Genomic DNA, 57355 nt, shown 5'->3' on the forward strand with positions numbered 1-57355 from the left:
GGAATGAGTAGCGAGATGGAGGTGGGAATCCTCCAGGCCGAATATCTAAGGTTTCCAGAGTAAAGCTGATCTGCTCTGGGTAAGTCGGGGCCTAAGGCGAGGTCGAAAGACGTAGTCGATGGATAACAGGTTGAAATTCCTGTACTGCATATCATCAGAACTGTGGGGACACAGAGAGATACCGGAACCTGGGAATGAAGATACCAGGGCAAGCGAGGTAGGTGCTAAGTTGGCAAATCCGCTTAGTAAGCTGAAGACGTGATGCGGAGCGAACAAAAGTAGCGAAGTCCGGGATTCGAGCTGTCGAGAAAAGCCGCTATTGTGTGATATGTACCCGTACCGTAAACCGACACAGGTGGATGAGGAGAGAATCCTAAGGCCGGCGGGAGAAGCATTGTTAAGGAACTCGGCAAAATGACCCTGTAACTTCGGGATAAAGGGTGCCACAGAGATGTGGCCGCAGAGAATAGGCTCAAGCAACTGTTTAGCAAAAACACAGGTCTATGCGAAACCGAAAGGTGAGGTATATGGGCTGACGCCTGCCCGGTGCTGGAAGGTTACGAGGAGAGGTTAGAGCAATCGAAGCTTTGAATCTAAGCCCCAGTAAACGGCGGCCGTAACTATAACGGTCCTAAGGTAGCGAAATTCCTTGTCGGGTAAGTTCCGACCCGCACGAAAGGCGTAATGATTTGAGCGCTGTCTCGACAATGCACCCGGTGAAATTGAAATACCAGTGAAGATGCTGGTTACCTGCGCCAGGACGGAAAGACCCCATGGAGCTTTACTCTAGCTTGATACTGGGATTCGGTACTGCATGTACAGGATAGGTGGGAGACTTTGATGACAGGACGCCAGTCTTGTCGGAGTCGCTGTTGGGATACCACCCTTGTGGTACTGGATTTCTAACCAACCTCCGTGACCCGGAGGTGGGACAATGTCAGGTGGGGAGTTTGACTGGGGCGGTCGCCTCCGAAAGGGTATCGGAGGCGCTCAAAGGTTCCCTCAGAATGGTTGGAAACCATTCAAAGAGTGCAAAGGCAGAAGGGAGCTTGACTGCGAGACCGACGGGTCGAGCAGGTACGAAAGTAGGACTTAGTGATCCGGTGGTAGAAAGTGGGATTGCCATCGCTCAACGGATAAAAGCTACCCTGGGGATAACAGGCTTATCACTCCCAAGAGTTCACATCGACGGAGTGGTTTGGCACCTCGATGTCGGCTCATCGCATCCTGGGGCTGAAGTAGGTCCCAAGGGTTGGGCTGTTCGCCCATTAAAGCGGTACGCGAGCTGGGTTCAGAACGTCGTGAGACAGTTCGGTCCCTATCCGGCGCGGGCGTAGGATATTTGAGAGGAGCTGCCCTTAGTACGAGAGGACCGGGGTGGACTGGCCTCTGGTGTATCTGTTGAGCTATCAAGCTCATGGCAGAGTAGCCAAGCCGGGACGGGATAAACGCTGAAGGCATCTAAGCGTGAAGCCCCCCTCAAGATGAGATATCCCATACGCAAGTAGTAAGACCCCTTGAAGACGACGAGGTAGATAGGGCAGAGGTGGAAGCGTAGTAATACGTGAAGCTGACTGTTACTAATCGGTCGAGGGCTTAACCAAAAGGTTATGGTTAAGGATAGGTAAGAGGAAGTTATTTCCTAAAAGGATGAAAGATAGAGAGTAGAAGAAATTCAGTGTGCAGTTTTGAAGATATATAAAGAAGACCGTTGTACAGAAATGTATGACGGTTTTTTGTGTAATAGGAAATTCCTTGGAAGTCCCTATTACACAAAAAGGCACTAACGTGCCAATGATGCGCACGTATGCGTTGACAGAAAACTCATTGTTTTCTGCTTTTTATAGCCGCGGAGGTATCTGGTGTTTTGCACATCTCTTTTTGAGTGCTGTGCTGTTTCTGCGTCGTCAGAAAGACTATCTCTTTCTATTTTTGCCAAGATTATATGAGTTCTGAACCAGAAATTTAAGGATGCGTCATGCTGCTCATGCAGCGAGAAAACGGTAACATCCGATGAAAAGAATAGATTTTTCGATTTTTTTGAAAAAGTAGTTGACATTTAAAATATAATCGGTTATACTTATCTACGTTGTTGGAAAGCAATATTCCTCGATAGCTCAGTCGGTAGAGCACGCGGCTGTTAACCGCGCTGTCGTAGGTTCGAGTCCTACTCGGGGAGTTTTTTGATCCATATACTTTATGGACCTTTAGCTCAGTTGGTTAGAGCAACCGGCTCATAACCGGTCGGTCCCGGGTTCGAGTCCCCGAAGGTCCACTCTACCCAATATGAGGTAAATAAATAATTTAATATTTGGCCCGGTGGCTCAGCTGGTTAGAGCGCCGCCCTGTCACGGCGGAGGTCGTGGGTTCGAACCCCATCCGGGTCGTTTTGATACGACTGTTATAAATTGGTTCGCGTAAGCGGATTGAGGGACAGAGTATCGTAATGGGGTCTTAGCTCAGCTGGGAGAGCATCTGCCTTACAAGCAGAGGGTCACAGGTTCGAGCCCTGTAGGCCCCATTTCATTGTTGGAAAGTAAGAAGAATTTCTGGTTGATATATCGATATAATTTGAAATGAATCAACAATAAAAGAAATTCAAAAAAATCTAAAAAACAGTTGACATTCTTCAGAATGAGTTGTATAATATGACTTGTTCGTTAAGAATAAAAAGTATGTGTGTGTAGCTCAGCTGGATAGAGCACTTGGCTACGGACCAAGGTGTCGGGAGTTCGAATCTTCTCACGCACGTCGATTTCTCTGGTTGTCAGAGAGCAAAAAGCATCCTTTTGAGGGTGCTTTTTTTGTATAATAGGGAATTCCAAGGAATTTCCTATTACACAAAAATGCACTAACGTGCCAATGATGTGCACTTGCGCGAAGATGCAGGTTGTCGCAAGCGACGCGCTCGGCGCGAGAATGTGTCAAGGCAGCAACTGTTCACAGGTAGGAATTTTCTGAACTGAAAATTCCGTACGATACAGTTCTGGCAGCAGATTTTGTCGATTTGGAATGTGCAGTATCGGCAAAATCCCGTTGATGGGCACACGTGTGCGAACCGTAACCCTGAGCACATTCTTTATTCCGTTTACGACAGCCCGGAATTGACTTTTTACCGCATGACCGATATAATAATAGGGCTGTCCCTATCAAGGCAGGTAGCTTTGCGGTTTCTATGAAAGACCGCGTGGAGGAATTATGAAAACAGAATATCTGATAAAAATTGGTTCTGTCGCGAAATGGCTGGTGCCGTTTTTTGCAGCGGTGGCGCTGCTGAACGCGTAGGTTTTAAGTGGGCAGAATAAAATAGAAAGGCTGGGAAGAAGCTGGGAGATGCATCACGGATTCTGACACAGCGGAAAGGAGAAGAGATGCAGTTAGTTCAGTTAGATATGAAGCAGATATCGAGCGAGGCAGAGATTTACGACTGCCTGGTCGGTCAGATGAATTTTACCAATGCCGATGAAAAACCGGAATGGATGAATGTGATTGAGATGAACGAGCGGGATCCGTATGAGATGGATACAGAAGAACAGCCGGAGGATCCGGAGTTTAAGAAAATTCTGGAGACACCGGAGAAGACATTGGATGGTCTGGTACAGATGCTGGCTGCCCGCCTGGCAGATGATTACTGCCTGGAAGTAATCCGGGATGAAGCGGCGGATGATGAGAAGAAAGAACTGGAAAAACGTCTGGAACGCGCACTGGAAGATGCGGCGCGCACAATCGATGAAAGAGACGGGAAATTGTATGCAATACTTGAGGATACAAAACCCATGGCATTCTCCGTTATCTGATGAGCCGGAAGAAGGATTGATTCCATGTGAGGTGGTTCGGTCTTCCCGGAAGACGATCGCCATCCAGATCACGGCGGAAGGACGCCTGGTACTCCGGATTCCGAGGAGGGCTTCGGTGCAGGCTGCGATGCGGTTTGCCGAGGAGCACCGCGACTGGATAGAAGTCCATTATAAAGAAGCGGTGGAACGCCAGAGGAACCGGAAAACATATGGAGCGGAAGAAATCCGAAATTTCACAGAAAAGCTGCGCCCGGTGCTCATGCACCGGGTTGCTTTATATGCGGCGTGCATGGGCGTAACCTATGGAAAAATCACAATCCGGAACCAGAAAACGCGTTGGGGAAGCTGCAGCGCAGCTGGAAACCTAAATTTTAACTGGCGATTGGCACTTTTGCCGGAGGATCTGATGAATTATGTGATTGTCCATGAGCTGGCACACCGGCTGGAAATGAACCATTCCGCGCGTTTCTGGACGCATGTGGAGAATATACTGCCGGACTGGCGGGAACGGCGCAGGCGGCTTAGGGAGTATGTGATATAGAAAAGAAGCACAGACATAGATGTACTCTCGGAATCTTTCTGTGCTTGATTTTGAGAGATGATTTTTTGTCAGTTGTGCCCAAATTTCTGAGGCGTTGGCGTTGCGTCCGCCTCTGAAATTCGGGTGCGGCTGGCGGAAAATCAGTCACAAAAGCAAGTGCAAAAAAGACTCCGAGAGTACATCTAGATAATAGGAGGAACAAAATGGCAGAAGAAGTCTGGATGCTTCAGACCAAGAAAGCAGATTTTAAGCAGATCGGGGCGCGGTTTCGGATCGATCCGGTTACGGCGCGTATTATCCGGAACCGTGGGATCGAAGGAGAGGCGGCGATCGACCGCTATTTAAATGGCACGCTGGATGATCTGTATGATCCGATGCTGTTAAAAGATATGGAGCGTGCCGTTTCCATCCTGTGCGAGGCTGTGGATACTGGAAAGAAGATACGGATCGTCGGTGATTATGATATTGACGGCGTCTGTTCGACGTACATATTATTGCAGGCATTTGAACGGCTGGGCAGTGATGTAGATTTTGAGATACCGGATCGCATCAAGGATGGCTACGGAATCAATGAATCGATCATCGAACAGGCGCACGCGGACGGCGTGGAGGTGATTCTGACTTGTGACAATGGTATTTCCGCGTTCCATCAGGTGGAGCTGGCGAAGAAATATGGCATGACGGTTGTCATCACGGATCATCATGAGGTGCCCTTAGATGGGGAAAAAGAGAAGATTCCCCCGGCGGATGCGGTGATCGATCCGAAACAGGCAGACTGTCCGTACCCATTTCCGGAGATCTGCGGCGCAGTGGTGGCGTACAAGCTGGTGCAGGTTTTATATGCCCGCCGGGGCGTGCCGCAGATGGAATGGCTGGATTTGCTTGAATTTGCCGCGATTGCGACGGTCGGTGATGTGATGAAGCTGCAGGATGAGAACCGGATTCTGGTAAAATACGGTCTTAAAAAGATGGCGCAGACCAAAAATCTAGGGCTTCGCAGACTGGCGGAGAAAAATAATCTTGATCTGGGGGCAATCACAGCATACCATATCGGATTTGTCATTGGACCGTGCCTGAATGCGGGCGGACGATTAAAAACGGCAAAGGAAGCGCTGGCGCTTCTGCGGGCGCAGAGTGAGGAAGAGGCAGAACGCCTGGCAGAGAAACTTAAGGAATTAAATGATACCCGCAAGGATATGACCGAGCAGGGGACTGAGGCGGCGAAGCTGCAGGTAGAGAGCTGGTACCAGAAGGACAAGGTGCTGGTGGTCTTTCTGCCGGAATGCCATGAATCGCTGGCGGGCATTATTGCAGGGCGCCTGAGGGAATATTATCAGAAGCCGGCGATCGTGCTGACGCGCGGCGAGGAGGCGGTCAAAGGCTCGGGACGTTCCATTGACGAGTACCATATGTTTAAAAAGCTGACAGAGGTCAGCGATCTGCTGCTCAAATTTGGCGGGCATCCGCTGGCAGCCGGGCTTTCGCTGGAAGAGAAGAATATTGACGAGTTCCGGCGCAGACTGAATGAAAATGCGGGGCTGACGGAGGAAGATTTTAAAGCGAAAGTCTGGATCGATGTGCCGATGCCGGTGGGATATGTGACAGAACGCCTTGTGAGGGAGCTTTCCTGTCTCGAACCGTTTGGACAGGGCAACGAAAAGCCGCTGTTTGCAGAGAAATCACTTCGCATCCGGGCGAGCCGCGTGCTGGGGCGCAACCGGAATGTCGTAAAAATGACGTTGGAAGAGACAGACGGACACGCGATCGAGGCGCTATATTTCGGTGACGGAACGGCGTTTGAGGAAGAGCGCGCCGGACGGCGGGAGATCGACGTCGTGTATTATCCGGACATCAATGAGTACAATGGAAGAAAAACGCTGCAGGCGGTGATTCGCCGTTATAAATTCCGGGGGTAAATGGCATGATAACGAGAAAAGATGTGATGCCGGTCAATTTCCTGAAAAAAGAAAAATTTACCGGAAGTGATACCGGGATGCGCTACCGGATGGAGATGACAAAGCGCGAAGTACCGAAAGAAGACGGCGCAGATGGCGAGACGGTCGAGGAGACAGTCCTGACTGTGACATCGTGGCCGGAACCATATGGATACGACGCAACGCCGGAAGAGGAGAAGACCCGCGAGGAATTTCCATTTTCGGAAGAAGGAATTGTGAGCGGGGTAGAGTGGCTGAACGGGCAGCATGCGCGGTATGTGAAGCCTGAAAAATAGACGGTTGCGTGAACAGAAAGAGTGAAAAAGTAGAATGAGTTGGAAAAAGACATTTTATGAGGGGCTAAAGAGCGGTATCCCCATTGGACTGGGGTATCTGCCGGTCTCCTTTACGTTTGGCTTCCTGGCGGTGTCGGGCGGTCTGCCGGTCTGGGTAGCAGTTTTTATATCGCTGACGAACTTAACGAGCGCCGGACAGTTCGCAGGGACAAACCTGATTCTGGCGGGGGCTGGGTACTTTGAGGTGGCATTGACGACGTTTGTCATCAACCTGCGCTATATGCTGATGTCACTGTCCCTGTCCCAGAAGCTCGATGAAAAGACGGGAACCGGGGCGCGCCTGGCACTGGCATTCGGCATCACGGATGAGACGTTTGTCGTCAGTTCCCTGCATCCGGGCATTTTGAAAGCGTCGTATATGCTGGGACTTATCACGATGCCGATTCTGGGGTGGAATCTTGGAACCTGGCTGGGAGGCGCGATCTCGGCGGTTCTGCCGCAGGCGCTGCAGAATGCGATGGGAATTGCCCTGTACGCGATGTTTATTGCACTGATTCTGCCGGCGGCACGCAAATCGCGGTCGGTGTGCTGCGTCATCATTCTGGCAGTTGTGATGGTGTGCATTTTAAAATATGTTCCGGTTTTTGCCGGTATTTCCTCCGGTTTCCGGGTGATTCTGGTTACGATCGCGGCATCGGCGTTCGGTGCATGGAAATTCCCGCATGATCCGGACGGTAAAGAAGCCGGTCAGGACGAGAGTCAGAAAGAGGGGGCAGAATGATGAATACAGCAGAGGCAGCAGGAGCAGCCGGAACACTCGATATGAAATACGTGCTGACCTGTGTCCTTTTGATGGCACTGGTTACATATATTCCACGTGTTCTTCCGGTTACGATTTTCCGGAAACAGATCCGTTCGAAGTTTATCCGATCTTTCTTAGATTATACGCCGTATGCAGTGCTGGGAGCACTGACATTTCCGGATGTATTTACCTCCACAGGACATCTCTATTCGGCGGTCGGAGGAACGATCGTAGCGGTGATTTTGGGATATAAGGGAAAGAGCCTGGTGGTAGTGGCGATCGCGGCGATTGTGACGGTTTACCTGCTTGAGATGGCAGGCGGAGGCGGTCTTTTGGCGTCGCTTTCATTTTAAGAAAAATTTAAAATGAATATGCGCGAAAGCGCGGGAAATTCATCATAAATAAAAACGAAAGGTGCAGACAAGATGATTACAATGAAGGGAGCCGCTGTTTCGGCAAAGCTGAAAGAGCAGGTGGAAAAAGGGCTGGAAACCCTGACATGGGTGCCGAAACTGACGATTATCCGGGTGGGCGAGAATCCGGATGATATTTCCTATGAAAAAGGCGCGACGAAGAAGCTGACATCGTTCGGGCTTGAGGTGGAATCGAAGGTATTTCCGGGAGATATCTCGGACGAGGCATTTAAGAGGGAGTTTGCGGCAATCAATGCGGATGCGTCGGTGGACGGTATTTTAATGCTGCGCCCGCTTCCAAAACAGATCAACGAGCAGGATATTGAAAAAATGATCGATCCGGCGAAGGATTTGGACGGTATTTCCCCAGTCAATATCGCAAAGGTGTTCAGCGGCGATACGAGCGGTTTTGCGCCGTGTACGGCGGAGGCAGTGGTATGCATGCTGAAAATGAACGATATCGCGCTTTCTGGCAAACGGGTGGCAGTCGTAGGAAGAAGCATGGTTGTGGGACGCCCGCTTTCGATGCTGCTTCTGCATGAAAATGCGACCGTGACCATCTGCCACTCGAGAACTGCCAGCTTGCCGGAGGTATGCCGGGAGGCGGATATTCTGACTGCCTGCGTGGGAAAAGCAGCGATGATCAACCACACCTATGTAAAAAAGGATGCGGTTGTCATTGACGTTGGGATCAATGTAGATGAAAATGGAAAACTCTGCGGCGATGTGGATTTTGCCGATCTGGAAGGAACTGCTTCGGCGGCAACCCCGGTTCCGGGCGGTGTCGGCGGCGTGACGACGGCGGTTCTGGCACAGCATCTGGTGCGCGCGGCATGGATGAAACAGGAAAAAAATAGTAATAAATAAGCGAAAGAAAGTTAAGAGAAAAGCAATACATTTCCTCTCGTTTTCAGGTATAACTATAGTAAGAATGACAGTGTACCAGCAGTTGTTCCGGAAGGTCCGAACCCATTGTGGGGTGGAACTCACGGATGAAGCAGAAAAACGGGAGGAATTTTTTATGAGAAAAATGGGGATGATGCGAAACAGGATGGCAGTTCTGCTGGCAGCAGGCACGATGACAATGACGTCGGCGGCAGGTCTGGCAGGTTGTACGTCCGCACCGGCATCGGTGACGGTGCAGTCGGCGGAAAATACGGGGATCACGGTGACGAGCCAGGAGAAAATCAAGGCGGAGCCGGATATTGCGGAAATTACCTACAGTGTCTATTCACAGGCGGCGGATGCGAGCACCTGCCAGTCGGAGAATCAGACGGATTTGGATGCGGTTCTGGCGCTTTTGAAGGAAAAGGGAATTGCAGATACCTCGGTGCAGACGAGCGGTCTGGGGCTGAATCCGATCTATGACTGGGACAATGGCAAGAAGATCACTGGTTATGAGATGACGACGGAGGTGGTTGTATCGGACGTTGCGATTGAGGATGCAGGGGCGATCATCAGCGATTCGGTCAATGCGGGTATCAATTCGATCGATTCGGTCCAGTACCAGTGCAGCAATTTTGATGAGATTTATCAGGAAGCGCTCAAAAAAGCCATTGAGTCGGCGCGCGTGAAAGCCGAAGCGATGGCGGAGGCAGGCGGCTGCAAGCTGGGAACGATGACGAATGTGCAGGAGTACAGCAGCGGGCAGCAGGCGCGCTATTATGACACTTCTTACAGCAGCGGCATGGCGATGAAGGAAATGGCGATGGAAGATGCGGGTGCAGGCAGAAACCTGATGCCGGGTCAGGTGGATGTTGAGGCAGAGGTTTCGGCTACCTTTTCGATTCAGTAAAAATTGTATAAACCTTCGCATATCTGGGATACTAACAGTGTGAAATGAATGGTCGGAAACGGCTGCTGTTTCATGAGAATGTAGAACAGAATGCGGAGGTTTATTTTTTATGTGGGGAATGATAACCGCGCTGGTTTCCGGCGCACTCATGAGTATACAGGGCGTGTTTAATTCTGCCGTGATGAAGCAGACCAGCATGTGGGTATCGGCTGGCTGGGTGCAGATAAGTGCGTTTGTGGTTTGCCTGCTGATGTGGCTTTTTACGGGGCGCGGCGCGGTATCGGAGCTTTGGCAGATCGAACCGCGGTATATGCTGACCGGCGGCGTGATCGGGGCATTTATCACGTACACGGTCATCAAGAGCTTTGACGCGCTGGGACCGGCAAAATCAGCGCTTCTGATCGTCGTGGCGCAGATCCTGGTGGCGTACCTGATTGAGGTGTTTGGCTGGTTCGGTGTGGAGAAAGCGGGATTTGAGTGGCGCAAGGCGATCGGGGCGGCGGTTGCGATTGCGGGGATTGTGATTTTCAGATGGGAATAAAAATTTTCTGCTTGTGTTTAAAGGGGGTTTTGGTTAGAATAGAATTACGGACAAAACGCGCCTCGGAAAAAGAGGGGTGCAGAAGATGAAACAGACAAATCAAACAGTAAATCGGAAACGATGGATGCGAACAGGGGCAGTCGGCGTGGTATTTTTGGCGGCTGTTTTGTGTTTTGGTGTGCAGAGCCGGCGAGAGAAGCGGACGGTGGTGCTGGAGACGCAGAACAGTTTTTCAAAAGAAGTGGATGATTCGCAGGAAAGCTCCGAACGTCCAGCAAAACGGTCAAACGGTGGGGCAGTGGATGGGGATAATGAAGCAGCAGAGAACGCTGCGCCTGAGGAGCAATCAAAAGAAAATCCCCAAACGCCGGAACCGAGAATCCTATATATCCACGTCTGCGGCGAGGTAGCCGCACCGGGCGTCTATGAGCTTCCGGCGGGCAGCCGTATGTATGAGGCGGTTGAAAAGGCGGGCGGGATGACGTCGGAGGCGGCGCAGGAATCTGTAAATCTGGCGCAGGCGATCGAGGATGGACAGCAGCTTCGGATTCCGAGCCGGGAAGAGATTCGGAAATATCAGGAAACAGGGAAGGATGTCTCCGGGCTTCTGGGAGCCGGAGGCGCTGCTGGGAATGGCAGCGAGTCAGCTTCGCAGAAATCTGGAAGCAGTGCAGCATTGATTAATTTAAACACAGCTTCCAAAGAAGAGTTGATGACTTTAAACGGTATCGGCGCGGCGCGGGCGGAAGCGATTCTTTCTTACCGGGAGCAGAGGGGCGGTTTCCGGACGATTGAGGATATTATGAAGGTGCCTGGCATCAAGAACGCGGCATTTCAGAAGATAAAAGATAAGATTACAGTATAGAGAGATAGAAGCATAGTGGTTGAGGTGGAGAATGGCGAAGGTATTAGTGGTAGATGATGAAAAATTAATAGTAAAAGGAATCCGTTTCAGTCTGGAACAGGATGGATTTGAAGTTGCCTGCGCCTATGACGGGGAGGAAGCGCTTCAGATGGCGAAGGAGACGGAGTATGATATGGTTCTTCTGGACGTGATGCTGCCGAAGCTGAACGGATTTGAAGTCTGCCAGGCAATCCGGGAGTTCTCCGAGATGCCGATCATTATGCTGACCGCAAAAGGCGACGATATGGATAAGATTCTGGGGCTGGAATACGGCGCCGATGATTATATCACGAAGCCATTTAACATTTTGGAAGTAAAGGCGCGCATCAAGGCGATCCTGCGCCGCAATTCCAAGAAATCGAGACAGGAGCCGCAGCAGACAAAGAAAGTCATCGAGGCGGGCGATCTGACGCTGGATTCGGACAGCCGCCGGGTCTTTATCGCTTCCCGCGAGATCAATCTGACCGCGAAGGAATTTGACCTTCTGGAGCTCCTGGTGTGCAATCCGGGCAAGGTTTACAGCCGCGAGGAGCTGCTGCGCTTTGTCTGGGGCAACCGGGCGGCGGCGGGCGGCGATGTCCGCACCGTAGACGTTCATGTGCGGCGGCTGCGCGAGAAGATCGAGCCGAGTCCGAGTGATCCGAAATATGTACATACGAAATGGGGCGTGGGGTACTACTTCCGGATTCGGTAATGTAGAAAAGAACTCAGAAGAGGATGAAAGGGGCGCTGCAGGGGAGTGTGTATCCCGGCAGCAGCTCTTTTTCTTTAGGTGACAAAGGCAGATGGGGCAGAGAATGAACGAGGAAAACCAAAAACAGGATCAGAAGGATGAAATTGCAGGGAAGCAGGAAGAGCCGGGACAGATAGTTTCAGAAAAAGTGGAGAAGAAACGAGAGAAGAAACCAAAGAAAAAGCGTCTTCGCATCCAGGGCGCCGCGTGGAGGCGGCTGGATAACACGGCGAAGCTCTTTGCGGCGGTGTCGGGCGAGGATTTAAGCAGTGTATTCCGGATTTCGGCGGTTCTGAAAGAAAAAGTAGATCCGGAGCTTTTGCAAAGGGCGCTTGTGCGGACACTTCCGGAGTTTGAAAATTTCCGGGTGAAGCTGCGGAAGGGATTTTTCTGGTATTATTTTGAGACGAACAACCGGAATCCGGGCGTGGAAGAAGAACAGAGTGCACCGTGCCGTTTCATTGATCCGCACCGGGGGGCGCGGTTCCCATTCCGTGTGAGCTACTATGGATGCAGGATCAATTTTGAAGTGTTTCACGGGCTGACGGACGGACTGGGGGCGCTGCGGTTTGCTTCACGGCTTACAGAACATTATCTGGAACTGGTGAAAAAATTGCCGGTTGTGGTGCAGGAGCGGGAGTTTTCGCCGCTCCGGGAGGACGATTATCTGCGACATTACCGGAAACTGCCGCATCGGCATTATAACAGCAGACCGGCGATTGCGATTCAGGGGGAATTTCTCCCATTTGATCAGATGGCAGTGCTGCAGGGGACGATTGAGGTGTCGGAACTGAAGACGGAATGCAGGAAGGTGGGGGTCAGCATCACCAAATATCTGGCGGCGGTGCTTCTCTGGGCGATCATCCAGACGGAGACGGATGGGAAAACGCTGAAACGTCCGGTGGCGCTCAATCTTCCGGTGAACCTACGGAGTTTTTTTGAGTCGGAGACGCTGGCAAACTTCTTTGCTGTCGTGAATATTTCGTGGGCGGCGGGAAAGGCGCCGGAGGCATTGGAAGAAGTGATTGCGTCTGTGAGCCGCCAGATGGATGAGCAGATCGTGAAGGAGCGGCTGGAGGAGACGATCTCCTACAATGTGTCGAATGAGAAAAAATGGTATGTGCGGGCGATCCCGCTATTTGTCAAACATCTGGCGATGCAGTTGATTTTTCTGCACACCAGCCGCGCCCACACGATGACATTTTCCAACATCGGACCGGCGCAGGTTCGGGAGGAACTGAAAGATTCGATCGAGGGCTTTCAGCTTCTTGTCGGCGCATCGCCGAAGCAGCGAATGAAATGCGGGGCGGTGGCGTATGACGGGAAATTATGCCTGTCGTTTACGAGCGCGATGGCAGAGAACCGGCTTCCGGAGTTTTTCTTTCACTTTTTGGAGGAAAAGGGCATCCGGGTAGAGCGAGAGAGCAATGGAATCACGGATACGAAGCATGATAAAGGACGTTATCCAGTGATTGCCCAGGATCGAGAGCGCGTGCGCCGTGCGGTGCGGGGATTTTATGTGTCATTGGTGCTCGTATCGCTTCTGGCGGGGCTTACGAATCTGGCGACTTATCATCGGATTCCGTTTAAATGGTCGCTTCTGACGGCGGGCGCGGCGGCATATGTGGCGATGACGCTGCGGTTTTCGGTCATGCGGCATGCGAGCCTGGCAGGAACGCTGGTGCGGCAGTCCCTGGGAATTCAGGCAATTTTGCTTCTGATTGACGCGCTTACAGGGCTTCGGGGGTGGTCGGTGGACTACGCGATCCCATGCGTCGCACTGTTTGAGGTGGCGGCGGTTCTTCTGATGATGTTAGTCAACCGGATGAACTGGCAGAGCTATTTTATGTATCAGATCACAATTACATTTCTGAGCTTTGTGCCGTTGATTTTCTGGAAAATCGGGTGGACGCATCATCCGCGTCTGACGGTGCTGGCAGCAGGTGTGTCGGTGGCAGCGCTGGCGGCGACGGTGATTCTGGGCGACCGGAGTGTGAAGCGGGAATTGAAGAGGCGGTTTCATGTGTAAATGGCAGGAAAATCGGTCACAGTAAAGGAACGATCTATAAAAATACGAAGATTGAAAATTTGGATGAAAGAAAGGGAAGAAGCATGAGTCGGAAAACAGTCAGCATGATAGGCAATCTGACGCGTGATATGATGAGTGACGTGATGGAGACATCGTTAAAGAAGCCGATCCAGACCGGCGAATTCCGGAAAAATCCGGTCGAACCGGCGTGGAGATGTCCGGCGGAATATATTTATGAGCTGGTAAAAACAGAACAGTTTGTGATGGAATATTTGAAGCCGAAGCAGGCGGTGACGGGGCGCGTCATTTTGCAGCTGCACGGCGGCGGGTATATCGGTCCGATGAAAAATATTTACCGGCGGTTTGCGGTTAAGTATTCGCAGATCAGCTTCGGCGCGGATGTTCTGACGCCGGACTACCGGGTGGCGCCGGAGCATCCGTATCCGGCGGCGCTGGAGGATGCGGTGTACGCGTACCGATGGCTTCTGGAAGAGAAGAAATACCAGCCGTCCCAGATCGTGGTAGCTGGGGATTCGGCGGGCGGCGGCCTGGCGCTGGCGCTCTGTCTGTATGCGAAAGATCACGGGCTGCCGCTTCCTGCGGGTATTATCACGATGTCGCCGTGGACGGATGTAAGTCTGAGCGGGGCATCGTATGAGGAAAATTATACGATCGATCCACTGTTTGGTAATTCGAAGGAAAATATGTTGTACCAGTGCAGCTACATCGGGAATGCCAATCCGAAAAATCCGTATCTGTCGCCGCTGTTTGGAGATTTTGAAGGATTTCCGCCGATGCTGATGCAGGTGGGCGCGTATGAGGTGCTTTTAGATGATACGAGGGCGGCAGCGAAAAAGGCGCGCGCCGAGGGCGTCAAGGTGCGCTGCTCGGTCTATGACGGGATGTTCCATGTATTTCAGATGGGACTCGACCTGATTCCGGAGAGCCGCGAGGCATGGGAAGAGGTCGCGGAATATCTGCGGATCATCTACCGGATTCATCGGGAGCCGGAGGGAACGGTCGTGAAAAAGGTAAAAACGAGACGCAAAGAGACGGAAGACCGGGCGCGGCTGAATCTGTTGGCATTTTTAAAACGGGAGCTTAAAAAGTGAAGATTACGTTAGTGACAGTAGGAAAAATTAAGGAAAAATATCTGGAGGCGGCGATCGCGGAGTACAGCAAGCGGCTGGGGCGTTACTGCCGTCTGGAGATCATGCAGGTGGCGGATGAAAAAACGCCGGATAAGGCGAGTGAGCTGCAGGAAGCGCAGATCCGCGACAAGGAAGGCGAGCGGATTCTGGCGCATATCAAGGAGGACGCGTATGTGATTGCACTTGCGATCGATGGAAAGCAGCGTTCCTCGGAGGAGATGGCGGCATGGATGGAAGACCTGGGCGTGCGAGGTGAGAGCCATCTGCAGTTTATCATCGGAGGTTCGCTGGGGTTGTCGCAGGCGGTGTTAAACCGTGCGGACACGAAGATCAGCTTTTCGCGCCTGACCTTTCCACACCAGCTGATGCGCGTGATTTTGCTGGAACAGATTTACCGGAGTTTCCGGATTATAAAAGGAGAACCGTATCATAAGTAGACATAATGCATGATGGATGATTAAAAATCAGCTATTCATAATGCGCGAGAGCAGTTCGAGATCCTCTTTTTTGACCTTTAAGTTAGATGCCACCTCGGTTCCGTCCGGGGCGGTCACTTTTAGGGAAATGACGCTGTCCTCGCGCAGCGCGCGGGTGTAGGCGGCTTTCAGAAAAGGGGAAAATTTAGGGTGGCGGGCTTTGAAACGCGCCCACTCGTCCCGAAATTGCAGTAAGGATGAAAGATTCATGTGATTAAGTCCTTTCCGTTTTAATAACTGATGGTAGTGTATCATGCGCGGGGAAGGCATGTAAAGAGGAAAAATTATCAGTAACGAGAGGTAGACTGATAATTGTTCGCAGTAACGTAGACAGGAGAATCAAGATTCATGGAACAGGTACAGAAGAAAAATATACTAGGCACGGAGCCGATCGGCGGGCTTTTGCGGCAGTTTGCGGTGCCAAGTATTATCGCGATGCTGGTAGGCGCCCTTTATAATATCGTCGATCAGTTTTTTATCGGAAGAAGCGTGGGAGAGCTGGGGAATGCAGCGACGAACGTGGCGTTTCCGTTGACGATCTCCTGTGTGGCGCTGGCGCTTCTGTTTGGAATCGGCGGTGCGGCGTCCTTTAACCTGACGCTGGGAGGCGGCGATCGGGAAAAGGCGTTATTTTATATTGGAAATGCGGCGACGCTTCTGTTTGGAAGCGGTGTGATTCTGGGGACTGTGGCGCTTTTTTGCCTGACGCCGATGCTGCGCTTTTTCGGTTCGCCGGACAATGTGCTGGCGTATGCCAAAACGTATACGGGTATCACGGCTCTGGGATTTCCATTTCTGATTCTGACCAACGGCGGCGGGCATCTGGTGAGGGCGGACGGAAGCCCGCTTAATGCGATGCTTTACAATTTATCCGGGGCGCTGATCAATACAGTGCTCGATCCGCTGTTTATTTTTGGATTTCATATGGGAATGGCGGGTGCTGCGCTGGCGACGATCATTGGACAGATTTTTTCAGGAATCCTGATTATCCGGTATCTGCGCCGTTACAAAAACGGACGGCTGACAGCGGCGCATCTTCGACCCCAGAGAACATATGTAAGCATGATTACCTCATTGGGGGCAGCGGCATTTTTCAACCAGCTTGCGATGCTGGTGGTGCAGATCGTGTTAAATAAATCCTTGACCTACTACGGTGCGCATTCGGACTATGGGGAATCGATTCCGCTGGCGTGTGCCGGCATTATCACGAAGGTCAATCAGGTGTTTTTTTCGATCGTCATCGGTCTTTCGCAGGGCATGCAGCCGATCGCAAGTTTCAATTATGGCGCGAAAAATTATGCGCGCGTGCGGCAGGTGTATGGGTTGGCGCTCAGGTGGGGATTTGCGGTGTCGGCGGTGTCCTTTGCGTGTTTCCAGTTGATTCCGCGTCCGATCATCGGGCTGTTCGGGGAAGGATCGGAGATGTATTTCCAGTTTGCGGAAAAATATTTCCGGATTTACCTGTTTTTCACGTTCTTAAACTGTGTGCAGCCGATTGCGTCAAACCTGTTTACGGCGATTGGAAAACCGAAAAAGGGTATTTTCCTGTCCCTGACGCGCCAGATTCTCTTTTTACTGCCGCTGATTGTGATTCTGCCGCTGTTTATCGGCATTGACGGCATCATGTATGCCGGACCGATCGCGGACTTTGTGGCGGGCGTGGTGGCGCTTGCGATGGCAGGCGTGGAGGTGAGACGGCTGCGGCGGATGGAAAGTGCGTCCGTGCATGCATAGGCGGATGGTATATTTTAGCCAGTCCTTCATATATTGAGGTAAGGAGGACGGGCTGATGAAGGAGGAACAATCAAAGCAGGATGTGAGGGCGCTGTTTCATTTTTTCTCCCGGAATATCCGGGAGCAGCTTCTGGCGCTTCCGCTTGAGGCGGATGGAATGGAAGAGGTACGGCTTCGAGTTAGCGCGCCGCTGTATTACATATATAAAAATAAAGAGTACACAGCCGGAAGTGGATTCCGGGTCAGCCGGGAGGATGTGGATGAAACGCTGCAATGCGCGGCTCGTTCTTCTCTCTATGCTTACGGGGAGGAAATCCGGCAGGGGTTTCTGACCGTGCAGGGCGGACACCGGATTGGCGTGGCTGGAAGGACGATACTGGAAAACGGACATATAAAGGCGATTCATCCGATAACCTTTTTAAATGTCCGTTTTTCGCATCAGATGATAGGATGTGCAGCAAAAATACGGTCGATTTTGACGGATCCAGGGACGGGAAGTATCCGGAATACGCTTCTGATTGCGCCGCCGAGATGCGGAAAAACAACACTTCTGCGGGATCTGATCCGGATGGTGTCGGATGGAGAAGAGGGAAAGGATAGGGGCTCTGCTTTGAGGGGGAGCTTTGAACGGCCTAAGGCAGGTGCAGGACATGAAAATAAAGCTGGAAAAATGGTGGAGATGAGGAAGCAGCATGGTGGAAAAGTGAGGGCGCAGACGGTCGGGGTGGTGGATGAGCGTTCGGAGATTGCCGCCTGTTATCAGGGAATCCCGCAAAACGATGTTGGCTGCCGGACAGATGTGCTGGATGCCTGCCCCAAGGCGGAGGGAATGATGATGCTGATCCGCTCGATGGCACCGGAGGTGGTCGCGGTGGACGAGATCGGCGGTGAGAATGATTTGGAGGCGCTTCGCTATGTGATGAACTGTGGCTGCAGGATTCTGGCAACCGTACATGGAAATTCGATGGAGGACATCCGGGAAAAACCGGGCTTGTCCTCTTTTTTGCAAGAAAAACGGTTTGAGCGGTATGTGGTGCTGGGAAATAGACGCGGACCGGGAACGGTGGAGGCGGTATATGATGCAGCTGGCGAGGAGCTCATATGTGGATAAAATTGCTTGGAATCTGCCTTGTATGTGTATCGTGTGCGGGGATTGGCGGGGGTGAGGCATTGCGCCTGATTGGCCGGAGGCGTTTTTTGGAGGAAGTAAAACGGATTGCCGCGGGACTGCAGGGAGAGATTGGGTATACACAGGCAGTTCTTCCTCTGGCACTGTGCCGGGCGGGGGCACGCGGGGATGGAAAAGCGGGAAAACTATTTTTGGTGGCAGGAGAGCGGCTGGAAGCGAATCCAGAGTCTCCGTTTGGGAGTATCTGGGAAGCGGTTCTGGAAGAGCAGGGGATTCGTCCGATGTTAGGAACAGAGGAATGGGAGCTGATGTGCCGGTTTGGAAACAGCATCGGGTATCTCGATCTGGAAATGCAGCAAAAGACGCTGGCACTGTATCTGGAAGAATTGGAACGGGCGATTGAGCAGCTGCGGCGGGAAGAGCCGGAGAAGAAACGGCTGTGCTGGGGACTTGGGATACTAGGCGGGCTGTTTCTGGCAGTGGTGTTGATGTAAGTGGGGGAAGAAAATGGGAGTTAATCTAATATTTCGGATTGCGGCAGTTGGTATCCTGGTTTCCGTCCTCTGCCAGATCCTCAAACACAGCGGGCGGGAGGAACAGGCATTTCTCACAAGTCTTGCGGGTCTTCTTTTGGTACTGTTCTGGATGGTGCCGTATATTTATCAGTTGTTTGAGACGATGAAGGAATTGTTTGCGTTGTAATGTACTCTCGGAATCCTTCTGTGCTTGATTTTGTGAGATGATTTTTTGTCAGTTGAGCCCAAATTTCTGAGGCATACGTTGATGAAATTCGGGTGCAGCTGGCGAAAAATCAGCCGCAAAAGCGGGTGCAGGAAAGACTCCGAGAGTACATTGCAGGGAAGGACGGTAAAAAATGTCAATTTTAACCGTATCGGTTCTTGGGATCACGGCAGTTCTTCTGGCAGTCCAGCTCAAGGGAAAAGGCAGCGAGTATGGGACGTACATTGTGATGGCGGCGGGGCTGTGTCTCTTTTTCTATGCGGCGGGAAAGCTGGAAGTGATTCTGAAAACACTTCGGACGATGGAATCCTGCATCGGGATCAGTCCAGTGTATTTGTCGGCGCTTTTGAAAATGGCGGGAATTACTTATATTGCCGAATTTGCCTCCGGGATTTGCAAGGATGCCGGGTACGGTTCGCTGGGAACACAGATTGAGATATTTGCGAAGCTGTCCATTCTGGCGGTCAGTATGCCGATTCTGCTGGCATTGTTGGAGACGGTGAAGCAGTTTTTGGCGTAGGGAAGTGGTAAGTGCAGAAAAGCGGAGAGATGGTGAGAGCAGGTGACGGTGGGAACAAAGATGGTTGTGCGGGCAGTGAGCGTTATATTCTTGAGTGTATATTTGATGGCAGGAAATCATTTAACGGTGTCGGCGGCAAATGGTGAAAAGATATCTGAAGATTCGGATTTCAGTGTTTCTGGAGAGAACATGGATTCTCTTCTGAACTCACTGGATTTAAGCAGAATCGAAGCATTTTTAAGGGAAGCGGGAGGTTCGGCAGTCCCGGGGTTTTCATTCCGGGAAATCCTTTCGATGCTTCTCTCTGGCAATTATCAGAGTGTGGTTCGGATGCTGATGGATTTCTGCCGGACAGCCCTATTTCGGGAAATTTCAGAAAATGGCAGATGGATGGGGCAGGTCATCCTTCTGGGAATTTTAGGGGCGGTGTTCGCCAGCTTTTCGGGTCTCTTTGCCGACAGTCAGGTATCGGAGATGGGCTTTTATGTCACGTATCTTCTGATTTTTACACTGCTTGCCGCCAGTTTTTTGAATGGGGTGCGGATCACGCGGACACTGTTGGAGCAGCTCTTTGAATTTGTCCGGGTGCTGGTTCCTGCTTTTTTTCTGGCTGTCTCCTTTTCCGGGGGAAGTACCTCGGCAGCAGCCGGATATGCATGGACACTTGCTTCTGTCAATGTGGCGGAATGGGTGTTTTTACAGTTGTTTCTGCCATGCACCCAGTTGTATGTCCTGCTGTCGCTGGCGGGACATTTAAGCTCGAAGGATTTGTTTTCAAAAGCGTTGGAATTGCTGGAACAGGGGATGCGCTGGGGCAGCAAGGCGCTTTTGGGAGTGGTGCTGGGCTTTCATGTGCTGCAGGGAATGATTGCGCCGTATACAGATTCGGTGCGCCAGACGGCGCTGCGGCGGGCGGTCAGCCTGATACCGGGAATCGGACAGGGCGCGGCGGCAGTGTCGCAGGTACTTCTTGGAAGCAGCGTCCTGATCCGGAATACGGTGGGCATCGGGGGAGTGCTTGTGCTGGCGGCGGTGTCGCTTCTGCCGCTTTTGAAACTTTTAATCCTCTATCTGGGGTGCCAGGGAAGCGCGGCGCTTTTGCAGCCGGTCAGTGACAGCCGGGTGGTGGAGGCAGTCGGCGCAGTGGCGAAAGGATTTTATTTTTTGCTGGCAGTAGCTGGTTCGGCGGTGGTGTTATTTGCGCTTTCGATCGCGGTGGTGTGTGCGAGCACGAACGCGGCTTATTTTGCGGGGTAGAAGATGGAAGCAATTACTCACTGGGCGGGGAATATCGTCAGTTATCTAGTGTTTCTGACCGTTCTGACCGGGCTTTTGCCCGCACATAAGTATGAAAAATATATCCGCCTGTTTGCGGGCTGTATCCTGCTTCTGATTGTGCTGAAGCCGCTGACGGACGGGCTGCGTCTGGAGGAGCGGCTGAATTATCTGTTTACATCTCTTTCGTTTGAAAATGAAGCGGGCGAGCTGAAAAGTGAGATGGATGAGATAGAGGTGCGGCGTAGAAATATGGTTTTGAGCCAGTATGAGGCGGAAGCGTCCAAGGAGGCAGTGCGGGTGGCAGCGGAAGCGGGATTTTCCGTGGAAAAGGCGGACGTAGAGCTGGAAAAAGATCCGGAGTCGGAGCAATTTGCCTCGGTGCGGAGTGTGACGGTGTATGTGGCGGGAAGTGAGGCGGGGATGGAAGCGGGGATGGAAGCGGCGGAACTGGAGGAGAATCAGAGTTCGATGATTGAAATAGAAAAAATTCCCCCGATTGAAATTTCACTTGAACAGGAGCAGAAGCAGGGAGAACCCGCCGCCGCGCAGGCAGTTTCATGGATGAATGGGGAAAAGATTTGGGAGCTTCAGCAGCGGCTGGCATCGTTTTATCAGGTGGAGGCGGATCATGTGGAAGTCAGGATGGAACCTTGACAAGGAATGGGTCAAACGAAATGAAAAATGGCTGATTTTGCTGGTGCTTGGGCTGGCAATTCTGATCTTATATGCGCCGTTTGGGAAGAAGACGAGTGAGACGGGAGTCTTGCGGTCAGGGGAAAGATGGGCGGAGAGTGGAACAGAAACAAACTCTGGGCATAGAGCAGGGCAGGACAAAAATGGAAGTTCAGAAGAGAGTGGTTCGGATGTCGAAACAGGTTTGCCAGGCACTGCATCCAGGCAGGACACGAACCGCCTCTACGAGCTTCGCCTGGAGCAGCGGATCCGGGACGTTTTAAAGAAGGTGGACGGCGTGGGTGAGGTGGATGTGATGCTGACTCTGTTTTCTTCTTCGGAAAAGGTGCTGCGGGTGGATAAGGAGAGAAGCCGGGCGTCCACCTCGGAGACGGATTCTTCGGGTGGTACGCGGCAGCAGGCGGATGAATCGCTGCGGGAGAGCACCGTGCTGGCGGGAAGTTCAGGCAGCGGGGAACCGGTAGTTGAAAAAGAGCTGGCACCGGAGATTTCCGGTATCGTGATCAGCGCACAGGGAGGAGGAAATGCGTCGGTACAGAAGGAAATTTCGGAAGCGATGCAGGCATTATTCGGACTGCCGGCACATAAAATAAAAGTATTAAAGCGGGTGGAATAAAGGAGTATGCAAATATGAGAATGAAGATGAAACGCGTTTTCAGGAGAAATCAAATCATCATCACGACGCTGGCGATCATGATTGCGGCGGCGGGGTATCTCAACTATGCGGGAAAATCCGATCTGCCGGGGGCGGATACATATGAAGCGGGGGCGACCAAGATTTCAGATAGCGATATATATTCGGAAAATCAGGCGGTGTCCGGAAGCGTGGCGGACGGTGAATATGAGGAGATTGCAAGTCTTGACGATCCGGGAGAGGGAGATCCGCTGGCAGCAGGCAGTGAGGAGGGCACAGCGCAGGGGGCGGCGGACGGAGAGGAGGCATCTGCGGACAATCCGGCAGTCGATAACCCGGGCGAGGCGGTTTTGACAGGCGGAACCGGCGTGGCAGAGTACATAGCCAATGTACAGCTCAGCCGTGAACAGATCCGCGCCAAGAACCGCGAAGCGCTGAATGCCCTGATTAACAATGAAAATCTGGATGCGTCGGCAAAAGAGGCAGCCGTTCAGGATATGCTGGCACTCAATGCGATAGCGGAGAAGGAAAATGCAGCGGAAACGCTTCTGATGGCGAAAGGATTTGCCGATCCGGTTGTCAGCATCACGGATGGAAAAGTGGATGTCGTTGTCAACGCGCCGTCCATCACAGATCCGCAGCGCGCGCAGATCGAGGATATTGTAAAACGGAAAACCGAGATATCGGCGGAAAATATCGTGATTTCCCTTTTAAACCTGGGAGATTGAGGAAGTTCGGATGAGTTAATGTTCACGGGTAGGCACTTTTGGAACCGAAAGTGCCGTAAGAAAACGTGGTGGCAGCAGGAATTTGCCGTATTAAAATGCGAAGCCACGGCAAATTCCGTTACTGGGCACGTATGCGTGAACAGTAACTCGGATAAGATTCGAACTGGAAATGCCTTTGCAAACTCCTGTATTTTTGGTATAATAAAAACACTTAATTGAAATGTATTTCTGGAAGTATTCGAGCATCTGTTTTTTGTGGGAAGAGAAGATTCCGGGCGTACATGGAAGTGGTCAGGAGGGATTTGGAATGGCGAGAGAAGCAGAAGATAGAAGCACACATATCGTATATGAAAAGGACCGCATTGGAGAAGTGAAAATTGCCGATGAGGTAGTGGCGATCATCGCAGGTCTGGCAGCGACCGAGGTAGACGGTGTCGATTCGATGGCTGGCAATATCACAAATGAACTGGTCGGAAAGCTCGGCATGAAAAATTTGAGCAAGGGCGTGAAAGTGACCGTAACCGAGGATCACGTGATTGTGGATCTGTCCTTAAATATGAAATATGGCTACAGCATCCCGGCAGTCAGTGAAAAGGTGCAGGACAAAGTAAAGACAGCGATTGAAAATATGACCGGTCTGATGGTTCTGGAAGTTAATATTAAGATCGCGGGTGTCAATATGCCGGCGGAAGCATAGCAGGTTTCGTGTTTTCGTAGCTTTTCATTTTCTTAACACAAAATACTCAGTTTGACCTTGACGGGGAAAAAACCGTATGATATGATGATCGCGTTAAAAGGGAGTAGTTATAACCATGTAACCAACAGACCCTGAGGATAGTAAACCTCATGGTTACATGCCTTGTGTAAGTCAGATGGCAGTGTGTTTTTGTAACAAAAAGCGTGTGCCGTATGATTCAAATGTGAGGAACAAGACTTTTAGCATATGTGGATGAAACGTATGCTGAAAGTCTTTTTTGTTTTATTAGGAAAAAGCGTCCTATGAAACAAAAACGCTCACATGGATGTATACCTAGCGCGAAGAAAGACAGCTGCCAGAGCAGGTGTATCCTGGCAAGGGGCTCCAGGAAACAGGATATTTATGAAGGAAAACAAAATTAACAGGAGGAACAACATGGAATTTTTATGGGAAGGCGTCATGGCGATCACGCCGCAGCAGGTTGTGATGTATCTGATCGGCGGGCTTTTGATCTGGCTGGCGGTCAAAAAGGAATACGAACCGGCGCTGCTTCTGCCGATGGGATTCGGCGCGATCATGGTAAACCTGCCATTATCCGGCGTCATTAACCAGGTGACGGAGGGCATCGGGGAGACACAGGGTATTATACAGTGGCTGTTTGAGACGACGATCAGCGCGTCGGAGGCGCTTCCGATTCTGCTCTTTATCGGAATCGGGGCAATGATTGACTTTGGACCGCTTCTGTCACAGCCGATCATGTTTTTATTTGGTGCGGCGGCGCAGTTTGGCATTTTCTTTGCGATCTGTGCGGCATCGCTGATGGGATTTGAACTCAGGGATGCGGCATCGATTGGAATCATCGGTGCGGCGGATGGACCGACTTCCATTCTGGTTTCCCAGATCATGCATTCCAACTATGTGGGCGCGATCGCGGTGGCGGCGTACTCCTACATGGCGCTGGTGCCAATCATCCAGCCATTTGCGATCCGTCTGGTGACGACGAAAAAAGAACGCCGGATTCACATGACCTACAGTCCGAAAAATGTGTCCAAAACGACCAAGATCGCATTTCCGATTGTAGTTACTATCATTGTCGGACTGATTTCTCCGGCATCGGTGGCGCTGGTCGGATTTCTGATGTTTGGAAACCTGATCCGCGAGTGCGGCGTGCTTCCGGCACTTTCCCAGACGGCACAGAACGAGCTGGCAAACCTGATTACCCTGCTGCTTGGCATCACGATTTCGTTCAGTATGCGTGCGGATGCGTTTGTGCGGGTTGACACACTTCTGATTATGGGAATCGGTCTGATTGCATTTATCTTTGATACGATCGGCGGTGTGCTGTTTGCTAAATTTATGAACCTGTTTTTGAAGACGAAAATCAATCCGATGATCGGTGCGGCGGGCATTTCCGCATTCCCGATGTCCTCACGCGTGGTGCAGAAGCTGGCGATGGAGGAGGAAAAGGGAAATATTATCCTGATGCATGCGGTCGGCGCCAATGTATCGGGGCAGATCGCCTCGGTCATCGCGGGCGGACTGGTTATTAAGCTGGTAAGCCAGTATTTGTAATATAGGTCTGTCGGGCAGATAAAATGGAAAAGGAAGGCTGCACTTGAATGATGAAAAATCAAGAGACAGCCAGTGCACTGATTGAGATGGAGGAAAATATCGGATGTGGAATAATTTTTTGATTTCGCTGGCAATTATGGGAAAAGGAATGGCGGGAATTTTCGTCGTTGTCCTGATTATTACGGCAGTGGTGCTGATTTTAGGTAAGTTAAAGTAAAATATAAATTGGAAAAAGTATCTTTCTTTTTTCTTTCAGTTTTATGCAGTTCGTTGACATTCGACAGAGGTAAATCTATAATAGAAACATTGTTTGTAAGAGTTTGAAAGGGCCAGAAGGAGACATGAGAATGAGTCAACGAAATAAAATTCAGCGCCTGCTGCGAAAAGGCGCTTTGGCAACTTGTTTATCCCTGTCAGTTGTGTGCAGCAGCTTATCGGCAGTTACAGCGTATGCAGGACCGGCGGATGATCCGGCAGCGGCAGCACCAGTGATCGGACCGGGCGGTCCGGGAACCACGAACGCGAATGCGGGACAGCAGGCGGATAATTCCTATTATAATCAGACGTTATCTAATCCGGTTGTCAATCCGGTGGACAAGTATTCCTATAGCCAGATGGTAAACGATATTTCGGCGCTGGCAAGCCGTTATCCGGGAACAGTGACCGTGAAATCGATTGGAAAATCGGCGGACGGACGTGATATCTACGATGTGATTGTCGGCAATCCGAACGCATCCAAGAAGATTCTGTTCCAGGGGGCGATTCATGCCAGAGAGTATATCGTTGTACCGCTGATGATGCAGCAGCTCGAGTATCTGGCAGCTGGATTTACGAATAATGGTACCTATATGACGCAACCGCTTTCTAACATATTGGGACAGGTGGCATTTCATTTTGTGCCGATGCTGAATCCGGATGGAGTCACGATCAGCCAGATGGGCGAGAATGGTATCCAGTCGGAGGAACTGCGCCAGACGATGCAGGCGGCGTACGCGGCGGACAAGGCATCCAGCCGGACAACGGTCAGCTATGAAGAGTATATGAGACGCTGGAAGGCGAATGCACGCGGTGTCGATCTGAACTATAACTTTGCAGCAAACTGGGAGGGAATCAATGTGTCTTTAACCCATCCGTCTGCAAATGGTTATAAGGGAACCAACCCACTGTCAGAGCCGGAGAGCCAGGCAATCGCGAACTTGATTCAGGGAACGGGATTCAATGCGGTTATCAACTATCATGCGATGGGAAATGTGATTTACTGGGATACGCAGAACAACCAGAAAGCGGCAGAGTCCAAGGCGCTGGCAAACGCTGTTCATGCCTTGAATGGTTATTCCGTTCTTGGAAGCAAGGGCGTCGGCGGCTTGAAGGACTGGCTGCAGCAGGCAGCAGGCATCCCTGGTATCACGATCGAGGTAGGACGTTCCACCTGCCCGGTATCTTTCTCGGAATATCCGGCGATCTGGAACCAGAATAAGGCAGTCCCGGCAACGCTGGGATATTATGTGGCGACACATTGATGATGGAATAAAATGAAGATTAGATAGAAAAATGATGTGCGACTGGAGTTGGAAGTGGTCGTGCATCCTTTTTTGTTGTGTAAGAATAAAGAGTTAGTGTTTGTGAGTTGGTTCACTATTTGGGTTATCAGTTCTTCCTATGAAATAAAAAATGCTCCGCGAGGATGCGCAGTGATTCTGATAGGAATATGTCAGCTTCGCTGACCAGAATCACGCGTCAAGTCTCACGGACGTTCGACTTGAAATGAAAAATTTTGCATGATTGACTTTGACGAATAAAATCCTTATAATAAAACCAAGAACAAAGAAACCAAGAAAACGAGAATACAAAGAAAAAATAGACATATAATAAAAAAGAGGGAGTGAAGCATGTCAACATCGGTAATAGAAAGAGGCAATACAAAGATGAATCGGAAAATTCTCAGTATTTCGTCCAAAAGGCAGGTGACGATTCCACAGAAGTTTTATCAGTTACTCGGTTTTGGGGATGAGGCAGAATGTGTGATGCGTGATGGAGAGCTGATTATTCGTCCTATTAAGGTATCGTCAGGCGGTGAATTTGCAGAACAGATTTTAGCAGAGCTGATCAGGGAAGGTTTATCTGGAGAAGAACTTCTGACAGAATTTAAAAAGCGTCAGGCGCAAATGAGACCGGCAGCGGAGGCGATGCTAACGAAAGCAGAAGAGATTGCAGAGGGAAAAGCAGATTATACAACTTATGAGGATATTTTTGGAATGGAGGATTAGTTTATGCTGCCAGTTCGATTTAATCCTCCTGCCGCAAAGTACATTAAGAAGCTGAAGGACAAGAAGTTAAAAAGACTTTATCAGGAGGCAGTTGATAAGATTTGTGAAGATTATACAGTTGGGGAACTAAAAACTGGAGATTTAGCCGGGTTTTATGGTTATGATATCTATTATAATAAAACGAATTATGAACTTGCATATACCGTTGAATGGGTAGATGGAGAAATGATAATCGTTGTTATGGCTGGAACAAGAGAAAATTTTTATGATGAATTGAAGCGTTACATAAAAAAGTGACATACTGGGAAAGAACGTGCGATTGAAAGTAGAGACTGACAATGACATGTTCTATTTTTGAGCATTTCCCTCTTTGCTTTGGAACAAATCGACAAAAACAGGAAACTAAAATTATACAAAATGGAAAATATATTCTTTTTATAAAAATATGGTTTGCAAATTCTGAAATACGATTTTATATAAAATCACAAAAGGGACATTAATTAGAGATGTACAACTGAACACCCGATAAAACAGGGCTGCCGTTATTCCTCAAACGGCAGCTCTTCTTTTCGCAAAAATGTCCGGATCGACTCGTCCCACTCGCGTTCCAGCGTCTTGTCTAACGTAAATTGGTTGAGCGACAGCCCGGTGACACAGCTTAAATGCTGGTTTTCATAATGAATATTTAAGAACAGTCCGCCGACCTGCTCCGGGAGCCATTGGCTTTTGCGGGCGGTCAGAAACTGTTCGGTGGCAGCTTTCGGAAGCTTCAAAATGATGGAGAAGCGCTCCGGAAGCTTTTTTCCTTTTATTAGGGAAAAACAGAACGGGCGCAGAGTTTTCCAGGTTGAATATTCTTCAATCTGCCCCTCGGCACGCTCTTCTTCGGAATAAAAGCTTTTATGGACGCGTCCGTCGATGGAGAAGGTGTTGAACGTCACGATCTCCGCTTCCTTAAGCAGAAAGCGGTCAAATGTCTCTCCGATGAACAGTTTCTTGGTAAATAATTTTATATCACAGATATTGCAGGCAATCATATGTGTCCTCGCTGAGATGGTAAATTCGTTATTTTCTGTGTAATGTAGAAACAATAACGTAGATTCTATTTTATCGCAGGCGGGAAGGGGACGCAAGTGACTTCTTATTGGCAAGACGGAGAATTTTAAAATCTTATTAGCACTCAACAAAAATGAGTGCTAATTTTCTATTGACATCTTGGAACGCTGGTATTAAAATAAGAGTCACGGTGATGGAAAATCACAAAAAAAGAATTTTACAAGCGTATATTTATGTAGCTGGATAGCAGGATTGGACGCGGCAGAGTGAAACTGCCAGACTCCATTTCCGGGAGCGGATATCCACTGTATTTTGCAATCAAAAGGAGTGTATAGATATGGCAGCAAAAACAGGAAGTTTATCAATCAACAGCGAGAATATTTTCCCGATCATTAAGAAATGGCTTTATTCCGATCATGATATTTTTTATCGTGAGCTGATTTCCAACGGATGCGACGCGATCACGAAGCTGAAAAAGCTGGCGCTGATGGGCGAGTATGAGGAGCCGGGAGAGACGGAGTATAAGATTCAGGTTACCGTTAATTCTGAGGACAAGACGATCACCGTCGAGGATAATGGTATCGGTATGACTGCCGAGGAAGTGGAAGAGTACATTAACCAGATCGCATTTTCCGGTGCACAGGATTTCCTGGCAAAATATAAGGACAAAGCAAACGAAGACCAGATCATCGGTCATTTCGGTTTGGGTTTCTATTCTGCATTCATGGTAGCGGACAAGGTTACGATCGATACTCTTTCTTATAAGAAAGACGCAGAGCCGGTTCACTGGGAGTCTGAGGGCGGCACTGAGTTTGCGATGGATAAGGGCGATAAGGAAGGCAATGGTACCAAGATTGTCCTTTATTTAAATGAAGACAGCACTGAGTTCTGCAATGAGTATCGCGCACGTGAAGTCATCCAGAAGTACTGCTCTTTCATGCCGGTTGAGATTTACCTGAAAAATGCAACGGCAGAACCGGAGTATGAGACGATCGAGAAGGATCAGCTGACCGACAAGGACACCATCGTTGAGACGGTGGTCGAGGAAGCAAAGACCGAGGAAAAGGAGAAAGGGGACGGCACGAAAGAGACCGTGGAGGTATCTCCGAGAACCGAGAAATATAAGATCCTGAAACGTCCGGTGGCACTGAATGACATTCACCCGCTGTGGAACAAGCATCCGAACGAGTGTACCGAGGAAGAATACAAAGAATTTTACCGCAAGGTATTTATGGATTACAAGGAACCGCTGTTCTGGATTCATCTGAACATGGATTATCCGTTCAACCTGAAAGGAATTCTGTACTTCCCGAAGATCAACATGGAGTACGAGAGCATTGAGGGCACCATCAAGCTGTACAACAACCAGGTATTTATCGCGGATAATATCAAGGAAGTTATTCCGGAGTTCCTGATGCTCTTAAAGGGCGTGATCGACTGTCCGGATCTGCCGTTGAATGTATCGAGAAGTGCGCTGCAGAATGATGGATTTGTAAAGAAGATTTCCGATTACATCACCAAGAAGGTAGCGGACAAGCTGACCGGTATGTGCAAGACAGACCGTGAGACCTATGAGAAATATTGGGACGATATCGCTCCATTTATCAAATTTGGCTGCTTAAAGGATGAGAAATTTGCTGAGAAGATGGATGACTACATCATTTACAAGAATCTGGACGGAAAATATCTGACGCTGAAAGACTGCATGGATAAGGCGAAAGAGGAAGGTCATGAGAACCAGATCTACTATGTAACAAATGAGAAAGAGCAGAGCCAGTACATCAACATGTTCAAGGCAAACGGACAGGATGCGATCATCATGTCTCACAGCATTGATAATCCATTCATCAGCCAGGAAGAGCAGAAGCATGAGAACCTGAAATTCCTGCGTATTGATGCCGATGTCAATGACACGCTGCGCGAGGAAGTGAAGGAAGAGGACAAGGAAGCGCTCAAGAAACAGGAAGAGACGCTGACAGAGACCTTCAAGAAAGCACTGGGCGATGATAAGCTGCAGGTAAAGGTTGAGAAGCTGAAGGATGCTGAGATTTCTTCGATGATCACCCTGTCGGAGGAAACACGCCGTATGCAGGATATGATGAAGATGTACAACATGGGCATGGACGCGTCGATGTTCGGCGGCAGCGGTCAGGTGCTGGTACTCAACGCGAACAACAAGCTCGTTCAGTACGTCTTAGAGCACACGGATGGCGAGAATACGCCGAAGATCTGCGAACAGCTCTACGACCTGGCACAGCTCAGCCACGGTTCCCTGACATCGGAGCGCATGACGAAGTTTATCGCACGGTCGAATGAGATTATGGGTATGATGCTGAACTAAGGGCGTCTGGTTCACGACTGTTTTATATAGGAAAATATGTTAAAATATCATATATGATATAATGACGGAGCTGCTGCACGTAAATGTGGCAGCTCTTTTATTACCTGTCGTAAGAGAGCAAATGGGATTCACTATTTCACGAATTTAGGATTTATGATAGAATAGGAGCACTTAGCAAGGTTTTTTCAGATTTGACGGGGAGGTGCGTGTATGTTTGGAATCGGAGGATGGAAACAGGTTGGCGCGACGTTTGATATGAAACGGCAGGCGGCGATCCGGGAGCAGCTGGAACAGGCGGGAATTGAGTATCAGGTCAAGGTGCAGAACCGTCTGAAATCGGGCGTGCTTTCCGGCAATCAGCGGGCGAGGCTGGGAAGTGCGGGAGAAAATGCGGCATCGGAACGGGAATATCTGTTTTATGTGCAGAAAGCAGAGGAGGAAAAGGCGCGCCGTGTGATAGAAAGCGCCGGAAGATAAAACAGGTATTTTCTGAGAATGAAAGGCCTGAATGACGAAGGAGAGAAAATGGGAGAGGGAAACTGGAACGAATCGGATCTTTGGCAGCGGGAGGCAGAAGAAAATGGTCTGCAAATGGAACCTGAGCTGCAGAATGCGGTTCAGAGTCCGAAACAAATCCGAAAAAACTGCCGCCGCGAGGTGCGCCGTGTCTGCAATGTCCTCGGCTGGGCGCTGGCATTTTTCAGCGTGATGACGGTACTTGTCAGCATACTTCTGGAAGTGGCTGGCAACGTATGGGCGGACGGAGGCGTGATCAGTACGTTTTTGAACCGGATGGTAAATGCAGCGTGGTATGAGGACGGCGGAAGCACGCTGGTCATCTATGCGCTGGTTCTTCCATTCGTATTTTTAATTCTGCGCCTTGTCCCGGAAGAACGGGCAGAGAAAATGAAGATTAGTTTCCTGCAGTTCTGTATGTTTTTTATTTTGGCACAGGGATTTGGAACTATCTTTAACCTGCTGGGAAATGCAATCAATGATGCGGTGGCGGCAAGTAGCGGCGGCGATGCATCCGCGATGAACCCGGTCAACGAGATGCTGGATTCGCTCTCGCCGGTAATGATTTTATATGTAGGGTTTTTAGGACCCATTATTGAGGAATATATCTTTCGATGGAAACTCTTAAACCGATTGCGCCGTTTTGGCGATAAGGCGGCGATTACCTACACGGCGCTGATGTTTGGTCTGATGCACGGAAATGTGACGCAGTTTCTCTATGCGGCGGTGATTGGCGTGGTTCTGGGATATGTGGCGGTGAAGACGGGACGGATGCGTTATAATTGTCTGCTGCATATTCTGATCAACAGCTGGTCGTTAGTGATAGCGATGCTTGGAACACAGGATACGCTGCTGCCGCTGTTTATCACGTTTCTGATGACCGGGTTTATGGGCTGCACGATCATCGGGGCGTTTGTTCTGCTGATTTTCAATTTCCGGAAAATCCGGCTGTCCGATGGGGCACTCCCAGAGGGAGTGAAATTCCGCAATATATGTGGGGCAATGTATGGGAATCTCGGAACAGTGGCATTTATTCTGGTAAGTTTGATTACGATGGCGTTTTTCTTGTCGAGATGATGTGGTGGTCAGTTGCTGTTCACAAGTAGGCACTTTTGGAAGTGAAAGTGCCGTAAGATAACGTGGTGGCAGCAGGAATTAGTTGTATTTAAATGCGAAGCCACGGTAAAATCTGTTACTGGGCACGTGTGCGTGAACAGTAACACTGTTCATGTGTTTGTCATGTATTTCAGCATGTATTTCACGGGATTATGCTTGACTTCCTACTGTGTGATTACTATAATAAATAGTAATGAATACTACGTGATGTGAATTGCGTAACGGGAGGACGTTATGTTATATAAAATTATTGGTGACAGCTGCATGGATTTGACGGAGGAACTGAAATTGGATCCGCATTTTCAGATGATTCCGCTGACCCTTCAGATAGGGGATTACAAGGTAACGGATGATGAGACATTTAACCAGAAGGAGTTTCTGGCAAAGGTAAAGGCAAGTCCCGAGTGCCCGAAGACGGCGTGTCCATCGCCGGAGAGCTTCAAGGAAGCATTTGAGGGCGAGGCAGAATATATTTTCGTGGTAACGCTTTCGAACCATCTGAGCGGTTGCTACAACTCGGCGGCTTTGGCAAAACGCCTTTATGAGGAAGAGAACGGAACGGACGGGAAGAAGATTGCAGTCATTGATTCCCTGTCGGCGTCGGCGGGCGAGTTAAATATTGCGCTGTTCATCCGGGATCTGTGCGAGAAAGGTCTTCCGTTTGAGGAGATCTGCAGGCAGACGGAGGCATATCGGGATTCGATGAACACGTATTTCGTCATTGAGACGCTTGATTTCTTAAAGAAAAATGGCCGTCTGACCGGTTTGACGGCTTTTATCGCGTCGGCGCTGAATATCAAGCCGGTTATGGGCGCGGACAGCGGTACGATCATCAAGCTTGATCAGGCGCGCGGCATGACCCGGGCGCTCGACCGGATGGCGGAGATTGCGTGCAAAGAGGGCGGCGATACCGCAAGCAAACGTCTGGTGATCGCACACTGTAATAACCCGGAACGTGCTGAGCACGTGAAAGAGATCATGTGTAAACGGGCAAACTTCCGTGAGGTAGTGATCACGAATACGGCTGGCGTTGCAACCGTGTATGCGGGCGACGGCGGAATCATTATGACACTGTAGGGAGAAAGAGTGGGTGATGACAGCTGGAAAGGTGGAAAACGCCGGACAGCTGCGATTGATTGAGGAAAAATGAAGCATACATTTTTTAGTAAATGCACGAAAATGCCGTTCAGATACCGGACGGCATTTCTTTTATCTAGAATTGGAAATATGACAATTTTGGCAGGAATGACGCTTTTGCTTGGCGGATGCCAGGCGGGAGGTTCCATATGGAAAGAGACAATCTCATTGGAGCCAAAAGACAAAACGGTATCGGAAGAAACGCTTGATCCGGAAACAGATATAGACGGGCAGGTGGAGTCAGAACAGGTAGATGGCGCGGAACTGGGGGTGGAAATGCAGGGGCAGGACGAATCTGGCAAACTTGAGTCAGAACCGGGAGAAAATGATTCAAATGAGTGTTCGCTTCTGTTTGCCGGAGATATCTATTTTTCCAACCATGTTTTAAATGCCTACGACCGTGTGGGAGGTATCGGTGGCGTCCTCGGAGAGAGCTTGCGGGAGACGATCGCGGAGTCTGATATTTTTATGGCAAACCTGGAATTTCCGTTCAGCGACCGGGGAACACAGGCGGCGGATAAACAGTTTACGTTCCGGGTATCCCCGTCCCGCGTGTCTATTTTACAGGAGATCGGACCAGACATTGTGACGGTGGCGAACAACCATGCGCTAGATTACGGCACGGACGCACTGCTGGACACGTGCGATACGCTGGACAGTGCCGGGATTTTGCATGTTGGGGCGGGAAAAAATCTGGAAGAGGCGAAACAGCCGCAGATCATTGAGAAAAATGGAAAAAAGATTGGTTTTCTGGGCGCGTCGCGCGTCTTTCCGACGGGCGGATGGGCGGCAGGATCGTCGCATCCGGGCATGTTTTCGGCGTATGACACGGCTTCGGTCGTGCAGGAGATCCAGAAGGTAAAGAAAGAGTGTGATTATCTGGTTGTCTATGTCCACTGGGGTATCGAGCGGAACACGCAGCCAGAGGCGTACCAGCGGGAGATGGGACATCAGTACATCGACGCGGGCGCTGATCTGGTGGTTGGCAGCCATCCACATGTGCTGCAGGGGATTGAGCTGTATCATGGAAAATGGATTCTGTACAGTCTGGGAAATTTTGTGTTCGGAAGCTCGATTCCGGAGACAATGCTGGTGCAGGCGTCGGTAGATGCACAGGGAGAGACGGCGCTTTCAATTGTGCCTGCAACTTCATCTGCCGGATATACGAGAGAGCTGGACATGGGGAAGAAAGAGGCGTTTTACCAGAAGATACAGGGGCTTTCGGACGGCGTGCAGATTGATGAGAATGGAAAGGTGCAGGTGCAGTAAAATCAATTCGTGAAATCCTGCCCCTGAAAACACCCGCTTTCCCGCAGTGCCTTGGAAAACGTATTCAAAAATGCCCGCTTATTTCCACTCCATTCCGGTGCGACCAGCAATTTTTTCGGTCCATCGCCGCTGATCCGGTGGATGACCATATCGGGCGGCAGCAGGCGGATACATTCGATCAGCAGCTCAATGTATTCGTCCATTGAAAAGACCGGAAAAGGTGCCTGTTCGTAGAGCTCTGCCAGCTTCGTGCCGCGTAAAATGTGGAGAAGCTGAAGTTTGATGCCGTCGATAGCAGGCTGGAAATCGGCCAGATAGCGGACGGTATCGAGCATCTGAGCTTTCGTTTCATCAGGCAGCCCCAGAATGACATGGACGATGACGGTCAGACCGGCGGCTTTCAGTTCACGGACGGCATTTTCAAAGACCGGGAGGGAATAACCGCGCTGGATGCGCGCGGCACTTTCCTCATGGATGGTCTGAAGTCCCAGTTCCACCCAGACCGGTTTTCGGCGGTTTAAGCGGGCGAGAAGCTCCAGGACATCCGGCGGCAGGCAGTCCGGGCGGGTTCCGATGGACAGGGCAGCCACGTCCGGGTGGGCGATTGCTTCGGAAAAAAGCGGCTCCAGATAGGAGACAGGCGCATAGGTATTTGTGTAGGACTGGAAATATGCGACATATTTTCCACCCTTTATTTTATTTGCGACACGCGCCTTTGCCGCTTCGATCTGTTCGGTCACGGAGGTGTGAGCCGGCTCTGCAAAATCGCCGGAACCGCCGTGGCTGCAGAAAATACAGCCGCCCGTTCCCAGCGTACCGTCCCGGTTGGGACAGGTCATGCCGCCGTCGAGCGCCAGCTTGTAGATTTTCTGCCCAAATTGGTCTTTCAGCCATGCGTTTAACGAATAGTAGGGACGACCGTCGGAGTAGCGGCGGGGTGGAACAGAAAATGACCGACCATTGGAGGCGGCGGGGGTATGATGAAAATTTTCAGGTAATGATATATGGGATTGAGTCGTTGATTTCATAGGAACTCCTGTGTTTTAATCAAAAATAGTAACTGAACAGTTGCCAAAAATATTACATATAAATGAAAGCTTACCAGAACCACAGCATTTTGTAAACACACGAAAGAATATCGTATTGAGGCATTTTGAGGAAAATGATATAATGAGCGCAGAAGAAAAGAATGCGGCTGCGAAGCAGACATATTCTTTTCTTGCGCCATTAACGAACGAACAGCCATGCGAAGCAGGGCGGTAGAGCGCGATAGCGCGGGTTCGTGAGTTATGATATAATACATACAAGAAGTCAGATTGAATCAAAATGTCTGAAATCATAACCATATATATAAAGGAAACAATTGTTCACGGGTAGGCACTTTTGGAACCGAAAGTGCTGTAAGAAAACGTGGTGGCAGCAGGAATTTGCCGTATTAAAATGCGAAGCCACGGCAAATTCCGTTACTGGGCACGTATGCGTGAACAGTAACAAACAATTTGGGGAAAAGGAGAAGGAATATGTCAGTCAAAGAAACACTGAAACAGCTGGAATCTGAGAAAACGAAAGTGCTGATGGCAGAATTATACGGGGCGGAGAAAGCGGAGGAGAACCGGGCGCGTTACCGCTATGTGGCAGAGCACTTTGAAAAAACATATGGGGAACGCGATATCAAGCTGTTTACTTCCCCGGGACGGACGGAGATCAGCGGCAACCACACCGATCACAATCATGGCAAGGTGCTGGCGGGCAGCATCAACCTGGACTGCGTCGGAGCGGCGGCACCGAACGGAACCGACACGATCCGCATTTTAAGTGAGACATTTCATCAAAATTTCAGCATCCATTTAAGTGACCTGAAACCGAGCGCGGGTATGAGCGGCACCATCGACCTGACAAAGGGCATTTTAAAGGGTTTTGAGGAGAGAGGATACAAGGTCGGCGGATTTGACGCATACATTACCAGCAATGTTATCAGCGCGGCGGGCGTCAGCTCTTCGGCTTCCTATGAGATGCTGATCTGCTCTATGTTAAATACGATGTTCAATGAGGGCAAGATGGACGTTGTCACCTACGCGCACATCGGAAAATATGCAGAAAACAAGTTCTGGAACAAGGCGTCCGGACTGCTCGACCAGATGGCGTGCGCGGTCGGCGGTCTGATTACGATCGATTTCAAAAACCCGGAAGCGCCGGTTGTGGAGAAGATTGATTTTGATTTTGGTGCACAGGATCACAGCCTGATGATTGTAAATACGGGAAAAGGTCACGCGGATCTGAGTGCGGATTATTCTTCTGTTCCGAACGAGATGAAGAAAGTAGCGCAGTATTTTGGCAAAGAGGTATGCGCGGAGATTTCCGAGGAAGAGGTGATCGAAAATCTGCCGGAAGTCCGTGCATTTGCGGGTGATCGCTCTGTGATGCGTGCATTCCATTTCTTTGAGGAAAATAAGAGAGTAGAGCAGGAAGTAAAGGCGCTCCTCGAAAATGATTTTGCAGCCTTTTTGGAGGGAATCACTGCTTCGGGCAATTCTTCCTGGAAATGGCTTCAGAATGTATACACGACTGCCAACGTGCAGGAGCAGGGCATCAGCATTGCGCTGGCGCTGACAGAGCTGTTTATTGCGAAAAAAGGACGCGGCGCGTGCCGGGTTCATGGCGGCGGATTTGCCGGTGTCATCATGGCGATGATTCCGAATGATCTGGTGGACGAGTATACAGAATACATTGAAAATGCGATCGGAGAGGGCAATGTATACCGCATGAGCATCCGCCCGCACGGCGCAATCTGCGTGAGCGAGCGCATCTAAAAATTGGGACCTGGAAAGGCGGTGGAATTTATGGGAAATAAAAATCTGATTATCACAATCGAGAGGGAGTACGGAAGCGGAGGACGTATTGTGGGACGCAAGCTGGCAGAGGAGCTGGGGCTTCATTTCTACGACGATGAGATCTTAAAGATGGCGTCGGAGAAGAGTGCGGTCGGAGAGGAATTTTTCCGTTTAGCGGATGAGAAAGCGGGAAACAACCTGCTTCACCGTCTGACTGGCGCGAAGAAGGCAGATGTGTTCGGAAAGCCGTCCCTGAAAGGCGATGTGACATCGCCGGATAACCTGTTTAAATTCCAGGCGATGGTGATGCGGGAGCTGGCAGAACAGGAACCGTGCGTATTTGTAGGCCGTGCGGCTGGCTATGTGCTGGATCAGGACGAGGAGATCGAAAATCTGATCCGCATCTTTGTCTATGCCGACCGTGTGCGCCGCGTGCAGCGCGTTATGGAAGTAGACTGCATCAGTGAAGAAAGAGCGAAGAAGCGCATCCGGAAGATTGAGAATGAGCGGAAGAATTATTATAAATATTTTACCGGAAATGACTGGAAAAATATGAAGAACTACGATCTTCCGATCAATACGACCCGCCTCGGACTGGACGAGACGGCGGAGCTGATCAAGGAATATGTGAAGCTGCGCGGGTATATGAAGTAGGGAAAAATGAAAACAACCTGTCTGTGATGCAGGCTAAAAATTTCAGTTGAAGATTGTAGGAAGCAGGGCAGATTTGGAAGATGAGAAGTGCCAGCGGATCGCCAGCTCAATCAGCTCCCAGAATGCTGGGAGAGTGATTCCGGCATTCTGAATTTTCCTTTGACGACAGTAGAATCATTACGAGCTTATTACAAATTATTTACGGTTTGAAGTGGCATATTGACGGTTAAAATGGAAAAATGATACAATGATTTCAGAAAGAAAGGGGGAGAAAGCATGAGAAGTGCATCTGAATTTAGGCAAATGGCGCGTGAGACACTGCGCGGAAACTGGAAACTTGCGATGGGAACGGGATTAGCAGCCTCCCTGATCGGTGCGGAGATTGCCGATACGGCGCCAAATGGAATATCAGAGCTGCAAAAAGTGATACAGGCACGACCGGAAGTGAAGAATGTGCTGACGCAGGTATTTCCGATGCGCAGCATGCTTCTGCCCTGGGTGCTTTTGCTTATCTGGGGCTTGATGGTGGTTATTATTGGAGGTGCGGGGCAGATGGGATACGCCCGTTTCCATCTGAATCTGGCAGAGAAAAAGGAAGCGTCCTTTTCTGATTTATTTTCCCAGTTTTCGCGGATCACAGATGGCGTGGCGATGGTATTTGTGCGCGGCTTTTATATATATTGCTGGACCTGCCTGTTTTTCGTTCCGGGTTTCATAAAGACGTACAGCTATGCGATGACACCATATGTGCTGATGGAACATCCAGAATATTCCGCTAACGAGGCGATCACCGAGTCGCGCCGCCTGATGGATGGGAAAAAATGGAATTTATTCTGCCTGACCTTTAGCTTTATCGGCTGGCGGCTGATCTGCAGCATTCAATATATAATACCAGCGGTTCTTTTGTATACACAGGGAAGGCTCAGTGGTGTGACCGTGCTGTTTCTGGCAGTGCTGTTTCTGGTAGGGCTGATGGGACCGCTCAATATTGGCTATCTGTTTCTGCGCCCATATGAGGAGGCGGCATTTGCGGCATTTTATAGGGATGTGCGGGATGAGAAGAGGCAAATAGAAGAGATAGAAATGCAGGATAAGTGGAGTGAGAATGAGCCGGAGGAAAGTGAAAATGCGTGAACTCTGTCTGTACAAAAATGAAATCATTTGCATAGAACTGTGCTTGTGTAAGGATAGACGGAACAATAAAAATCTTTGAAAATCAAATTGGCGAAAGTCCAAAATAAGAATCTGCAATCAAAAATTTCCTCAGAAAGTGGTCAAAATGAAAGCTTTCTGAGGAGTTTTTTTGAGTTGTATTATTTATTTTGTTTTAGTCCATCCGTGCTTTCTCAGCCAGCAAATGTTTCTGGCAATAGAAAAATGCTGGAATCAAAAATGCATCTGCAAAGAGCCATGCGAGCGGCGAGGCGAAACAGATGATGATGTAGCCGAAGATCGGCACCAGCAGGAAGCCGACCATGGCGCGGGCGATCATTTCGCAGACACCTGCCAGGATGGCGAGCAGGCTGTAGCCCATTCCCTGAATCGTGAAACGCCATACATTGACGATTGTCAGAGGTATGTAGAACAGGGAGTTGAAGGTCAGGAACTGGTGCGCCTGATGGATTACAACTGTTTCCGAAGCATCGACGAAGAGAAGCGGAATCACGCCGCCAAACACGGTCAGCACGATACACGCCGCAATGGAGTAGATGCCGCCGATGAGAGTTGCGGACCGGACGCCCTGGCGGATGCGGTCTACCTTTCCGGCACCGGCGTTCTGTCCGGCGTAGGTTGCCATCGTGCCGCCCAGCGCGTCAAACGGGCAGCAGAAGAACATGCCGATCTTCTGACCTGCGGTGACGGAGGCAACTGCGATGGAACCTAGGGAGTTGATGGCAGTCTGGATGACAACCGAGCCGATCGCGGTGATCGAGTATTGGAGTCCCATCGGCACACCCATTTTGCAGAGAATGTAAATGTGTCTGCCGCTGATGCGCGTTTCCTCACGGTGCATATGCAGGATTTCAAATTTTTTCTTCATATAGATCAGGCAGAGAATACCGGATACTGCCTGAGAGATAACAGTTGCATAGGCAGCTCCGGCGGTGCCGGTTCCGATCTGTACGATGAAAAGCAGATCCAGTGCAATGTTTAAAAGACTGGATAAAATCAGAAAATAGACCGGCGTTTTGGAGTCGCCGAGCGCACGGATGATGCCCGCCAGCGTATTGTACAGGTAGGTTGCCGGGATACCGGCGAATACAAAGAAAATGTAGCTGTACGCGCCGTCGATGATATTGTCCGGCGTCTGCATCCAGACGAGAATCTGGCGTGTCATCAGGCAGACGATCACGGTCATGACCACGGCAAAACAGGAGGCGATCCATCCGGCATTAGCGACGAAACGGCGCATGTCCTTGTAATCCTGTGCGCCGAACCGCTGTGCAACCGGAATGGAAAACCCGGTGCAGACGCCGATGACGAAACCGTTAATCATAAAGTTGATGGCGGAGGTGGAACCGACCGAAGCCAGTGCATCGACACCGAGAAATTTTCCAACAATGATCGTATCGACCATGCTGTAAAACTGCTGGAACAGAAGTCCCATCAGCATCGGAACCGCAAAGCCCAGAATCAGCTTTGCCGGGCTCCCGTTTGTCATATCTTTTATGGTAGAGCGTTGCGAAGAGCGGCTCATGGAAAAACCATCCTTTCTAAAAAACGATTATAAAACTCTGAGAGTAGATTTTATAAGAAATACATAAAATTGGCAATCCGAAAAATCACGAAAAAAAGAAAAATAGAGGCACTTTTTTTGTGATATAGAAGCGGGCTGGTCAGCACGCGGTATTTTACAATCAGTGACATACATGGTATCATAACGGGTAGAGTGATTTTTATTTCATAGGAAATTACGTCCTATGAAACAAAAAACGCTTCGCGAGGATGCGCACTCGCGCGAAGCAGAAACATGTCGCAAGCGACCGCGCTCGGCGCGAGAATGTGCCAAGGCACATTCTTTTTCATATAGAACGGAAATGAGGGTAACATACATGAAGAGACTGGCGGTGGGAATCCTGGCGCACGTAGATGCGGGGAAGACAACATTATCAGAGGCGATGCTCTATGCGGGCGGCATGATCCGCCATCTGGGGCGGGTGGACAAGGGCGATGCGTTCCTGGACACATATGAATTGGAGAAAAAGCGCGGAATCACGATTTTTTCCAAGCAGGCGCGGCTTGCATGGGATGATATGGATGTGACGCTCTTGGACACGCCGGGACATGTGGATTTTTCAGCGGAAATGGAGCGGGTGCTTCAGGTGCTGGACTATGCGGTGCTGGTCATCAGCGGTTCAGACGGCGTGCAGGGGCATACAAGGACGCTGTGGCGGCTGCTGGCGCGCTACCAGATTCCAGCGTTCCTTTTTATCAATAAAATGGATCTGGCGCCGGGACGGGAACAGGAGGTCCTGCGCGACCTAAAAGAGTCGCTGGGCGGCAACTTCGTTGATTTTGGTGCGGACGGGACGGAAAGTTTCTATGAAGAGGCAGCAGTCAGCGGCGAAGCGGAATTGGAGGAATTTCTGGAGACGGGACAGGTGTCTAAAGATGCGATCCGCAGCCGGATTGCCAGCCGGGATCTGTTTCCGTGTTATTTTGGTTCGGCGCTCAAAAATACGGGCGTGGAAGAATTTATGCGCGGTTTGGAAGAATATACGCTGGAACCAGTGTATCCGGACGAATTTGGGGCGAAAATATTTAAAATTGTGCGCGACAGCCAGGGCGAACGCCTGACTTATATGAAGATCACGGGCGGCGTGCTGCATGTCAAAGACCGGATCGGCGAGGAAAAGGTAAATCAGCTCCGCCTGTATTCAGGCGATAAGTATGAGGCGGTGAGCGAGGCACCGGCGGGTATGATTTGTGCGGCAACGGGACTTTTGCATACGAAACCGGGCGAGGGGCTTGGAGTCTGTGAAATGGGCGCGGAACCGGTGCTGGAGCCGGTTTTGACGTATCGCGTCGAGCTTCCGGAGGATGTGGATGCGGCGGCGATGCTGCCGAAACTGCTTCAATTAGAGGAAGAAGAGCCGGAGCTTCATATTGTCTGGGAGGAAGAAAAGAAAGAGATTCACGCCCAGATCATGGGCGAGATCCAGATGGAGATTCTGAAAAGCCTGATTGCAGAGCGTTTTGGGGTAAATGTCCGGTTTGGCGGGCGCAGCATTGTATATAAAGAAACGATCACCGATACGGTCGAGGGTGTCGGGCATTTTGAGCCGCTCCGCCATTATGCGGAGGTACATTTGCTTATGGAGCCGGGAGAACCGGGCAGCGGGCTGGTATTTGATACCGATTGCAGTGAAGATATTTTAAGTAAAAACTGGCAGCGGCTGGTGCTGACGCATCTGGAAGAAAAGGTACACCGGGGTGTTCTGATTGGGGCGCCGATCACGGATATGAAAATTACGCTGAAATCGGGACGCGCCCATGTGAAACATACAGAAGGCGGCGATTTCCGACAGTCCGTGTACCGGGCGGTCCGTCAGGGACTGATGCAGGCGCATTCGGTGCTGTTGGAACCATTTTATGCCTTTCACCTGACGATACCGGACAAGATGGTGGGACGTGCAATGACCGATCTGGAGCGGCGGTTTGCCGTCTTTGAGGGACCGGCGCTGGAGGACGGGCAGGCAATATTAACCGGACGTGCCCCGGTATCGGCACTCGATGGATATCAGACGGAGGTGACGGCGTACACGGGCGGATTGGGACAGATGATCTGCACGCTCGATGGCTACGGACCGTGCCACAATGAAGAAGAAATCATTGCGGCAGCCGGGTATGATCCGGATGCGGATTTGGCAAACCCGAGCGGATCTGTTTTCTGTGCACACGGAGCCGGATTTGTCGTCAACTGGGACGAGGTCAAAGATTACATGCATCTGGAAAGCTGCCTGGGTGCGTCCAATGGAAAGCGGCGGATGGAGGCGATTGAAGCAGGCGCACGTTCCTCCGACGGACAGGGCGGAGGTTCTGTCGAGGAGATGTGGATTGGAACGGATGAGGTCGATGCGATTCTGGCGCGCACCTATCATGCCAATAAAAAGGAAGACGGCGGAAAACGCCGCTGGGGCGGAACCAGTAAACGACCAGTGCAGCAGTACGGCGCGGGCGTGTATGGAGAGACGGCGCGGAGACAGGAAGCGGTGAGACAGAAGAGCGATTCGAAAGCCGGGACAGCTGGAGCTTCGACATTTGGAAATGTGGGAAAATCAGGAGGATCCGTGGCTGGAAATGCAGGGGAATTTGAGCATACAGGGAAAGCGCCGGAAAGTGGCAGACAGGGCAGCAGAACTGGCAGCTCCAAAGGAAAAATGGCATCAGCGGTTCGGGAATATCTGCTGGTAGATGGCTACAACATTATTTTCTCCTGGGACGAGTTAAATGAGCTGGCAAAGATCAACATTGACAGCGCCCGTGGTAAGCTGCTGGATATTCTATGCGATTATCAGGGAAGCCGCGGTATCGAGGTGATAGCGGTGTTCGATGCTTACCGGGTGCAGGGACACCGGACGGAGGTGACGGATTACCACAACATTCATGTAGTCTTTACGAAAGAGGCGGAGACAGCTGATCAGTACATCGAGAAATTTGCCCATGAAAATGGGCGGAAATATACGGTGATGGTAGCGACCTCCGACCGTCTGGAACAGATCATCATCCGTGGGCAGGGCTGCGGGCTGTATTCGGCTCGGGATTTTGAGGAAGAGGTAGACCGTGTGAAGAATCAGACACGTGAGCATACCAACCGACCGCATAACGGACATAAAAATTATCTGCTGGATTCGGTGCCGGAGGAGGTGCTGCGGCAGGTGAAGAAGGACGAATAATGTATAAAAAGCGGATGTTCGTATAGATTACTCGAAGGCATGAATCAGATCCTTCTGCATAAATTTCATCAGTTCTGCTGCCGCAGGCGACTGCATTTCCCGTACGGGGGCGGCGATGCCGATCTCAAAGGACGGGGAAGTGTCGAGCGGCAGTGTCACAACCGGTCCATCCCATTGTCGGGATAAAATGCGGTTGATCAGGGTAACGCCCATTCCTGCGGCGACCATCGTCCATGCAGCCGGGACATCGGAAGTCGAGGCGCAGATATGGGGCGTGATGTGGTGCTTTGCCAGAAGCCGGGAATTATCTGTTTCCATGTTGGGGTGAATGGAAATATAATTTTCATTGGCAAGATCCTGAAGCGGATAAATGCCCATCTCAACCGCCGGGTGTGACTGCGGAACCCAGATGCAGATTGTGTCCTCACAGAGTGGAATGAAGGTATCGATCCCATCGCGGCGGCTGATGATACAGAAATCAAGCGCCTGTTCCTGAAGCAGGCTGCACAGATGGGAGCTGGTTCCCTCGATCAGGCGGACGGAAATGTCGGGATGGAGCGCCTGGAACTCCATGATGCGGCGGGAGAGAACCGGATAATATGGGCTGTAAGCGGTTCCAATCGTCACAGAACCTGTTTCCAGACCGCAGATACGCGCTGCAGTCTGGTCAATCTGTTCCTGGGTGTGAATCAGATTCCGGAATAAAGGCAGCAGAAGCTGGCATTCTTCCGTAGGAAGGACGCCGCTTTTTTTTCGCACCAGAAGCGAAAAACCAAGCGATTCTTCCAGCGAGGCAACCGCCCGGCTGATGCCGGATGGCGTGTAATCCAGTTCGGCAGCCGCTGCACTCAGGCTGCCGGTTTCGATGGCGGAAAGCAGGGCTTTATATTTGTCAGTGTCCATGTGGGTACCTCCTGTTAAGTGGGATGATTCTATGAAAGATCGCCTGGCGAAAATGATAGGAATGATTTTGTTTGCTTTTCTTTGAAAAATGGCTACTTACTCATGTTTTTGGCGGGTCCCAAGGTCAAAAATTCTCTTGCGTCGAACTTCTGACCTTTTGACCCTGGTATCATCATATAAATAGAGTATAAAATATCTTTGACTAAAATGCAAAGATAGAATGAAAAATGTGCGCTGTACACAAATATAAATGTGCTTTATAATGCATGTATCAAGAAAAGGTACTGCATTTGCAGAAAATGCAGGTCTATGAGCGTAAGAGGAGGAACATACATGACCCGGAAACAGAGCGAACAGCTGCTTGCGGCGGTTATTATCGCCAGAAGTACTTCGTATATATTTTCCAAAATGGCGATGAATTCATTGCAGCCATTTAATTTATTGGCAGTCCGGTTTCTGCTGGCGGTCAGTATTTTAGTCATCTTGTTCCACAAGAAGCTGCGGACTATCGACCGGAATACATTTGTCGGCGGAGCGATCATGGGAAGTATTTTTACGCTGGTTATGACGATGGAGATGTTCGGGCTTCGGAAAACGGATACGGCGACGACCTCTTTTATTGAAAACTCGGCGGTTGCGTTTGTGCCGATTTTAGAGGGCATCCTGCTCCGGAAATTCCCGGAGAAACGGACGATTATCAGCGTAGTACTGGCATTAACAGGAATCGGCTTCCTGACACTTGGGAAGAGTGGCGGTCTGCTTCGTCCAGGCAGCCTGTATCTTCTGATGGCAGCGCTGTTTTATGCGGCTGCAATTATCACAACAGGATATTTTTCAAAGAAATATGATCCGCTTTTACTTGGAATCGTCCAGGTAGGGACGATGGGAGTGTGGACGCTTCTGGCGTCGCTTCTCACAGAGCATACGAGACTTCCACAGACTGGCGCAGAATGGGCAATGATCGGAACGCTGGCAGTCGTAGGAAGCTGTTTTGGATTCACACTCCAGCCGGTTGCCCAGCGCGGGACAACCGCAGAGGTGGCAGGCATGATGTGTGCAATCAACCCGATGAGTGCCTCCATTCTGGGCGCGTTGGTTCTCCATGAGCAGATGACAAGTTCCAAACTGCTCGGATGCTTGCTGATTATGGGCGGACTGCTGGTTCATTTTGCTCGCAGGGAAAAGAAAACCACAGTCAAGCCTGTATCATACAACTTACATACAACTAAATAATCCGCAGAATGCCCCCTCATTCTGCGGCGATCGAGAAGACCGGAAGAAAAAGTGCCTTTGGATGAGAGTCTGGAGGCGCTTTTTTTCATAGGAAACTACGTCCTATTCGATGGAGTCCAGCTTTCTATATCCAGGAGCAGTATTTCCTGCGACGGCAAAAAGCGCATCGCCTTCGCCTTGAATGTCGCTGATATTTTGCCGATAATATGATATACTATGTAATAGATTAATGTGGTTTTTTGATGCACAGCAGGTGGAAAACGGCATAAAATATCCCCGATCATCGAAACACATCAAAAGGATTTATCGGAAAAAACAGAACGCAGTAAAGGATTACCTTCATAAGGTGACCAGATGGCTTGCAGAATACTGTAAAAAAGAAAGGATAAGCTGTGTAATCATAGGAGATATCCGAAATATCCGTAAAGGAAAAGATATAGGGCACAAGACAAACCAGAAGTTTCACGGACTGCCGTATAATAAACTTTATATCATGTTGGAATATAAACTAAAACTGTATGGAATATCACTGACAAAATAGTAGGAAGAAAGCTATACTAGCCAGTGCAGCCCGTTTTCACCAGAAATATCAAAAAGATATGCAGAAGCATCAAAACAGAAAAGAGCGAGGCATGTATATAACGGATGGAGTAAGATATAATGCGGATGCAGTAGGAGCATTTAATATTCTGCGTAAATATCTTTCCGTATCCGGAAAACAGAAAGAACTGTCCGTAACCGGACTAAAGAATCCAGAAATAATAAAAGTAGCTGTATAGCCGAAAGGCAAGCAGTAGTGGTGTCATGGACGCACCCTGAAAAAAGGCGGTATCCCGCCAGATTTCAGATGCTCTGGTAACTTAGTTACCGAGTAGTTCGCTCGTAAAAACTACTAATAAAGAGGGGCGATATGTATGTATCTTGATTATCTTGTTGATATACCCGAAGTGAAAGACAAAATCACATTTCGAAGCAAAGGGAATGCTCGTTACGTTTACTACGTGTATGATAGGATTTATGATCCGAGTAAAAAATATACAACAGAGACAAGTGCACCCATTTTTACGAATGAAATTCGAGCAATCGTAAAAATTTACGACCGAATTTGTGCGTGTATTCACATATTAATTCCACCAAAATAATTATAACAATCTTAACTCAAAACATTTCGTTTTAACTTTTCCAGAAAGCAAAGGATATTCTGTTCGTAATTTGAAGTATATGGCAAAATTCGCAGAGATTTATCCAGACCGAGAATTTGTGCAACAGGTTGTTGCACAAATTCCATGGGGTCACAATATAGTTCTTCTGGATAAGGTCGCTGATATGGATGAACGTAAATGGTATATCAAAAAGTCAGCGGAAAACGGCTGGTCTCGAAATGTTCTTGTCCATCAGATTGAAAGCAACTTGTATCAGAGACAGGTTCTGGCAGATAAAGTTACAAATTTTGATCACCGCTTACCGTCTCCGCAAAGTGAACTTGCGGTGCAGACAATGAAAGACCCATATATATTTGATTTTATTCCTTTCCGGGGAGATATGCTCGAACGGGATATTGAGCAGGCACTGGTTCGGGATGTCAAAAAGCTTCTTCTGGAGCTTGGAACAGGATTTGCATTTTTGGGAAATCAGTATCACCTGAATGTGGGCGGTGATGATTTTTACGAGAGAAAAGGACGAAACAACATTTACAAATCTCGAAAATGAAAAAATTGATGAGGTTATTGAAAAATGGAGAGATATACTTAAGAATGAAAATATGAGTGAAATACGGAAAATCCAACAATTTATCATACCAACAAAAAAGTTAAAATTCTTTCATAATATAGATTTTAGAGTTCATGATAATGTGATGATGGATTTTAAAACATTTGATAAAGAGGATACATTTAAATTTGCTTTTACTATTGTTCAAGTGCCATATTTCATTTTTATTACAACAGTGTGGGGGAAAACTGATACGATGAAACAATATCGTTTAGGAAAGGTTATAAAGCCACATGAAAGTGAATTACCTAAAAATGTAACTGATTTATTATATGATAAGCATTACACCCAATATTTACAGGCATACCGTGGTATGTCTGAAAAACAGAAGAAAGTGATAGAAGATAGGGTAAAAAAAACACTTAATTGAAACTGAATGATTTAATAGTTAGAATTTCTATTATTGTAAACATTTTATATAATTTGGGCATACAAAAAAAGAATAGAAAAATGTATTGATGGAGGAGATGATTTTAATGTATATGCCGTTAGCATATGTTAATCGTTACAGTGATTTGACGGAGTTATATTGCAGTAAAGAATATTCTGATTGTGAACCGGAAGTATTGCTTGAGATGATTTCTGATACTAATTGGGGAACAGACCTTTATTCAGGTCCTAATAAAGAAAGATATTACTTTACACTCAATATGTTTAATAACAATTTTTTCGGTATGCATACAGTAAGTGCCTGCTTTGCCGTTGCTGGATTTATTGGAATATGGAAATATAATAAAGTTGTATATGAACCAGATTATGACTTTTCGCAAGCTCTTTTAGGAACAAATAAATTGAGGGTATATCCAGAAATGATTAGGCATTTACCATTTAGCACTTTCTATTTGGATTTTTCAAAAAATGAACTTTTTACATACGAGGGTTTTTTTGTGCAAGTAAAAGTTTATGATACAGGAGCAATAAGAATATCGTCACTTCCAACAGAAAGAGGGTACTCGCATATACCATTAAATGAATATGAACAGGAACCCACTGTGTATGCAGATGCATTCTGGATAAAACCAGAAATGTTTAACAATGAAAATGGTATATGCTATTTTGATTATGATCTCCATAAAGATTTTATGTATACTTCTGACAGTTTTAAGACGCAGTGGTTTATTGGTGGTTTGAGCAATTATAGATTATTTTTGTTACAGTTTCTAATGTATTTATCGTCGAAAGAGCCTGATATTGTCGAAAGCCCAGATACTATAAACACATATAAGCCATCAGGTTCTCTGAAAAACAAGTATTCAGAAGTTCGTAAATGGGATGTTGGGTGTCGTTATGGGGAAAAAATACGCTGTTTCAAGAAAAAGAAAATGTTGCAAGGAGCTATTGGTGTAAGTGACAATCAGAGTTCTAAACGCCCTCATATTAGGAAAGCACATTGGGAACGATATCATATAGGGAAAGGCAGAAAAGAGATTGTTACAAAGTGGAAAGAACCTGTATTTGTAAATGGGGATAGCAATGATATTATTTCAAACATTCATGTGGTAACAAATAAAGAAGCAGAATGTTCATCAGGAGAGGAGTTTATTAGGCAATATTTGAAATCTAGAAATATATCATTTTGTTTTCAACATTATATTAGAGAAATACGAAAGCGATATGATTTTTCTATTGAATGGAATAATCTATTAGTTTTTATAGAATTTGATGGGGAACAGCATTTTAAGTCAATCAGCCGATGGAAAGGTAAAAAAGGTTATTTGAGTAGAAGGCAAGCTGATATTGAAAAAAATGAGTATTGCTATAAAAACAGAATTCCATTATTGAGAATTAGATTTGATCAAGCACATCTAATTCCAGAAATGATAGACGATTTTCTTTTGAATAGCGAAAATTATTATCAGCAATTTAATACATATCTTACAAATGAAATGTATTATAGTATTTGTGAATGACTGAAAAGAAAGAGAATTCATACATGAATTAGAAGAGAATTATAATTACAGCGTCAGGGCAGTTATAAGTCGAGAGATTTATAGCTGCCCTTTTTTTATTGCTTTTGGACATGATGTCCAGAAGCGGAAAGGAGAATTATGAGGTATTTATTACATCGGCTGTATGTTCCACCCTTAAGTGATGAACAGGAATGGTTTGAATTTAAGGAGAACTGGTTTCAGCCTGAAGTGTTAGGCGAATATGTATCTGCCCTGTCAAATGCAGCAGCATTTCATTATAAAAAAATGCCTTTTTCATTTGGGGTGTAAATGATGTAACTCATGAAATTGTAGGAACAACTTTTAATCAGTATTGTGATTATAATAAGGAACCGTATCAGAATTATCTTGCAAGGAACTTATCTCCGAGTATCAATTTCAAATTTGAAGAAACTGAAATTTTGGGAAAGAGAGTTGTAGTTTTAGTAATTCCGTCGGCAACTGAAATTCCTACGGCATTTAAAGAAAAGAGGTTTTTAAGAATAGGATCATCAAAATGCAATATTAAGGATTACCCTAAGAGAGAAATTGAACTTTTCAAAATACTGGATGGAAGAACCGAAACGATAGAAACAGTACCGGCAAAATACCAGGAACTTACATTTCAAAAACTCTTTGGATATTACGGTTCTAAAGGTATTGTTTTAAATCAAAAGACGTTTATTAAGAATCTGGGGCTAAAAACAGAAGAAGGCGAGTTTAATATATTAGCGCAGCTTCTGTCGGATAATTCTCATTTTCCGCTTCGTGTATCTATTTTTGATGGAGAAACAAAAGGCTCTAATCTTTTCTCTGTACGTGAATTTGGAAATGACTGTTTATTATACAGTTTGGATGAGTTGTTGCGTTATGGAGATGTATTGAACCTGATTTAGGCGGATGAGACAGATAGGGTCGTTGAGCGAAAGGAGATTCCGTTATTTGATAACAAGGCATTTCGAGAGGCTGTCATAAATGCCGTCCTGCACAATAAATGGGTGGAAGGAAATGAACCTATGATTTCGGTATTTTCCGACAGGATAGAGATACTATCAAGGGGAACACTTGCTCCGGCACAGACCATGGAAGGATTTTTCTTAGGAGAATCAATACCTGTAAATGAAAAATTATCCGAGATATTTCTTCAACTGCATATAAGTGAGAAATCTGGTCGAGGAGTCCCTAAGATTACGGAAATGTACGGGAAAGATGCATTTTCATTTAGAGAGAATTCAATCGTTGTAACGATTCCGTTTGAGAGAATAAATAAGGTTGGGAATAAAGTTGGGAAAAAGGTTGGGGATAAGAAACCATTAAATTCCAGAAGGCAAAAAATTATTTCAGAAATGAGGGACAACCCGAACATTACAACTGCAGAACTCCATAACATATTAGGTGTGAGTGAGACAGCAGTGGAAAAAAATATATCATTTTTAAGAGACAATGGTTATATAGAGAGGGTCGGTTCAAAAAGGGCAGGGTACTGGAAAGTATTGTAGGTAGATGAATTATGAATTAAATAGTGTGATTATGCAAAAGGCAGTCCATAGCGGGTTGCCTTTTGTCGTGCAAAAAAATAAAAATATGGAGGTTTATTATGGCAGACGAAAGAACAGAAAAACAAAAAGTAAAGGAAATCACAGATAAGCTGGAGGAAGGATTAAAGGAGCTTTTTGAGAGTGAAAAGTACAAGACATATCACATTGATGGAAAACCACACTTTGTATACAGTTGGAAACTGGAGCCTACGGACAAACTTCCAAAGGGCAAGAAGCCATGCCTCTTCCTTCGTGAATTGGAAAAACAGGTAAACACAGATTTGGATTTGCTTGTAAATATCGTGGACGGACAGATGACAGTCTGTGAACTGGTAGACCGATATTTGAAAACAAAGACAGGAGTAAGGCAAAGCACGAAACAGGGATATGTTACAGTACAGAGATTACTTGCGAAGGAAGCATTTGGCAAAAAGACGATACGAAGTGTGAAAACATCCGATGCAAAGCTGTTTCTTATAAAATTGCAACAGGAAGATGGGAAAAGCTACAGTTCCATTCATACCATCCGGGGAGTGCTGCGACCAGCCTTTCAGATGGCAGTGGATGATGACATTCTGGTAAAGAATCCATTCGGATTTCAGCTTGCCGGAGTGTTGGTAAATGATGCAGTTACAAGAGAGGCAATTTCCAAAGACCAGATGAGAAAGTTCCTAAAGTTTGTGCATGACGATGTGGTGTACTGTAAATACTATGAAGTGGTGTACATACTCTTTCATACGGGAATGCGAATATCGGAATTTTGTGGCTTGACGCTGAAGGACATTGATCTTGAGAACAGAACTGTAAATATTGACCACCAGTTGCAGAGAACATCGGATATGCGGTACATCATAGAAACCACAAAAACGGATGCTGGAACAAGAGTATTGCCGATTACAGAGGATGTGGCACAGATGTTTCAGGCAATCATTGAGGGTAGAAATGCGCCAAAAGTGGAGAAATCTATAGACGGATATAGTGGATTCCTATTTTACGATGATAATGGGATGCCACTTGTTGCAATGCATTGGCAACACCGCTTTAATCATATGGTCGGCAGATACAATGATATCTACCGGGTGCAGATGCCAAACATTACACCTCATGTATGCCGACACACCTATTGCTCGAATATGGCAAAATCGGGAGTGAATCCAAAGACGCTGCAGTACCTCATGGGGCATTCGGATATTAGTGTTACGATGAATGTGTACACGCATATCAATTTCGATGATGCAGAGGAAGAACTGAAACGAATGGAAGAATTCAGAAAAGCACAGGCAGAGATTGAAAAGAAAAACGATGCAAAAGCGGTATCGCAGAAAATGTTTAAAATAGTGTAGTATTGCTATACGGTAGAAACGCTCCGGGTTTATTGGGGCGTTTTTTCTATGGAAAAATGATGAGGGTGACGATATAATAAAAAGACTGAAAGAGAGAAAGTGGGGAATGACATGAAGATAAAGAAGCGAAATATAGAATTAGCTACAAGTGTAAGTATTATTATGCTTTTGGTATTAGCATATGTTCACTTTGCAGATGAAGAAGAATTGTTTCGTGTAGGAAATAGAATTGAGGAAATACTGCATATTTATACCAACATAAGCGTTGTGAAAATGCAATCTTTTATAGAGGTTGTTACATCCGGCGTATTAGGAAGTGCGCTTGTTGCACTGTTTTTTTATGTGCAAGATTATTATTGTGAACGAGAAAAGGAGTTGCACAATGCAATAGAACATATAAATGAATTTAGTAAGACTTATTCAGAAATTCCATTTTGTAGATACTTTGAAAATACGGATTATGCTAAATTGGCAAGAGATTATTATATAGAATATTATGATAATGAATTTCAGCTAGAAGTGAAAAAAACAGCGGATGATTATTTGAAAACAATTCCAAAGGCTGCTAGAAGAGTTTTGAAGGCTGAAATTAATAATAAAAAGTTTGGTGAGAGCTATGAAGCAAAAAGTAAATTAGAGAAGTATTTAACGGAGAAATTCAACGGAGTAGAAGCTGAAAGTTGTAAAGAATACATAGAAGCCGAATTAAAAACCATTATTAAGGAAATCGATTATAAAATGGAAAAAGCCATAAATGCTTATCAAGGAATTATGGAACTGGATATGTCAGAGTTTGAAAGTTTGGCTGACTCTGTAACAACATTTAAGAAATATGGTATTTTCAAGAAACGTTTTTTGAAAAAACACATGCTTGATATAGCAATATTTCCACATCTTCAAATTTCGATAAAGGATTTGGTAACGGAACAAAAGAGACATGTTAAGGTTCATAAAGGGGTGTATAATAAAGTGTTAGCTGCGTATATGGTTTGGGATGAGTATAAGTGTAACACAGAAAATGTTTTAAAGAGAATTGTGAGAATTTTAAAGCGTACACAAAAATACACATACTCTCAGTTTTCTATGCACAATTATTCTGAACTAAAAAAATATAATAAGAAAGAGTTATTGGTAATGCTTATGATTTTACAGAAAGCATTTTTGGGTACGGATACAGCACAAATTTTGCCAGAGTACGAGCCGATTTTGTTTTCTTATAATAAAGTTGTATATAATATTACAAATTTATCGAGAATATTATTATATGAATTAACGGAACGATATGAATATAGAGATATTCGCACTTTCGCAATGGTGAAAGATGCCTATGAAAAAAATCAACATATATGGAGTAATTCATATTCAGGTGAAGATTTAAATAGTGATTTTTTTCGAATATAGGGGCGGATATGCAAAAATCTTACATAGATGAAGAATGCATCTTGGGATGCTTGGAAAGATTAGTTGAAGAATATATAGAACAGGAAGATTATAAGTATAAATTTGATTTTTAGTTTTCAAATAATCATGAGGTTGAAACTTCTATTTTATCTAAAATGATTTTTATGAGATTACTAGAAATAGATAAAAGTAAAGTAAAATGCATTTTTTATCTACAATTAGGATTGATGAAACAAAAGTATCTTTTGATATAATGAACAATCCTAAAGCTTCAAAACGTGATTTTTATAGACTAGGAAGCATCGCAAAAAGAGTGGGTGCGAGTAATCTTTTTAAATGGGAAGAACTTAAATACACGATTGGGAATTTTGCACCGATACCCAATGCTCATAGGAAAGGTTTACGACATCTTCAATTTGTCCATAATAATAAAAATGAAAAATGGGATTTCTTATTAAGTTATTGTAAGGAATATTGGGATGATTACTCTTGTGATTTATATCCAACTTTTAGAGATTATATAATAAAAACGGCACAGCATTTGTATATTAAAGATGTATTGGAAGATTTTAAGTCAAATCTTAGGGGGCGGCAAATAGAGGATGTTAAAACAAATGAATTTGAAAATTGGGATAGCATATTAAGAGATAAAAGTAAAACGTGTGAACTAATTAGTTTTGGAGAAAAGACTACAAATATAGACAATATTGAAGAAATCATCGAACTAATATGCTTGTTGACTAAAACTAGGGGAAGGATGATAATTTCATTGTTAAAGAAGAAAAATCCTTAGTAGTAAGCCTTTTCCTTTTACTACTATTTCTACTACCAACAGGTAGTAACAACTTGCATGGTTCTGCTCTGATTTGCCACAATCACACATTTCAGAGCAAAAATACGAACAACAAAATTCCCGGAAACCCTCGAAAAACAGGGCATTCCGGGGCAAAACAAGGAGAAACAAAACAATGATAAAAGCGCTTTTCATCTGTCACGGCAACATCTGCCGTTCCACCCTAGCCCAAAGTGTCTTCACCCACAAAGTCGCATCCCAAGGGCTTTCCGCCCACTTCCTTATCGACAGCGCCGCCACAAGCACCGAAGAAATCGGCAATCCACCGCACCGGGGGACGGTGAATAAGCTGAGGAAGGTTGGAATTCCTCTGGTGCCGCACCGGGCGCGGCAGGTGACGTGGGCGGATTATGAGAAATTTGATTATATCATAGGTATGGACAGTGCCAATATCCGAAATTTAAACCGGATGCTGAAAGGCGATCCGGAGGGGAAAATATATAAATTCCTTACATTTGCAGGTTCAGACCGTGACATCGCGGATCCGTGGTATACGGGTGATTTTGACGCGACGTATGAAGATGTTCTGGAGGGCTGTGTGGGTTTTCTGGCATATCTGAAAGAACAGGGACAGATATAACCAAAAGTTTGATGAGTATCCATTTCAGGTTAAGATGGAAGGAACGGACTGTTTCTGTTGCAATGTATCAGTGTGCTGGAGGAACATTCGGGCGATTCGTGGATTAAAAAATATATTTTCCCGGGCGTAATGGTTCTAAGTCTCTGGGAAATGATTTCTTGTGGTTCAGCAGATGGATTTTATATCCTGGATATGGAAAATCTGCGTCTGCACCAGATTATATTTACAAAAGGAATTAATAATGACTTGCCGATGACACGCTGGTATTAATAAGTGGAGTGCTTTTTTATTTCCAGCTGAATCCGTTCGCAGAGATCCTTGACCGTGACAAGCTCGATAAAATCCGTTTCCGGAATATCGATCTCGAAGCAGTCTTCGATCTCTGTGATAAAGTATACGATCAAAAATGAATCCAGCTCCAGATCGTCGATCAGGCGGTCATCCGGTGTCAGCGGGCGGGAGATTTCTACGTATTCTGATAGAATGTCTTTTATTTCAACCAGGATTTCTTCCTGCGTCAGTTTGTGTTTCATGAGAAGTTCCTCCTAATATATGTAATTCATGCAGCTGTTTTTATTGTAAATTTAACATAGAATCTGTGTTTGAGAGATGATTCTATCTGTGTGTTTATTTTATCATGAAACTGCCCGCTTGAGTAGATATATCCCTTAAAATAGGAGGAGCCGACAGGAACGGACTCCTGTCGGCGTAGGTATGAAAAAGTATATTATGAAAGGTCTTTTGCCTTTACGCGTATTACTATATCGAAAAAATGTGATAAAAGTATGTTCGGAATGTGAAGAAATCATAAATTTCGGAAAATATTTTGGAAGTGGATGGGGGAATAAAAATGACACGCAGATATAAGTTTGTGCAATTTTATTCATAAAAATGAAAATATATGCGTGAAATTTCTGAAAAAGATAGAATGTAAAAAGGTAATATGATATAATAAGCGCAAGTGAGCCAGAGAGCTGCTTGCAGATTTATGGCGAACGGCGAATGGCGATCACGATAGCTGCGTCAGCAGCGGTAAGCATCGAAGATGCGAATCGTGATATAATATGAACACTTACAGAGAACTTGTCAAATCTAGTGTGAGTTATAGCTGAACATTTGATGAATCTGAGATAAAGGAGAAAAATAATCAAAATAAAGATTCAAAAAAACATATCTACAAAGAAGAAGGCAGAACATCAGGCGGATGCAAAAGCATTTGCCGGAACGGGTTCAGAAAGGACAGGGAACGATGCGGGCGTTTACATTTGAAAATGCGACAAAAATTTATTTTGGCGGAGGTTGTGTGAAAGAGCACCTGCTGGAGGCGGTGAAGCCGTATGGGGAAATGGTGATGCTGGCATATGGCGGCGGCTCGATCAAGACGAATGGCATTTATCAGGAAGTGATGGATGTCTTAAAGCTGGCTGGAAAACAGGTGATAGAATTTTCTGGCATCATGCCGAATCCGACCTACAGCAAGGTGATGGAAGGGAAAAAAGTCGTACAGGAAAATCAGGTAGCTCTGATTCTGGCAGTGGGCGGCGGTTCGGTCATGGACTGCAGCAAGGCGATCTCAATGGCGGC

The 57355-nt window shown here is 47.7% G+C and carries 57 protein-coding genes, 5 tRNA genes, 1 rRNA gene and 1 pseudogene (2 of these 64 only partly in view); 58 read left to right on the forward strand and 6 right to left on the reverse strand.

Annotated elements, in window-relative coordinates; genetic code table 11:
* From PG862_RS09740 to rlmH, 20 genes are all read left to right on the forward strand, one after another.
* Positions 1-1604 (forward strand): 23S ribosomal RNA (locus PG862_RS09740); its annotated part reaches 1115 nt to the left of the window's first position; the annotation flags it as partial.
* A gap of 502 nt (positions 1605-2106) precedes the next feature.
* Positions 2107-2179: transfer RNA gene (locus PG862_RS09745), tRNA-Asn, on the forward strand.
* A 22-nt stretch (positions 2180-2201) separates the two neighbouring features.
* Positions 2202-2275, forward strand: a tRNA-Ile gene (locus tag PG862_RS09750).
* Positions 2276-2313: 38 nt separating this feature from the next.
* A tRNA-Asp gene (locus PG862_RS09755) sits at positions 2314-2387 on the forward strand.
* Between the two features lie 61 nt (positions 2388-2448).
* Positions 2449-2521, forward strand: a tRNA-Val gene (locus tag PG862_RS09760).
* A gap of 156 nt (positions 2522-2677) precedes the next feature.
* Positions 2678-2751 (forward strand) — tRNA-Arg (locus tag PG862_RS09765).
* A gap of 620 nt (positions 2752-3371) precedes the next feature.
* Positions 3372-3797, forward strand: a complete 426-nt coding sequence (locus PG862_RS09770; RefSeq protein ID WP_022358685.1) for a hypothetical protein — start codon at positions 3372-3374, stop codon at positions 3795-3797.
* Complete coding sequence (locus PG862_RS09775; protein ID WP_118293952.1) at positions 3751-4338, forward strand: M48 family metallopeptidase; 588 nt, start codon at positions 3751-3753, stop codon at positions 4336-4338. The genes PG862_RS09770 and PG862_RS09775 overlap by 47 nt, the downstream gene beginning before the upstream one ends.
* Before the next feature lie 203 nt (positions 4339-4541).
* Positions 4542-6254 carry a single-stranded-DNA-specific exonuclease RecJ gene (gene recJ, locus PG862_RS09780; RefSeq protein WP_118638349.1) on the forward strand — a complete coding sequence of 571 codons (1713 nt, stop codon included), beginning with the start codon at positions 4542-4544 and terminating at the stop codon, positions 6252-6254.
* Positions 6255-6259: 5 nt separating this feature from the next.
* Entirely contained in the window at positions 6260-6568 is a 309-nt protein-coding gene (locus PG862_RS09785) for a hypothetical protein (RefSeq protein ID WP_107001309.1), read from the forward strand.
* A gap of 34 nt (positions 6569-6602) precedes the next feature.
* A complete protein-coding gene (locus PG862_RS09790; protein WP_117796867.1) occupies positions 6603-7349 on the forward strand; it encodes an AzlC family ABC transporter permease in 747 nt (248 codons plus the stop codon).
* A 41-nt stretch (positions 7350-7390) separates the two neighbouring features.
* Positions 7391-7723: an AzlD domain-containing protein gene (locus PG862_RS09795; protein WP_118638358.1), complete on the forward strand. Its 333-nt coding sequence runs from the start codon at positions 7391-7393 to the stop codon at positions 7721-7723.
* 72 nt (positions 7724-7795) lie between these two features.
* Positions 7796-8650 carry a bifunctional 5,10-methylenetetrahydrofolate dehydrogenase/5,10-methenyltetrahydrofolate cyclohydrolase gene (locus PG862_RS09800; RefSeq protein ID WP_118638348.1) on the forward strand — a complete coding sequence of 285 codons (855 nt, stop codon included), beginning with the start codon at positions 7796-7798 and terminating at the stop codon, positions 8648-8650.
* 154 nt (positions 8651-8804) lie between these two features.
* Positions 8805-9578 carry an SIMPL domain-containing protein gene (locus PG862_RS09805; protein WP_243022837.1) on the forward strand — a complete coding sequence of 258 codons (774 nt, stop codon included), beginning with the start codon at positions 8805-8807 and terminating at the stop codon, positions 9576-9578.
* A 109-nt stretch (positions 9579-9687) separates the two neighbouring features.
* Positions 9688-10119: a DMT family transporter gene (locus PG862_RS09810; RefSeq protein ID WP_022359281.1), complete on the forward strand. Its 432-nt coding sequence runs from the start codon at positions 9688-9690 to the stop codon at positions 10117-10119.
* Positions 10120-10204: 85 nt separating this feature from the next.
* The gene (locus PG862_RS09815) at positions 10205-10984 is read left to right on the forward strand and encodes a helix-hairpin-helix domain-containing protein (RefSeq protein WP_117796870.1); all 780 of its coding nucleotides are present in this window, start codon (positions 10205-10207) and stop codon (positions 10982-10984) included.
* A gap of 31 nt (positions 10985-11015) precedes the next feature.
* Positions 11016-11717, forward strand: a complete 702-nt coding sequence (locus tag PG862_RS09820) for a response regulator transcription factor (protein ID WP_022359279.1) — start codon at positions 11016-11018, stop codon at positions 11715-11717.
* Between the two features lie 91 nt (positions 11718-11808).
* On the forward strand, positions 11809-13785 hold the full coding sequence (locus PG862_RS09825) for a DUF6320 domain-containing protein (RefSeq protein ID WP_270707252.1): 1977 nt from the start codon (positions 11809-11811) through the stop codon (positions 13783-13785).
* Between the two features lie 83 nt (positions 13786-13868).
* Positions 13869-14897: an alpha/beta hydrolase gene (locus PG862_RS09830; protein ID WP_107001314.1), complete on the forward strand. Its 1029-nt coding sequence runs from the start codon at positions 13869-13871 to the stop codon at positions 14895-14897.
* Positions 14894-15373 carry a 23S rRNA (pseudouridine(1915)-N(3))-methyltransferase RlmH gene (rlmH, locus tag PG862_RS09835; RefSeq protein WP_118482581.1) on the forward strand — a complete coding sequence of 160 codons (480 nt, stop codon included), beginning with the start codon at positions 14894-14896 and terminating at the stop codon, positions 15371-15373. The genes PG862_RS09830 and rlmH overlap by 4 nt, the downstream gene beginning before the upstream one ends.
* Before the next feature lie 27 nt (positions 15374-15400).
* Here rlmH and PG862_RS09840 read toward each other — a convergent pair whose 3' ends face one another.
* Positions 15401-15622 (reverse strand): hypothetical protein, encoded by a 222-nt coding sequence (locus PG862_RS09840; protein WP_107001315.1) that lies wholly within the window; start codon positions 15620-15622, stop codon positions 15401-15403.
* 138 nt (positions 15623-15760) lie between these two features.
* Here PG862_RS09840 and PG862_RS09845 point away from each other — a divergent pair, with 138 nt between their 5' ends.
* From PG862_RS09845 to PG862_RS09910, 14 genes are all read left to right on the forward strand, one after another.
* A complete protein-coding gene (locus PG862_RS09845; protein WP_118743236.1) occupies positions 15761-17146 on the forward strand; it encodes an MATE family efflux transporter in 1386 nt (461 codons plus the stop codon).
* A 55-nt stretch (positions 17147-17201) separates the two neighbouring features.
* Entirely contained in the window at positions 17202-18257 is a 1056-nt protein-coding gene (locus tag PG862_RS09850) for a stage III sporulation protein AA (protein ID WP_118638344.1), read from the forward strand.
* Entirely contained in the window at positions 18248-18769 is a 522-nt protein-coding gene (locus PG862_RS09855) for a stage III sporulation protein AB (RefSeq protein ID WP_270707255.1), read from the forward strand. Before PG862_RS09850 ends, PG862_RS09855 begins: the two co-directional genes overlap by 10 nt.
* Positions 18770-18782: 13 nt before the next feature.
* Positions 18783-18977 carry a stage III sporulation protein AC gene (gene spoIIIAC / locus PG862_RS09860; protein ID WP_022359269.1) on the forward strand — a complete coding sequence of 65 codons (195 nt, stop codon included), beginning with the start codon at positions 18783-18785 and terminating at the stop codon, positions 18975-18977.
* Positions 18978-19149: 172 nt separating this feature from the next.
* The gene (locus tag PG862_RS09865; RefSeq protein ID WP_107001319.1) at positions 19150-19536 is read left to right on the forward strand and encodes a SpoIIIAC/SpoIIIAD family protein; all 387 of its coding nucleotides are present in this window, start codon (positions 19150-19152) and stop codon (positions 19534-19536) included.
* A gap of 48 nt (positions 19537-19584) precedes the next feature.
* The gene (locus PG862_RS09870) at positions 19585-20793 is read left to right on the forward strand and encodes a stage III sporulation protein AE (protein ID WP_270707256.1); all 1209 of its coding nucleotides are present in this window, start codon (positions 19585-19587) and stop codon (positions 20791-20793) included.
* Between the two features lie 3 nt (positions 20794-20796).
* Positions 20797-21468 (forward strand): stage III sporulation protein AF, encoded by a 672-nt coding sequence (locus tag PG862_RS09875; protein ID WP_270707257.1) that lies wholly within the window; start codon positions 20797-20799, stop codon positions 21466-21468.
* Complete coding sequence (locus PG862_RS09880) at positions 21443-22123, forward strand: stage III sporulation protein AG (protein ID WP_270707258.1); 681 nt, start codon at positions 21443-21445, stop codon at positions 22121-22123. The genes PG862_RS09875 and PG862_RS09880 overlap by 26 nt, the downstream gene beginning before the upstream one ends.
* 14 nt (positions 22124-22137) lie before the next feature.
* Positions 22138-22869 carry a SpoIIIAH-like family protein gene (locus PG862_RS09885; protein ID WP_353885918.1) on the forward strand — a complete coding sequence of 244 codons (732 nt, stop codon included), beginning with the start codon at positions 22138-22140 and terminating at the stop codon, positions 22867-22869.
* A gap of 307 nt (positions 22870-23176) precedes the next feature.
* Complete coding sequence (locus PG862_RS09890) at positions 23177-23566, forward strand: Asp23/Gls24 family envelope stress response protein (protein WP_107001323.1); 390 nt, start codon at positions 23177-23179, stop codon at positions 23564-23566.
* Between the two features lie 435 nt (positions 23567-24001).
* Complete coding sequence (locus tag PG862_RS09895; protein WP_107001324.1) at positions 24002-25138, forward strand: sodium ion-translocating decarboxylase subunit beta; 1137 nt, start codon at positions 24002-24004, stop codon at positions 25136-25138.
* 347 nt (positions 25139-25485) lie between these two features.
* Positions 25486-26658 carry a M14 family zinc carboxypeptidase gene (locus PG862_RS09900; protein WP_107001325.1) on the forward strand — a complete coding sequence of 391 codons (1173 nt, stop codon included), beginning with the start codon at positions 25486-25488 and terminating at the stop codon, positions 26656-26658.
* Between the two features lie 405 nt (positions 26659-27063).
* Positions 27064-27405 carry an AbrB/MazE/SpoVT family DNA-binding domain-containing protein gene (locus PG862_RS09905; protein WP_242995823.1) on the forward strand — a complete coding sequence of 114 codons (342 nt, stop codon included), beginning with the start codon at positions 27064-27066 and terminating at the stop codon, positions 27403-27405.
* A gap of 3 nt (positions 27406-27408) precedes the next feature.
* Entirely contained in the window at positions 27409-27702 is a 294-nt protein-coding gene (locus PG862_RS09910; protein WP_117796877.1) for a type II toxin-antitoxin system RelE/ParE family toxin, read from the forward strand.
* A 245-nt stretch (positions 27703-27947) separates the two neighbouring features.
* On the opposite strand, the gene PG862_RS09915 is transcribed toward PG862_RS09910, so the two are convergent.
* On the reverse strand, positions 27948-28442 hold the full coding sequence (locus PG862_RS09915; protein ID WP_107001332.1) for a DUF5721 family protein: 495 nt from the start codon (positions 28440-28442) through the stop codon (positions 27948-27950).
* 356 nt (positions 28443-28798) lie between these two features.
* Between PG862_RS09915 and htpG the strand changes: the two genes are divergently transcribed.
* The 5 genes from htpG (at position 28799) to PG862_RS09940 (ending at position 34840) form a co-directional block, all read left to right on the forward strand.
* Positions 28799-30802 carry a molecular chaperone HtpG gene (gene htpG, locus PG862_RS09920; RefSeq protein ID WP_118749777.1) on the forward strand — a complete coding sequence of 668 codons (2004 nt, stop codon included), beginning with the start codon at positions 28799-28801 and terminating at the stop codon, positions 30800-30802.
* 210 nt (positions 30803-31012) lie between these two features.
* Positions 31013-31279 carry a DUF2007 domain-containing protein gene (locus PG862_RS09925; protein WP_118473033.1) on the forward strand — a complete coding sequence of 89 codons (267 nt, stop codon included), beginning with the start codon at positions 31013-31015 and terminating at the stop codon, positions 31277-31279.
* Between the two features lie 48 nt (positions 31280-31327).
* On the forward strand, positions 31328-32395 hold the full coding sequence (locus PG862_RS09930) for a CPBP family intramembrane glutamic endopeptidase (RefSeq protein WP_182436558.1): 1068 nt from the start codon (positions 31328-31330) through the stop codon (positions 32393-32395).
* 273 nt (positions 32396-32668) lie between these two features.
* Entirely contained in the window at positions 32669-33511 is an 843-nt protein-coding gene (locus PG862_RS09935) for a DegV family protein (RefSeq protein WP_118638339.1), read from the forward strand.
* 69 nt (positions 33512-33580) lie between these two features.
* Positions 33581-34840 carry a CapA family protein gene (locus tag PG862_RS09940; RefSeq protein WP_270707260.1) on the forward strand — a complete coding sequence of 420 codons (1260 nt, stop codon included), beginning with the start codon at positions 33581-33583 and terminating at the stop codon, positions 34838-34840.
* 2 nt (positions 34841-34842) lie between these two features.
* On the opposite strand, the gene PG862_RS09945 is transcribed toward PG862_RS09940, so the two are convergent.
* Complete coding sequence (locus tag PG862_RS09945; RefSeq protein ID WP_270707261.1) at positions 34843-35868, reverse strand: TIGR01212 family radical SAM protein; 1026 nt, start codon at positions 35866-35868, stop codon at positions 34843-34845.
* Between the two features lie 492 nt (positions 35869-36360).
* On the opposite strand from PG862_RS09945, the gene PG862_RS09950 reads away from it, so the two are divergent.
* The 3 genes from PG862_RS09950 to PG862_RS09960 all read left to right on the forward strand — a co-directional run bounded on the left by PG862_RS09950 (position 36361) and on the right by PG862_RS09960 (position 39459).
* Complete coding sequence (locus PG862_RS09950; RefSeq protein ID WP_118749773.1) at positions 36361-37650, forward strand: galactokinase; 1290 nt, start codon at positions 36361-36363, stop codon at positions 37648-37650.
* Between the two features lie 30 nt (positions 37651-37680).
* Positions 37681-38325 carry a cytidylate kinase-like family protein gene (locus PG862_RS09955; protein ID WP_107001503.1) on the forward strand — a complete coding sequence of 215 codons (645 nt, stop codon included), beginning with the start codon at positions 37681-37683 and terminating at the stop codon, positions 38323-38325.
* A gap of 276 nt (positions 38326-38601) precedes the next feature.
* On the forward strand, positions 38602-39459 hold the full coding sequence (locus tag PG862_RS09960; RefSeq protein WP_118492485.1) for a DUF975 family protein: 858 nt from the start codon (positions 38602-38604) through the stop codon (positions 39457-39459).
* A 193-nt stretch (positions 39460-39652) separates the two neighbouring features.
* Here the strand turns inward: PG862_RS09960 and PG862_RS09965 are convergent, their stop codons facing one another.
* On the reverse strand, positions 39653-41023 hold the full coding sequence (locus PG862_RS09965) for an MATE family efflux transporter (RefSeq protein WP_270707263.1): 1371 nt from the start codon (positions 41021-41023) through the stop codon (positions 39653-39655).
* 355 nt (positions 41024-41378) lie between these two features.
* On the opposite strand from PG862_RS09965, the gene PG862_RS09970 reads away from it, so the two are divergent.
* Positions 41379-44222, forward strand: a complete 2844-nt coding sequence (locus tag PG862_RS09970) for a TetM/TetW/TetO/TetS family tetracycline resistance ribosomal protection protein (protein WP_270707264.1) — start codon at positions 41379-41381, stop codon at positions 44220-44222.
* Positions 44223-44249: 27 nt separating this feature from the next.
* On the opposite strand, the gene PG862_RS09975 is transcribed toward PG862_RS09970, so the two are convergent.
* Entirely contained in the window at positions 44250-45125 is an 876-nt protein-coding gene (locus PG862_RS09975; RefSeq protein ID WP_270707266.1) for a LysR family transcriptional regulator, read from the reverse strand.
* A 333-nt stretch (positions 45126-45458) separates the two neighbouring features.
* On the opposite strand from PG862_RS09975, the gene PG862_RS09980 reads away from it, so the two are divergent.
* The 14 genes and pseudogenes from PG862_RS09980 to PG862_RS10040 all read left to right on the forward strand — a co-directional run bounded on the left by PG862_RS09980 (position 45459) and on the right by PG862_RS10040 (position 56041).
* Entirely contained in the window at positions 45459-46358 is a 900-nt protein-coding gene (locus PG862_RS09980) for a DMT family transporter (RefSeq protein WP_270707267.1), read from the forward strand.
* Between the two features lie 229 nt (positions 46359-46587).
* Complete coding sequence (locus PG862_RS09985; RefSeq protein ID WP_270707268.1) at positions 46588-46899, forward strand: IS200/IS605 family accessory protein TnpB-related protein; 312 nt, start codon at positions 46588-46590, stop codon at positions 46897-46899.
* A gap of 629 nt (positions 46900-47528) precedes the next feature.
* Positions 47529-47768: pseudogene (locus PG862_RS14460) on the forward strand (DUF1016 N-terminal domain-containing protein); the annotation flags it as partial.
* A 132-nt stretch (positions 47769-47900) separates the two neighbouring features.
* Entirely contained in the window at positions 47901-48068 is a 168-nt protein-coding gene (locus PG862_RS14465) for a PDDEXK nuclease domain-containing protein (protein WP_456298769.1), read from the forward strand.
* Positions 48016-48498, forward strand: a complete 483-nt coding sequence (locus tag PG862_RS09995) for a hypothetical protein (protein WP_270707269.1) — start codon at positions 48016-48018, stop codon at positions 48496-48498. The genes PG862_RS14465 and PG862_RS09995 overlap by 53 nt, the downstream gene beginning before the upstream one ends.
* Before the next feature lie 106 nt (positions 48499-48604).
* Entirely contained in the window at positions 48605-50038 is a 1434-nt protein-coding gene (locus PG862_RS10000) for a hypothetical protein (protein ID WP_270707270.1), read from the forward strand.
* 138 nt (positions 50039-50176) lie between these two features.
* Entirely contained in the window at positions 50177-50347 is a 171-nt protein-coding gene (locus tag PG862_RS10005; RefSeq protein WP_270707271.1) for a hypothetical protein, read from the forward strand.
* Positions 50348-50364: 17 nt separating this feature from the next.
* Positions 50365-50952 (forward strand): AlbA family DNA-binding domain-containing protein, encoded by a 588-nt coding sequence (locus PG862_RS10010; RefSeq protein WP_270707359.1) that lies wholly within the window; start codon positions 50365-50367, stop codon positions 50950-50952.
* A gap of 120 nt (positions 50953-51072) precedes the next feature.
* Positions 51073-51555, forward strand: coding sequence for an ATP-binding protein (locus PG862_RS10015; protein ID WP_270231806.1), 483 nt, complete (start codon positions 51073-51075; stop codon positions 51553-51555).
* 98 nt (positions 51556-51653) lie between these two features.
* Positions 51654-52937, forward strand: a complete 1284-nt coding sequence (locus PG862_RS10020) for a tyrosine-type recombinase/integrase (protein WP_270707273.1) — start codon at positions 51654-51656, stop codon at positions 52935-52937.
* A gap of 111 nt (positions 52938-53048) precedes the next feature.
* A complete protein-coding gene (locus PG862_RS10025; RefSeq protein WP_118443621.1) occupies positions 53049-54338 on the forward strand; it encodes a hypothetical protein in 1290 nt (429 codons plus the stop codon).
* Between the two features lie 199 nt (positions 54339-54537).
* Positions 54538-55131: a hypothetical protein gene (locus PG862_RS10030; RefSeq protein WP_118437753.1), complete on the forward strand. Its 594-nt coding sequence runs from the start codon at positions 54538-54540 to the stop codon at positions 55129-55131.
* A 175-nt stretch (positions 55132-55306) separates the two neighbouring features.
* Positions 55307-55771: a low molecular weight protein-tyrosine-phosphatase gene (locus PG862_RS10035; RefSeq protein WP_270707275.1), complete on the forward strand. Its 465-nt coding sequence runs from the start codon at positions 55307-55309 to the stop codon at positions 55769-55771.
* A gap of 54 nt (positions 55772-55825) precedes the next feature.
* Positions 55826-56041, forward strand: a complete 216-nt coding sequence (locus PG862_RS10040) for a hypothetical protein (RefSeq protein ID WP_456298770.1) — start codon at positions 55826-55828, stop codon at positions 56039-56041.
* Here PG862_RS10040 and PG862_RS10045 read toward each other — a convergent pair.
* A complete protein-coding gene (locus PG862_RS10045) occupies positions 56038-56304 on the reverse strand; it encodes an acyl carrier protein (RefSeq protein WP_270707277.1) in 267 nt (88 codons plus the stop codon). The genes PG862_RS10040 and PG862_RS10045 overlap by 4 nt on opposite strands.
* A 683-nt stretch (positions 56305-56987) precedes the next feature.
* On the opposite strand from PG862_RS10045, the gene PG862_RS10050 reads away from it, so the two are divergent.
* A protein-coding gene (locus PG862_RS10050) for an iron-containing alcohol dehydrogenase (RefSeq protein ID WP_408640001.1) crosses the window boundary here: on the forward strand, positions 56988-57355 show its beginning. 835 nt of this gene lie beyond the right edge of the window; 368 of the gene's 1203 nt are visible here — the first part of the coding sequence; it begins with the start codon at positions 56988-56990; its stop codon lies beyond the right edge, outside the window.

The organism is Clostridium fessum, from assembly GCF_027698965.1.
In the GTDB taxonomy this organism is placed as follows: Bacteria; Bacillota; Clostridia; order Lachnospirales; family Lachnospiraceae; genus Otoolea; species Otoolea fessa.

Excerpts from the sequence above, each read along its gene's own strand:
- PG862_RS09885 (WP_353885918.1), top strand. The coding sequence starts at position 22,138 with ATGAGAATGAAGATGAAACGCGTTTTCAGGAGAAATCAAATCATCATC.
- PG862_RS09770 (WP_022358685.1), top strand. The coding sequence starts at position 3,372 with ATGCAGTTAGTTCAGTTAGATATGAAGCAGATATCGAGCGAGGCAGAG.
- PG862_RS09970 (WP_270707264.1), top strand. The coding sequence starts at position 41,379 with ATGAAGAGACTGGCGGTGGGAATCCTGGCGCACGTAGATGCGGGGAAG.
- PG862_RS09995 (WP_270707269.1), top strand. The coding sequence starts at position 48,016 with ATGATTTTTACGAGAGAAAAGGACGAAACAACATTTACAAATCTCGAA.
- recJ (WP_118638349.1), top strand. The coding sequence starts at position 4,542 with ATGGCAGAAGAAGTCTGGATGCTTCAGACCAAGAAAGCAGATTTTAAG.
- PG862_RS09830 (WP_107001314.1), top strand. The coding sequence starts at position 13,869 with ATGAGTCGGAAAACAGTCAGCATGATAGGCAATCTGACGCGTGATATG.
- spoIIIAC (WP_022359269.1), top strand. The coding sequence starts at position 18,783 with ATGGGAGTTAATCTAATATTTCGGATTGCGGCAGTTGGTATCCTGGTT.
- PG862_RS09880 (WP_270707258.1), top strand. The coding sequence starts at position 21,443 with ATGTGGAAGTCAGGATGGAACCTTGACAAGGAATGGGTCAAACGAAAT.
- PG862_RS09935 (WP_118638339.1), top strand. The coding sequence starts at position 32,669 with ATGTTATATAAAATTATTGGTGACAGCTGCATGGATTTGACGGAGGAA.
- PG862_RS10045 (WP_270707277.1), bottom strand. The coding sequence starts at position 56,304 with ATGAAACACAAACTGACGCAGGAAGAAATCCTGGTTGAAATAAAAGAC.
- PG862_RS09895 (WP_107001324.1), top strand. The coding sequence starts at position 24,002 with ATGGAATTTTTATGGGAAGGCGTCATGGCGATCACGCCGCAGCAGGTT.
- PG862_RS09955 (WP_107001503.1), top strand. The coding sequence starts at position 37,681 with ATGGGAAATAAAAATCTGATTATCACAATCGAGAGGGAGTACGGAAGC.
- htpG (WP_118749777.1), top strand. The coding sequence starts at position 28,799 with ATGGCAGCAAAAACAGGAAGTTTATCAATCAACAGCGAGAATATTTTC.
- PG862_RS09840 (WP_107001315.1), bottom strand. The coding sequence starts at position 15,622 with ATGAATCTTTCATCCTTACTGCAATTTCGGGACGAGTGGGCGCGTTTC.
- PG862_RS09945 (WP_270707261.1), bottom strand. The coding sequence starts at position 35,868 with ATGAAATCAACGACTCAATCCCATATATCATTACCTGAAAATTTTCAT.
- PG862_RS10015 (WP_270231806.1), top strand. The coding sequence starts at position 51,073 with ATGATTTCGGTATTTTCCGACAGGATAGAGATACTATCAAGGGGAACA.
- PG862_RS09865 (WP_107001319.1), top strand. The coding sequence starts at position 19,150 with ATGTCAATTTTAACCGTATCGGTTCTTGGGATCACGGCAGTTCTTCTG.
- PG862_RS09975 (WP_270707266.1), bottom strand. The coding sequence starts at position 45,125 with ATGGACACTGACAAATATAAAGCCCTGCTTTCCGCCATCGAAACCGGC.
- PG862_RS09850 (WP_118638344.1), top strand. The coding sequence starts at position 17,202 with ATGAAGGAGGAACAATCAAAGCAGGATGTGAGGGCGCTGTTTCATTTT.
- PG862_RS09960 (WP_118492485.1), top strand. The coding sequence starts at position 38,602 with ATGAGAAGTGCATCTGAATTTAGGCAAATGGCGCGTGAGACACTGCGC.
- PG862_RS09890 (WP_107001323.1), top strand. The coding sequence starts at position 23,177 with ATGGCGAGAGAAGCAGAAGATAGAAGCACACATATCGTATATGAAAAG.
- PG862_RS09985 (WP_270707268.1), top strand. The coding sequence starts at position 46,588 with ATGTGGTTTTTTGATGCACAGCAGGTGGAAAACGGCATAAAATATCCC.
- PG862_RS09815 (WP_117796870.1), top strand. The coding sequence starts at position 10,205 with ATGAAACAGACAAATCAAACAGTAAATCGGAAACGATGGATGCGAACA.
- PG862_RS09940 (WP_270707260.1), top strand. The coding sequence starts at position 33,581 with ATGAAGCATACATTTTTTAGTAAATGCACGAAAATGCCGTTCAGATAC.
- PG862_RS09825 (WP_270707252.1), top strand. The coding sequence starts at position 11,809 with ATGGGGCAGAGAATGAACGAGGAAAACCAAAAACAGGATCAGAAGGAT.
- PG862_RS09790 (WP_117796867.1), top strand. The coding sequence starts at position 6,603 with ATGAGTTGGAAAAAGACATTTTATGAGGGGCTAAAGAGCGGTATCCCC.
- PG862_RS09900 (WP_107001325.1), top strand. The coding sequence starts at position 25,486 with ATGAGTCAACGAAATAAAATTCAGCGCCTGCTGCGAAAAGGCGCTTTG.
- PG862_RS09965 (WP_270707263.1), bottom strand. The coding sequence starts at position 41,023 with ATGAGCCGCTCTTCGCAACGCTCTACCATAAAAGATATGACAAACGGG.
- PG862_RS09950 (WP_118749773.1), top strand. The coding sequence starts at position 36,361 with ATGTCAGTCAAAGAAACACTGAAACAGCTGGAATCTGAGAAAACGAAA.
- PG862_RS09925 (WP_118473033.1), top strand. The coding sequence starts at position 31,013 with ATGTTTGGAATCGGAGGATGGAAACAGGTTGGCGCGACGTTTGATATG.
- PG862_RS09875 (WP_270707257.1), top strand. The coding sequence starts at position 20,797 with ATGGAAGCAATTACTCACTGGGCGGGGAATATCGTCAGTTATCTAGTG.
- PG862_RS09775 (WP_118293952.1), top strand. The coding sequence starts at position 3,751 with ATGCAATACTTGAGGATACAAAACCCATGGCATTCTCCGTTATCTGAT.
- PG862_RS09930 (WP_182436558.1), top strand. The coding sequence starts at position 31,328 with ATGGGAGAGGGAAACTGGAACGAATCGGATCTTTGGCAGCGGGAGGCA.
- PG862_RS09805 (WP_243022837.1), top strand. The coding sequence starts at position 8,805 with ATGAGAAAAATGGGGATGATGCGAAACAGGATGGCAGTTCTGCTGGCA.
- PG862_RS09800 (WP_118638348.1), top strand. The coding sequence starts at position 7,796 with ATGATTACAATGAAGGGAGCCGCTGTTTCGGCAAAGCTGAAAGAGCAG.
- PG862_RS09905 (WP_242995823.1), top strand. The coding sequence starts at position 27,064 with ATGAATCGGAAAATTCTCAGTATTTCGTCCAAAAGGCAGGTGACGATT.
- PG862_RS09845 (WP_118743236.1), top strand. The coding sequence starts at position 15,761 with ATGGAACAGGTACAGAAGAAAAATATACTAGGCACGGAGCCGATCGGC.
- PG862_RS10000 (WP_270707270.1), top strand. The coding sequence starts at position 48,605 with ATGTATATGCCGTTAGCATATGTTAATCGTTACAGTGATTTGACGGAG.
- PG862_RS09810 (WP_022359281.1), top strand. The coding sequence starts at position 9,688 with ATGTGGGGAATGATAACCGCGCTGGTTTCCGGCGCACTCATGAGTATA.
- PG862_RS10035 (WP_270707275.1), top strand. The coding sequence starts at position 55,307 with ATGATAAAAGCGCTTTTCATCTGTCACGGCAACATCTGCCGTTCCACC.
- PG862_RS09855 (WP_270707255.1), top strand. The coding sequence starts at position 18,248 with ATGTGGATAAAATTGCTTGGAATCTGCCTTGTATGTGTATCGTGTGCG.
- PG862_RS10005 (WP_270707271.1), top strand. The coding sequence starts at position 50,177 with ATGAGGTATTTATTACATCGGCTGTATGTTCCACCCTTAAGTGATGAA.
- PG862_RS09980 (WP_270707267.1), top strand. The coding sequence starts at position 45,459 with ATGACCCGGAAACAGAGCGAACAGCTGCTTGCGGCGGTTATTATCGCC.
- PG862_RS10030 (WP_118437753.1), top strand. The coding sequence starts at position 54,538 with ATGCATTTTTTATCTACAATTAGGATTGATGAAACAAAAGTATCTTTT.
- PG862_RS09915 (WP_107001332.1), bottom strand. The coding sequence starts at position 28,442 with ATGATTGCCTGCAATATCTGTGATATAAAATTATTTACCAAGAAACTG.
- PG862_RS14465 (WP_456298769.1), top strand. The coding sequence starts at position 47,901 with ATGCTCGAACGGGATATTGAGCAGGCACTGGTTCGGGATGTCAAAAAG.
- PG862_RS09910 (WP_117796877.1), top strand. The coding sequence starts at position 27,409 with ATGCTGCCAGTTCGATTTAATCCTCCTGCCGCAAAGTACATTAAGAAG.
- PG862_RS10020 (WP_270707273.1), top strand. The coding sequence starts at position 51,654 with ATGGCAGACGAAAGAACAGAAAAACAAAAAGTAAAGGAAATCACAGAT.
- PG862_RS09795 (WP_118638358.1), top strand. The coding sequence starts at position 7,391 with ATGAAATACGTGCTGACCTGTGTCCTTTTGATGGCACTGGTTACATAT.
- PG862_RS09820 (WP_022359279.1), top strand. The coding sequence starts at position 11,016 with ATGGCGAAGGTATTAGTGGTAGATGATGAAAAATTAATAGTAAAAGGA.
- PG862_RS10025 (WP_118443621.1), top strand. The coding sequence starts at position 53,049 with ATGAAGATAAAGAAGCGAAATATAGAATTAGCTACAAGTGTAAGTATT.
- PG862_RS09785 (WP_107001309.1), top strand. The coding sequence starts at position 6,260 with ATGATAACGAGAAAAGATGTGATGCCGGTCAATTTCCTGAAAAAAGAA.